The sequence below is a fragment of the Streptomyces sp. AK02-01A genome (assembly GCF_033795305.1).
In the GTDB taxonomy this organism is placed as follows: Bacteria; Actinomycetota; Actinomycetes; order Streptomycetales; family Streptomycetaceae; genus Streptomyces.
The window spans coordinates 56,506-113,683 of the sequence record NZ_JARBAE010000023.1 but is presented as its reverse complement, the minus strand read 5'-3'; the positions used below and the strand labels follow the sequence as shown (position 1 = coordinate 113,683).

The following is a 57,178-nucleotide window of genomic DNA, read 5'->3' as shown; positions in this document are numbered from 1 at the left end:
TGCCACCAACTGTTGATCGGCGCACCGTCACCGATACACGCGAACCAGCCCTGATAACCCACGGTGATTTTACCGACCACATCACCCGGAGGAGACGCGGCCGGGGCGGCCGGCGCGGCTGTCGCCGTCGTGACACCCGGCAGACCGCCGCCGACGGTGGCGGCGCCGGCGAGTGCGGACACGATGACGGACCGTCTGGAGATGCTCACGGGATTCCTCGCTATCGGCTGATCGGCCGGCGGCTCACGGGCAGAGCCCGGCGGCGCGGGCACGAAGACATTGCGGACCGTTCGGAGCACAGGGAGTGACCCGCGTCCCGGCGGGCCACTCGTAGACAACCTATGGACAAGGCAATGCATGGACAAGATGACTGCATGCAATTTTTTGACGTGCGCACACAAACTCCCGGCTGTATGGCGGGAAAAATCTGTGCGTGCCTCACTATGCCTTTCGGTGACGCTCGTTGATGTTCGTCGGCGTTTCCTTCCGGACGGCGGAGCTGCCGGAGCCATGCGCGATGATCCGGGCGTGCCGGCTTCCAGAGGATGATCAAGTCCTTGGACGCGTTCACCGCGCGGCGCTAGGTTGCTCATCGTCTCTGCGCGTGATCAGCGCCGCAGTCCTTCTCTCCATGGGGTTATCGTGCAACCGGAAACAGTCGACGCCGTATCAGCGCCCACCGTGCCGACGGTGAGCGATCCGAGGCGGCTGGCGATCGCCGCCCAGGTCGTGATCTGTGTCGAGTTGCTGACGCAGTTCGCACTGGTGCTGCTCGGCGAGGGCGCGGCGGAGGACTTCCCGCAGGCCATGCAGGTCATGGCGCTGGTGACGGGCGTCTCGTTCGTTGTGCTGATCTGCTGGCTCCGCCGCTGTCGGCTCAACGCGGAAGCGTTCGCGCCCGGCACCCACCGCTACAGACCGGGCTTCGCGATCGGAGGCTGGTTCATCCCGGTGGCCATGTTCTGGATACCGCGCCGGGTCACTCTCGACACCCGCCGGGCGAGCGGCCTCTCCGGTAGAAGCCTGCTGGTCGAAGGGTGGTGGTGGACTCGGCTGGTCAAGGTGCCGGTGGCCTTGGCCGTCACGAGCTCCACAACGAATCCGATGTTCTCTCCTTACGTGGCACTGCTCAGCACCACCTCCGGAATCATGCTGCTCCTGGCGATCCGGGAGATCACGGCGGCCCAGGTCGCACGGACCGGGACGCGGCCGACCGACGCCGTGCCGGCCACGGCGGTCTGACCGGAGGCGACGCGGCTCGCTGCCCGCGCGTCCTGTCACGCCGGGCGGCGGCCGCTCGACCGACCACACGCGCCAGAAGGTCCCCGGTGAAAGCCGGGGACCTTCGTCGCTTTCCGGGAGAGGTCGCCGGCGGCCGGCGGGCGGTCAGGCCGCGGCCTTGAGTGACTCGACGGCCCGCACCAGAGGAGCGAGTTCCCGGTCCTCGGCGGCCTCGTCCAGTGCCTCGCGCAGGGCCGCGTCATTGGTGGGCCGCGCCCGGTCGAGCAGCTCCGTGCCGGCCTCGCTGACGTTGGTGTAGATACCGCGCCGGTCGGTCGGGCACAGATAGCGGGCGAGCAGTCCACGGTCCTCAAGGCGTGTGACCAGCCGGGTGGTCGCGCTCTGGCTCAGGACGACGGCGTTCGCGACCTGCTTCATCTGCAGATGGCCGCCGACTCCGTCGTGCTGGCGGCTGAGGACGTCGAGCAGCGAGTACTCGCGGACGCTGAGTCCGTGCTGTCTCTGCAGTTCCCGTTCGACACGGGACTCGATTTTCCCGTGGAGCAGGGAGAGCGCGCACCAGCCTTGGGCGAGGGCGGTCAGCGCGGGATCTGTGGCGGTCATGGGTGCCTCCTGGCGGCAGCGGGTCCCCGGCCGGGTGGTGGACCCGGAGCCTTGAGATAGGACGCGTCTACAATACTTCCGTTTGCAATTATCCGGCGCATGCAATTATTGTGGACGCTCGTAAGGCGCTACCGCATATCGATGGAAGGTTTCTCCCATGCCTCTCGCCCTCCTGGCCCTCGCCATCGGGGCCTTCGGGATCGGCACCACAGAGTTTGTGATCATGGGGCTGCTTCCCGAGGTCGCCTCCGATTTCGGCGTCTCGGTTCCCACCGCCGGTTACCTGGTCACCGGGTACGCACTCGGCGTCGTGGCCGGTGCCCCGCTCATGACGGTCCTCGGTACCAGGATCTCCCGTAAGAACATGCTGATGCTGCTGATGGGGCTGTTCGTCATCGGCAATGTCGTTTCCGCGCTGGCCCCCGTCTTCGGGGTCATGCTCGTCGGCCGGATCGTTGCCTCGCTCGCACACGGCGCGTTCTTCGGTATCGGCTCGGTCGTCGCGGCCGAGGTGGTCGCGCCCGAGAAGAAGGCCGGGGCCATCGCGATGATGTTCACGGGCCTGACCGTCGCCAATGTCGTCGGCGTGCCGCTGGGGACCTTCGTCGGCCAGAGTGCCGGCTGGCGGGTCACCTTCTTCATCGTCGCCGGGCTGGGTGTGCTCGGGCTGCTGGGCATCGCCAAGCTGGTGCCGGACATGCCCAGGCCCGAAGGCGTACATCTGCGCCACGAGCTCGGTGCGTTCCGCAATGTGCAGGTGCTGCTGGCGATGGCGATGACCGTGCTCGGCTTCGGCGGAGTCTTCGCCGCGATCACGTACATCGCGCCGATGATGACGGACGTGACAGGCTTCGCGGACTCCTCCGTGACCTGGCTGCTGGTCCTGTTCGGACTCGGCATGGTCGTGGGCAACCTGACCGGCGGCAAGTTCGCCGACCGGGCCCTGATGCCCATGCTGTACACCGCGCTGGGCTCGCTGGCCGTGGTCCTCGCCCTGTTCACACTGACGGCGCACAACAAGGCCCTGGCGGCCGTCACGATCTTCCTGATCGGAGCACTGGGCTTCGCGACGGTGCCACCGTTGCAGAAGCGCGTCCTCGACCAGGCGGCCGGCGCGCCGACACTGGCGTCGGCGGTCAACATCGGCGCCTTCAACCTGGGCAACGCGCTCTCCGCCTGGCTGGGCGGGATCGTCATCGCCAGGGGCCTCGGCTACACCGCGCCGAACTGGGTCGGTGCCGCGCTCGCCGCTGCCGCGCTGCTCCTCGCGGTTGTCTCCAGCGCTCTGGAACGCGGCGCCGGTCACCGTGCGCGCTCCGACACCGACACCGGTCCGGCGCCCGCCGAGGCGGAGCATGTCCCCGCCGTTCATCGCTGAGGCCCGCCGCACCGTACGGCCAACTGACCTCCGATCAGGTGCCGTCCCGTATCCCGGGCCGGCACCGGACCACCGCACAACCCGAAAGAGTCAAGGACATCATGAGTTCCGTACCGAAGCTCACCCTGAACAACGGTGTCACCGTCCCGCAGCTCGGCTTCGGTGTCTTCCAGGTTTCCGACCAGGAGACCACCGCCGCCGTCACCAGCGCACTGGAGGCCGGCTACCGCAGCATCGACACCGCGGCCGTCTACGGCAACGAGGCCGGCGTCGGACGAGCCCTCGCCTCCTCCGGGACGGCCCGCGACGAGCTGTTCGTCACCACCAAACTGTGGAACGACGACCAGGGCTACGACACCACCCTGACCGCCTTCGACACCGCACTGGAAAAGCTCGGTCTGGACTACGTCGACCTGTACCTCATCCACTGGCCCACTCCGGCGCGTGACACGTACCTCGACACCTGGCGCGCACTGGAGAAGCTCCTCGCCGACGGGCGCACCCGCGCCATCGGTGTGTCCAACTTCCAGCCCGCGCACCTGCGGCGACTGCTGGACCACTCCGGCATCGTCCCCGCGGTCAACCAGATCGAGCTCCACCCGGGCCTTCAGCAGAGCGAACTGCGCGCCTTCCACGCGAAGCACAACATCGCCACCGAGGCATGGAGCCCGTTGGCCCAGGGCGCGCTGCTCAAGGACGAGGCGATAACCGGGATCGCCGAGCGGCACGGCAAGTCCGCCGCGCAGGTGGTTCTGCGCTGGCACCTGCAGCTCGGTAACATCGTGATCCCCAAGTCCGTCACTCCCGCGCGTATCCGCGAGAACATCGACGTCTTCGACTTCGCCCTCACCCAGGACGACCTCGACGCGATCACCGCGCTGGACCGTGGCATGCGTACCGGCCCGGATCCCGACACCCTCAACTGAACCGTCGGCTCCCGGGCGCGCCGTCGGCGGGCGCGGCGCGACAGCCGCGCCCGCCGGGCCCCGGCCCGTCCGGATCCAGCACACCCTCACCTCCCGCTTTCAGGAAGTTCTCTCATGACCATCAGCTCCTTGCTGCCCGGCCGGCTCGGCTTCGGCACCGCACCGCTCGGCAACATGTTCCGCGCGATCCCCGAGGAAGAGGCGGCGGCCACCGTGCGCGCGGCCTGGGACTCGGGCATCCGCTACTTCGACACCGCTCCGTTCTACGGCGCCGGTCTGGCCGAGATCCGGCTCGGCGACGTGCTGGCGGAGCATCCGCGTGACGCTTACGTCCTGAGTACGAAGGTCGGCCGGGTGATCCTGGACGAGGTGGAGGACCCGGCGGTCCGCGACCTCGGCGAGAAGGGCGGACTGTTCGAGCACGGCCGTCCCAACAAGATGATCAACGACTACTCCGCCGACGCCACCCTGCGCTCCGTCGAGGACAGCCTCAAGCGGCTGAGGACCGACCGCCTCGACATCGTCTGGGTGCATGACGTGGCCCAGGACTTCTACGGCGACGAGTGGCTGTCCGTCTACGAGTCGGCGCGCACAGGGGCCTTCCGCGTTCTGACCCGGCTGCGCGAGGAAGGCGTCATCAAGGCGTGGGGCCTGGGTGTCAACCGCGTCGAGCCTCTTGAGCTCACTCTCGACCTGGACGAACCCAGCCCCGACGCCTTCCTGCTGGCCGGCCGCTACACACTGCTCGACCACGAGCGTGCCCTGCAGCGGCTGCTGCCCGCGGCCGAGCGCCAGGATGTCGACATCGTGGTCGGCGGTCCCTACAGCTCGGGCATTCTGGCCGGCGGCACACACTTCGAATACCAGGAGGCGTCGCCCGAGATCATCGCCAGGGTGGAGCGCGTCAAGGCCGTGGCCGAACGGTTCGGTGTCGGCATCAAGTCGGCCGCGCTGCAGTTCTCGACGGCCCACCCGGCCGTCGCGGCGGTCATTCCCGGCGCCACCCGGCCCAGCCGGATCGCGGAGGACGTGGCGGCGCTCGACGCTCCGGTCCCCGGCGAGTTCTGGGCGGCGCTGCGAGAGGAGCACCTGATCGCTCCCGGCGCTCCGACCCCCACCGTCTGAGACCGTGGCACAGCCCGCGCACGCCCACTCGGCCCTGCCACCCGCACCGCTTCCTTCGCACGGAACCACGGCTGGAGAAACACCATGACCACTACGCCCGCTTCCGCCGCCACCTCGGTCTCGCTGGAAATCCCCGCGACCGCCGACAAGGTCTGGCAGCTCATCGGCGGCTTCGGCGCACTGCCCGACTGGCTGCCCTTCATCACCAGCAGTGTCCTGAGCGAGGGCGGTCGGCTGCGCACCCTCGCCACCGCGGACGACGAGGTGGTGGTCGAACGACTCGAAGCCTTCGACAACGCCGGCCGCACCTACAGCTACTCGATCGAGCAGGCTCCTTTCCCGGTCACCGCCTATCTGTCGACGATCAAGGTGAGCGATGCGGCGGGTGAGGGCGCGGCAGTCGTGGAATGGTCCGGCACCTTCACTCCCGCCGGTGTGAGCGAGGACGAGGCGATCGCCTTGTTCCATGGCGTCTACAGCGACGGCCTGGCCGCCTTGAAGGAGGCGTTCGACGGCTGAACCCGGCCGGAGCGGGATGAGCGGCGCGTACGCCTCGCACCACCGCGGGCGCCGCGATGCCCGGGAGCCGCTGCCGCGACGACGTCACGGCAGAGGCAGCGGGTAGGCCGTCCCGGTGAGATCCTCGGACCGGTCCCAGAGCTCCCGGGCCAGAGCGTCGTCCTCGGCCGCCGAGCTGCGGCCGACAAGCGTGGGGTGGCCGCGCTGCTCTCCTCGTCCGTCGGGTCCGGCATAACTCGCGCCGGGGATGTCCTCGGTGGCCGCGAACAGCGTCGGGAGCGCTCCGGCCGGGCCGCTCTGCATGACGAGCCGTCCGACGGTGGCGGCGACCAGGGTCATGACGGGACCGAGATGGCGGTTGAGTCCGGTGGTGGCCGCACCGGGGTGTGCCGCGACGGCGCGCAGTGCGGAGCCGGACGCCGTCAGACGGCGCTGGAGCTCCCGCGTGAACAGCAGGTTGGCGAGCTTGGACTGACCGTACGCCGCGGCGGCGCGGTACGGCCGCCGCTCCCAGTTGAGGTCGTCGAGATCGAGGCTCGCGCGCCTGTGGGCGTTGGAGGCGACGGTCACCACGCGGCCGGTGATCCGGGGCAGCAGCAGATTCGTCAGTGCGAAGTGCCCCAAGTGGTTGGTGCCGAAGTGCGGTTCGAAGCCGTCCCTGGTCCGTAGCAACGGCACATTGGCCACGCCCGCGTTGTTGACCAGGATGTCGAGAGGCCGGTCCCACGCGGCCGCGAACCGCCGGACCGACGACAGATCGGCCAGGTCGAGACGCAGCACCTCGGTGCTGCCGCCGATCCGATCCGCCGCCTGCCGCGCGGTGTCGACATCCCGGACGGCCAGGACGACCCGGGCGCCGGCGGACGCCAGCGCCCGGGCGGTCTCCAGACCGATGCCGCCGCCGGCGCCGGTGACAAGCACCGTGCGGCCTCTCTGGGGCGGGAGGTCGGTGAGGGTCCAGGAGGTGGTGCGCGTGGAAGTGGTCATGACGTCAATGTAGGCGGTGGATACATTGTAGTCAATGACAACATCGAGGTAAGGTGACCCGGTGACCACACCTCGGCCCTACCACCATGGAGATCTGCGGACCGCTCTGCTCCGACAGGCGGAGCGGATGCTCGCCGCTGATGGCGTGGACGGGCTGTCCCTGCGGGAACTGGCCCGCGAGGTCGGAGTGAGCCATGGCGCCCCGCGGCGTCACTTTCCCGACAAGCGGGCCCTGCTCGACGCGCTGGCCGAGGAGGGCTACGAGCGGCTGGGCCGCAGACTCGACGCGGCCCTCGGCGGCGAAGGTGAATTCACCGAACGCCTGGTGACCTTCGCCCAGGTGTATGTCGCCTTCGCGGTCGAACACGGCGCCCTGCTCGGTCTGATGCACACCTCCAAGGACGGCACCGGTGGCGCACGACTGCGCCAGGCCAACGACCGGGCGTTCGCCGCTCCCGTCCGGCTGCTCGCGGACGCACGGGCCCGCGGTGACATCGACGCCGATACCACCGGCCGCGTCGACATGACCGTTCTCGCCGTCCTCCAGGGCCTCGCGGTCCTCGCCGCCACGGGCATGAACAGCGGCAGGCCCCTCGACACACTGGTGTCCGAGACCGTCGAAACACTGGTGGCCGGCCTGCGGCCCCGATGACACGGCACAGCTCCGCCGGCCCACGCCTGACGCGCCCGGGACGGTCATCGGCCGGCCGGTCACCGTGTCGGCCCTCGTCCGACGCGGGCCGCGAAGGACGGAGAGGCGAGGGCGCGGTCCTGGGCGAGTCACCGCACTGGCATGATCGAGGACATGGCTGAACGTGTTATCGCCGCGTGTGACGGGGCGTCGAAAGGAAATCCCGGGCCCGCGGGCTGGGCCTGGGTCATCGCCGACGGCGATGGGACCGTCGTCCGCTGGGAGGCCGGCCCGCTGGGCAGAGCGACCAACAATGTCGCGGAACTGACCGCGCTGGAGAGCCTGTTGACGGCTACCGCGCCGGATGTCCCGATGGAGATCCGGATGGACTCCCAGTACGCGATGAAGGCGGTCACCACCTGGCTGCCCGGTTGGAAACGCAAGGGCTGGAAGACATCCGCCGGCCAGCCGGTCGCCAACCAGGAGCTGGTCGTCAGCATTGACGCGCTGCTCGACGGCCGCTCCGTGGAGTTCCGTTACGTACCGGCGCACCAGGTCGACGGGGACCGGCTCAACGACTTCGCGGACCGGGCCGCGAGCCAGGCGGCGCTCGCCCAGCGGGCCGCCGGCAGCGAGCACGGCTCGCCGGAGCCGCCGCCCTCTCCGGACACGCCACGGTCCGGTGGCGCCCGTCGGGGCTCCTCCGGTGGTACGGCGAAGACGGCGGCCGCGTCACGGCCGCGTACCACGGGGGGCTCGAAGAGGACACTCAACGCCAAGTTTCCCGGCCGCTGCCGCTGCGGACGCTCGTACGCCGCCGGCGAGTCCATCGCCAAGAATCCGGAGGGCTGGGGACATCCGGCCTGTGCCACGGCCACGGGCGACGGAGCGTAGTCGCGGGCCCGGCCGATCGTGATGCTGTTTCCGTCGCCGAGGCCTCTTTCCGTCGCCGAGGCGGTCGTCTTCTGTCTCAAGAGCCTGCCGGCCGCACCGGGAACGCCGTGGTCTTCCAGCACCGAGTATCTGGCACATCGTCAGATCAGGCGTGGGAAGAAAACAACGACGAGGTGCGGCGAAGTATTCTTGGTAGTCGTTGAGGCGAGGAGGGTGTTATGACTGACACGGCAGTCACCCGCACCACTTGCGCGATCGTCGGTGGCGGCCCGGCGGGCATGATGCTCGCGCTGCTCCTGGCCCGAGGAGATGTCGACGTCACCGTGCTGGAGAAGCACGGTGACTTCTTGCGGGATTTCCGCGGAGACACCGTGCACGCGAGCACACTGACACTGCTGGACCAGCTCGGCCTCGGAGACGAGTTCGCACGGCTGCCGCACCGGCTGATCACCTCTCTGACCTTGCCCGTCGGCACGGACGACTCGGTGGCCATGGACTTTGGTCTGCTCCCCGGCGCCCACAAACACATCGCCATGGTTCCGCAGTGGGACTTCCTCGGAATGCTGCTGGAATCCGCCGAGCGTGAGCCGACCTTCCGGATCAGTATGAAGACCGCCGCCACCGTGCTGATCACCAACGGCGACAAGGTCGTTGGCGTGCGCCACCGCGACGAGCGGAACAACACGGGAGAGCTGTACGCGGACCTGGTTGTCTGCTGTGACGGACGGGATTCGGTGTTGCGCGCCGACAGCGGTCTCCCGATGAAATCCTGGCCCACTCCCATGGATATCGAGTGGTTCAGGCTGTCCCGTCGGCCCACCGACCGGAAAGGTCTGGGCATGGTGATCGGCGGTGGCGGAATGCTGGTCTACATCGACCGCGGTGACTACTTCCAACTGGCACTGCCGATCAGAAAGGGCACCGACGGACAGTGGCGCGCGGGAGGAATCGAAGCGATGAGACGGACCGTCGCGGAGATCGCACCCTGGCTCGCCGACCGGGTGGAGGAGCTCCGCTCCGTGGACGATGTGAAGGTGCTCGGCGTCCAGTTGAACCGTCTGCGTCGTTGGTACCGCGACGGCCTGCTGTGCATCGGTGACGCGGCCCACGCGATGTCGCCGGTCGGTGGCGTCGGTATCAATCTGGCGGTGCAGGACGCGGTGGCCGCGGCCCGCTTGCTGGCGGGACCACTGCGCACAGGAAGCGTACGGCCACGGACGCTGCGAAGAATTCAGCGGCGGCGGATTCCGTCGACTCTGGTCACACAGACCGTCCAGCGGCTGATGCACCGGTTCACCATCGCGCCGGCGCTGCGCGAGACAAACGCGGCGTCCGCACACACTGAGCCGAACAGGCTGCGAGTGCTGCTGAAACGCCATCCCCGACTGCTGATCCTGCCGGCCTGTCTGTTCGCGATCGGGTTCCGGCCGGAATCGGCTCCCGCCTTCGCTCGACGGCCGGCCGCCGGTCCCGCTCGCGCTGCCGATTCCGCTCGTGCCGGCGGGGCCGGTCCGTAACGGGTCAGGTCCTGTGCCGGACGGTGAGGAGTGCCCGGTACTACGGCCCGTCCGACCCGGCGGGGCGCCACTCCCGTGGAGGAGGCTCGCGCGCGACCCGTTTCAGTTCCATCCGCGCTTCCACGACAGCGCCGCGTTCGAGCGTTGACCAGTACGGATGCGTCGACACGGCCACCGACAGCTCCAGCAGCCGCCCGCGCAGCCGAGCCTCCTCGGCCTTCTGCTCCTCGCTGTAGCCGGGACTGTCCGGAAAATCCGGCCGGTACTCGCTGTACGGGGTCCTGTCGCCGCTCCAGCCCGGCGCCGGTTCCACGCTCCAGGGCAGCTCGCGGCAGAACGCCTCGTACGCCTCGCGCGTCCGGTGCAGCTCCCGCTGCGCGTCACGGAGGTCCTGAGGGAAATCGGCCGGCTCCACATCTGAAAGGTATGTCTGTTCGAATGGGATCGCGGTCACGGCGATGGGAGAGCGCTGTTCCCGGTCGGACGGCGGCTTCCTGAAGCCTCTCGCCTCTCGTGCGTTCCAGGTTAATTCGACTGTTCGCTCCGTCTATGATCAGGACGGAGGTGATCTCTGTGCCCCATGGCCAGGATGAGCTTTTCGCGTCGGTCGACGCGCTTCTGGAGGAGGTGGCCGCGCAGGAGGCGTTGCCGGATCCGGAGGAGCGCAAGCGACTGCGTGAGGCGAGCGGACTGAGCCAGGAGCAGGTCGCGAGGGCTCTGTCGGTGCGGCGGGAGACCATCACCGGCTGGGAGTCGGGACGGACGGATCCGCGGCCGCCGAAGCGCGCCGCGTACATCCGTCTTCTCGAAGGTCTCGCGGCCCGCCACCCGGCCCCGGCCGGCCCGGCGGTGCCCGAGGCGATCATGGAACCGGTGACCACGCCGGAGCCCGCCGTGCCCGCGTCCCCGCCCGTCCCGGTCCCGGCGCCCGCGAAGGCCCTGCCGGTGGCGGAGACGGACCGGCCGCCGGCGCGCCGTCCGGCCGCGAAGAGGGCCCCGAAGAGAGAGCCGGCCACCGTCCTCGCCGGAGCCGTGGACCCGCGTTTCGAGAACGGCCCTCTCGCCGTCCTGGACGGCGACGGGAACGCCTACACCGGCGGACTGGTGCTGGACTGCCCGGCCAGGACGGTCGCGTCACTGGTCGACTGGACGCTCGCGGACGCCGGGCTCGGCGCGCCGCGGCTGCACCGGTCGGGCAAGGACGCCGACCCGCTGATCGTGCTCACCGCGGCGGCCGTCGAACGGCTGGGCCTGCCCGGTCGGTTGGAGGACCGCAGGGGCCTGCGGCTGCCCGATGACCACAAGGTGCTCAAGCAACTGGCCAAGGCGAAGTGGCAGCTCACGCGGCGCGGCTTCGGCCCATGGGCGCGGGTCTACCGTCCGGCGCAGGGCGGCCGGCGCCAGTGTGTGCAGTTCGCGATCGTGCCCTGGGGCGCTCTCGACACCCGCGCCTGGGGCAGTGCGGATCAGTTGCCGCCGGCGGATCTGGCACATGTCCTGGGGACCTATGCCGCGCGCGTCATCACTCCGCGCGGTTCGACGGCGGTGTCGGGTCTGGAGCTGATGACCGCGCTGCGTCCGCCGACCCGGGCCGTAAAGGACGAGGCGACCGGCACATGGGTGTCCGGACCGATGCCCGGCTCGCTGACCGCGACGGCCGACCCGGCGCCGCCGGAGGCACCGGACGAGCATCCAACCGTCGCCGCGCTGTATCCGCGTGCCCATCGGCGCACGCCGGACCAGGTCCTCGACGAGGAGGCGTACGAGTGGATCCGCGATGTCGATCTGCTGACCGGTGAGGAGTGCGCGAAGGTGTACGCGGTCGGTATCGACGTCAACATGGCGTTCGCCGCCGCCGCCAACCGGCTGATCGTCGGCACCGGCCCCGCCGTCCATGTGAAGGCACCGGTGTTCGACAAGAAGCTGCCGGGCTCGTGGCTGGTCGACCTGTCCCATGTCGTCGTCGACCCGCGACTGCCGAACCCGTTCACCCCGCACGGCGCCCGGCCGTCCGGTCCGGCCTGGTACGCCACGCCGACCGTCGCGTACGCGCTGGAGCTCGGTGACGACGTCCGGCCGATCGAGGCGTACGTACGGACCGAGAACGGCGCCTACCTGGATCCCTGGTACACCCGGCTGCGTGACGCGTATCTGGCCACCATGGACGAGCTGGGCGTCCGAACCGGGATGAGCGAGCCGGACTTCCTGGCCGCGATGAAGACCCACAAGCAGACGGACCCCGGCCGGAGCCTGGTGCTCTCCGCGATCAAAGCCACCGTGAAAGGCGGTATCGGAAAGCTCCGCGAACGCCCGCAAGGCGTGTCGCACCGGTACGGCGAACGCTGGCCGGCCCTGGAACGTCCGACCTGGCGCCCCGACATCCGCGCGGCCGTCATCTCCAGCGCCCGGATCAATATGCACCGCAAGATGCTCAGACTCGCGGGCGCGGGTCTCTTCCCGCTCGCCGTGCTCTCCGACTGCGCCGTCTATCCGTCCGACGGACCGAGCCCGCTCGACTTCCTGCCGCGCACCGAGGACGGCAAGCCGCTGCCCGGCGGCTTCCGCCTCGGAGTATCGCCCGGCATGGTCAAGCACGAAGGCACCCAGGACCTGACGTGGGCCGTGCGGATGCTCGAAGAAGGCCACAACCCCGCCCGGCACATCAAGGGCACCGACGCGTCGGTCGACGGAGAGTAGGAACACACGATGGGCATCCTGGGCGACAGCCTCGACAAGGCCGAAGTGAATACGTTCACCCGCCCGATCCCCCAGTCCGCTCAGGCGCGGATGCGGTTCCTGGTCAAGCACGAGAGAGGCTCTACCAAGGCTGTCGCGCGGCGTCTCGGCGTCTCGCAGCGCACGGTGGAGCGCTACCTCAAGGGGCAACTCAAGCGCCCGCGCCGGGACCTCGCGGCCCGTATGGTCACGGAGGTGCGCCGGGACTGGCAGCCCCGGGTGCGTGAGCGGGCCAAGAAGAGGGCCGCGAGCGCCACCGGCATCGTCATCGAGACCCGCGCACGGTTCGGTTTCACCGCGGCGCCGGGCAGTACCGATGACGGCCGTATCCGGCTGATCACACAGTCGCTGCCGCCCGTGTACGCGGCCCGCCTCTTCGACGCGCGGACCGCCGGCGCCGCGGAGCGGGAACTCCAGCGCATCGCCGCCGAAGGTCTCCAGGAGCAGTACTTCAAGGACCGGGGCCGGCGCGCCCACGATCTGCTGGTGGAGTTCACGGACATCGACTACGTCGAGCTCGAATTCTAGGGCGTGTTCGGCGAGTCCCACCCGGTCGGTGGCGGGCCGTGAGCCAGATCCGCTCGAACGTAGCGTGCGTGATCTCGGCGACGCCTTCGGCGTCTTTCCGGCCGTCGAGACGGCCCGCTGCCTCGACGGACACCGGGACCAGCAGCCTGCTGCCTGTTCAACGGTGGCCGTTCGGCCAGGATTTCACTTGGCGAAGGCATGTCGGCTCTGCACCAGCAACGCACGCACTGCGGGGCTGTGTGTGTTGTTCCAGATCATGGCGAGCAAGGCCGGTGTTTCGAGGTCATCGATCGTGCGGGCGGTGAGCCGATCGCGGTACGGCACGGCCATCGATTCGCTGAGGACGGCGATGGCCAGCCCGCGGACCGCGAGGTCAGCGATGGCATCGGCGGCGCTGGCCTGCAGCGCGATCGCGGGTCGCAGGCCCTGTGCCGCGCACGCCTCGTCGAACACCGTGCGCAGGCCAGTACCGGACGGCATACACACGATCGGGTAGTCGACCACCTCCCGCAGAGTGACCCGCCGCGGCTCCGCCAGCGGATGCCCGGCCGGGACGGCGACAACGAGCCGGTCGCTGATGATCGTCCGCGCGCCCAGGCCCTCGGGCGCGGCAGTCGCGGTTCCGATGAGAGCCAGGTCGATGGTGCCGGCTCGCACTTCCTCGACAAGCCGGTCGGAGCGGTCCTCCAGCAGCGAGATCTCCACTCCGGGATGCGCGCTGTGGAACGCGGCGAGCGCGTCGAACAAGGGCGTGAGAGTGCAGCCGATGACCATCCCGACGGTCAGCCGACCTCGGATCAGGCCTGTCACCTCGCCCACCGCCTGGCCGACCGCCTGAGCGGCGGCGAGCGCGGCGCGGGCGTGTTCGAGGGCCGCCTTCCCGGCGACGGTGAGGGTGACAGCGCGCGCGGATCGGTCAAACAGCTCGGCTCCGACTTCCCGTTCCAGCTTGAGGATCTGGGCGCTGACGCCGGACTGGCTGATGCTCACCCGCTCCGCCGCGCGGGTGAAGTTCTCCTCTTCCGCGACCGCGACGAAGTACTCCAACTGTCTTAGATCCATGACTGTGGATTCTAGTTCGCAGAAGATGTATCTGTTGGACTTCTGGCTGACGGCTGTCGAAGACTGGAGACGTTGAAGGTCGGACACCAGGAGGAATCTGTGCCGGAGTACGAGAAGGCCATGCGCCCCGAAGACATCACCCGCTTGTTCGTCGAGCGATCCAACGCCGGCGACGCGGACGGAGTCGCCGCACTCTACGAAGAGAACGCGACGATGGCCTACCCGCCCGGCGAGCAGACAGTGGGCCGGGAGGCGATCCGCGCGCTGTGGGCAAGGGTGTTGGCCGGCGGACCGCGCTTTGAGCTGGAACAGCCCCTCCCGACTCTGATCAGCGGCGGCATCGCCCTTACCTCGACTCCGCCGGGGGACGGAGCCGGTGCTCGGGCCCAGGTGGTCCGGCGCCAGCCGGATGGAAGCTGGCTGCGCCTGCTGGACCAGCCCGAGTTCATCCCGCTGGCCCGCTGAACCAGCGAGCCCCCGCTCATAACGGACAAGCCTGGCCTTGCGGGTTCTGATGCGCCGCCGCGGCGAAGAGGGGCCGGCCGTCACGGTGAGCTTGCCCGGGAGCGTCCGCGCGGTCACGCCGAGCGCGAGGGATGTCGCCGGCTCCCGCCGGTGGCGCCTCACACCTGACACATTAGACAAATTACCGACGACTGTCTAATGTGTCAGGTGTGACCAGTACGGAGATGGAGTACGACGACCCCAAGCGCGATGCCGTCCTCGCGGCGGCTCTCGGTCTGTTCGGGCGCTACGGGTTCCAGAAGACATCGATGGAGGCGGTCGCCAAGGCGGCGGGCATCTCCCGGCCGGCTCTGTACCTGCGGTTCTCGAACAAGGAGCAGCTCTACCGCGCCACGATGCAGGGCGTCATGGAACGGGCCCAGCAGGCCATGGAGGCGAGCTTCGCCGACGGGACGCTGAGCTTCGAGGAGCGGATCGTCGCGGCGCTGGACGCGCTGATGGGCCAGTACGTCGAGACCCAGGTGGCCAGAGACCTCGGCGAACTGCTGGAGAACAGCGGGCCGCAGCTCGGTTCGATGTTCCACGACTACCAGGAAAGAGCCAGGACGACGATCGGCGCGCAGATCGACTCGCTCGCGCCGCCCGGCCTGCTCAGCGAGGAACTGGCCGCCGACGACGTCATGGACGTCCTCTTCTCGGCCGCCCTGACCTGGAAGCAGACAGCCGCCGATCGCGCGGAGTTCCGCGACCGGATCAGGCGCGCCGTGCGGCTGATCTGCCGCGCGGCGCACTGACCACGGCCGCCCGGGCCCGTTCCGCCTTTCCCCACCTTCCCCACCACACACCGATCCATGGAGAGTTCAGCGATGTCCCGTATCACGACTCCCTTTCACGCGCAGTCGACCGCCGCGGAGGTGATCGACGGCGTGGACCTCACCGGCAAGCGCGCCGTTGTCACGGGCGGCTCGTCCGGGATCGGCCTGGAGACCGCCCGCGCGCTGGCCTCGGCCGGCGCTCAGGTGACCCTGGCCGTCCGTAACACCGACGCCGGCGAGCGCGCCGCCGCCGAGATCCGCGCCACCACGGGACGCGACGACGTGCGCGTCGCCCTCCTCGATCTGGCGGACCGCTCCACCATCGACGCCTTCACCGCCGACTGGACGGGCCCGCTTCATATCCTCGTCAACAACGCCGGGGTCATGGCGCTGCCGGAGCTCACCGCGACCCCGGAGGGCTGGGAGACGCAGTTCGCCACCAACCACCTGGGCCACGCCGCCCTGACCCTGGGTCTGCGTGAGGCACTCACCGCCGCGGAAGGGGCCAGGGTCGTCGTTGTCAGCTCCGCCGCCCATCTCATTTCTCCGGTCGTCTTCGACGACATCCACTTCGCCTCACGGCCGTACGAAGCCTGGTCCGCGTACGGTCAGTCGAAGACGGCGGCGATCCTGTTCACCGTGGCCATGGCCAAGAAGTGGGCCGCCGACGGCATCACCGCCAACGCGCTCCACCCCGGCGGCATCATGACCAACCTCCAGCGCCACCTCGACGTGGCGCAACTGCGCTTCGTGGGCGCGATGGACGAGCAGGGCCGCCGCTTGGACGTTCCTCCGGGCTGGAAGACCCCGCAACAGGGCGCGGCCACTTCTGTCCTGCTGGCCGCCTCTCCGCATGTGCGAGGCGTGAGCGGACGCTACTTCGAGGACTCCGCCGAGGCCGTCGTCACCGAACCGGGCGCCGGAATGAGCGGCGTGGCCGCCTACGCCCTCGACGCGAACGACGCGGACCGTCTCTGGGACGAGACGGTCCGCCTGCTCGGGCGCTGAGCGCTCCGGCCCCGGTGCCGGCCGGGCCCCGAGCACGCCCTGCCCATGATCTCGCGCCTGGGCGCACCACGACGGCGGCCGCTTCATTCCCTGGGAAATCCCCGACCGCCGGGTCGCCGACCCGCGGCGCACCTTCCGCGGCCGGAGCTGATACGTCTCGTATGTCTCCTGTCCGGCGCGGCGAGGAGCAACGCGGCGCGGCTGTACGGAATTTGCTCATCCGGTGGGCGCGGACAATGCTGTAGCGCGACGCGGGCGAACGGGGTGCGCTCATGGAGCGGTGGAAGGCGTTGCTGGTGGGAGCGGGGCGTTTCGCGTCCCCGGTGTCCGCGGGCGAGGAGCCTCCGACGGGAGCGGCGCTCTGGCCGCCACTGGACTTCGTCTACGACGTCATGCCCGGCGTCGCCGGCGCTCTCGGCGACCTCGGGTACGAGGTGACGCGCGTGCTGGACCCCGACGCCGCGGCGCTGCGTGACGCCGTCGGACACGCCGTGGAGGAGGGCTGCCGGATCGTCCATGTCCTCTCCCACGGCGACGTCGACCCGCAGGGCGACCGGGACCGGCTGGACGTCGTACCCTCCTGCACCCGGGTGGGAAACGGCACCAACGTCAGCGAGTGGCTGTCGACGGTGGAGAAGCTCCGCAGACCCACGCTGTTTTTGCTGGACCTGTGTCACGCGGGCCGGGCCGCGCGCCTGCCCTTCCTCCAGGAGAAGGCCGGCCGGGACACCTCCGCCTGGGTGATCGCGGCGGCGGACCGGAACGAGTACGCCTATGACGGCCGGTTCAGCGAGGCCGTGGCCGAGGTACTGGCCGAAGTGGCCCGCACCGGACTGGACACCCACCCCTCCCAGCGCTATGTCGCCTTTTCCGTGGTGGCGCGTGCCATCGGACTGCGCGTCTCCGGACCGGACGCCGAGAGGGCCGGCCGGCTGTCGCAGACGGTCTGCTCCACACCGCTCGATCCCGCACTGCCGGAGCCGGAACTCCCTTTCTTCCCCAACCCCCGCTACACCGACGATCCGGCGCTGCGCGCCCGGCAGACCCTGGACCGTACGCTGCGCGGCTTCGTTGACGACCTGCCCGCACCGCTGCCACTGCCGCCCGCCGTCGAACAGCCCGCGCATGTCCGGCCGGCCGCGCATGTCCGGCCGCCGGACGGCGGACGCACGTCTCCTGACACACCGGGCCCGCGCGGCCCCGAGTCGCGGGACGTCGCACACTTCGCGGACCGGGCGGGCTCACACTTCACCGGGCGGCGCGGCCAACTGCGGCGCCTGGTCGGCTGGTTGGACGGCGGTGACAGCGCGCTCTGCGTGGTGACCGGCAGCCCCGGCGCGGGCAAGTCCGCACTGCTGGGCGCGCTGGTGTGCGCGGCCCACCCGCAGGCGGCGGCTGCCGCACCGCACGTGCGCGCCCGCCTGCAGGGACAGGATCCGGCCGGCTGTCCCTCGTACCGCCCCGGCCTGGTCGCCCTGCACGCGCGCCAGCGCGCCCTGCCCGAGATCGCCGCCTCCCTCGCACGGCAGTTGCGTCTCGTGCCGCCCGGATCCCCGGACGGCGCGCCGGGACCCGAGGACCTGGTCGCCGCCGTGACGGCGCTGGACGAGCCGCCGTCCGTCGTCGTGGACGCGGTCGACGAAGCCCTGGACCCGGCGGGCCTCACCACCCGGCTGCTGCTGCCCCTCGCCGACGCCCGCAGATCTGACGGACGGCCCGCGTGCCGGCTGCTGGTGGGGATGCGGCCCTGGCGGGACTTCGCGCGGCTACGGCAACGCGCCGCCGCCGAGGGCCATGTGATCGACCTGGACACCGTCAGCCGCGCCGAACTCCGCGCGGACCTGTCGGCCCATCTCACCGGTGTGCTCTCCGACCTGCCCGGTTACCGCTCCGCGCCACGCCGCGCCGTACGCGACCGGCTGGCCGAGGTCGTCGCCGGTCGGCTGACCAGGCCGATGGACGTGTCGCGGCCCTGGGGCGCGTTCCTGGTGGCCTCCCTGTTTGTCCGCTACCTCGCCGCGGTGGGCCCGGCGGCCACCGTGGCGGAGGCCGGCACACTGGGCAGCCGTGTCCCCGGCACCCTGCCCGAGGTACTGGAACTGGACCTGCGGGCCCGGCCGGACGGCGCGCTGCACCGCACACTGCTGACCGTGCTCGCGTACGCGAAGGGCCAGGGCATGCCGGCCGAACTGGTCGCCGCCGTGGCAGGTGCCGACCCCGGCACAGTGCGGAACCTGCTCCACGAGGACCTCCGCCCGTATCTGCGGACCGAGCCGGAGCGGGACGGCACCACGCTCCACCGGCTCTTCCATCAGGGACTGGCGGACCACCTGCGGCAGGCCGCGCCGCTGGACGAGGGCACCGTCCTCGACCGCCTCACCGCTCCGTACCGCGCACCGCGCGGAGCCGCGTACGCGGCCGGGACATGGCAGGCCGCGCCACCGTATCTGTACCGGCACGCCATCGAGCACGCCGCGGCCGCCGGGCGGGCCGACGAACTGCTCACGGATCCGGAACTGCTGGTGCGCGGCGACCCGGACGCCGTACTGGCGGCCTGCGCCCTCGCCGGCACTCCGCACGCCAGGGCCGCGGCCGACGTCTACCGCGCCTCGGTCGGCGGCCACCGGCACACCGACACCGAGGCCCGGCGCCAACTGCTCGCCGTGGACGCGGCACGCTTCCGCGTTCCCGCGCTGCTCGCCGCGCTCACCGAACCGCTGGAGCCCGCGCGTTGGCGTCCTCGCTGGGCCACGGGAACGCAGGTCAGCACCGCACTGCGCAACTCCTTCCGCGCCGGGCCCGTGGACGCGCTGGCCTGCACGCGGGACGAGGCGCGGCCGCTCGTGGTCACCGGCGGCGCGGACGGGACGGTGTCGGTGTGGGACCTGGCGACCGGTCGCCGGGCACACGGCCCGCTGCCGGGCCACACCGGCAGGGTCCTCGCGGTGGCGTGCACGCGGCTGCGCGACGGACGGCCCGTCGCGGTCAGCGCCGACAGCGACGCGCTGCTGGTGTGGGATCTGGCCTCGGGTCTGCCGCTGGGAAAGCCGCTGACCGGCAGCGCAGGCCGGATCCGGTCCCTGGCGTGCGCGCGGATCGCGGGGCGGAGTGTCGCCGTCACCGCGGGCAGGGACGCCGCGCGGGTCCGGGGTGTGGTGGAGGTCTGGGACCTGGACGCCGGACGGCGGTGCGCGATGGCGAGCGCCTCGGACGGCGACACGTTCCGGACGGTGGCCTGCGCCGAGGTCGCGGGCCGGCCCGTGGCCGTCGCCGGCGGCGACGGCGCGCTGTGGCTGTGGGAGCTGGAGGACACCGTGGCGGACAGCGGCGGCCTGCGCGGCAGCGCGCTGGCCGGAAGCGCCGGAGGTGTGAACGCGGTGGCCTGCACGGAGCGGGCCGGGCGTCCGGTGGCCGTCGCCAGCGGCGAAGGCGCGCTGCGGATCTGGGACTTGACGGACGGCGGCCCCGTGGGCTCCCCGCTGACCGGCCGGGCGGGCGGAGTGAACGCGGTGGCCTGCGCCCGGCTCGACGGCGGCACGCTCGCCGTCACCACCAGCTTCGACGGCTCCGTCGAGGCATGGGACCTGACGGCGGGCCGGCCGCTCGGAGCACCGATGACCGCCCACGTCGACGCGGTGACGTCCGTCGCCTGCACCCGGCTCGACGGGCGCGCGGTGGCGGTCCAGGCCGGCGGTGAGGGCACTGTGCGGGTGTGGGATCTGGAGCGGAGCCCGCTGGTGTCCGGAGCGGGGATCGGGCACGCGAGGGAAGTGACGTCCCTGGCCTCGGCCCGTACGGCCGGTCGTACGGTCGTTGTCTCGGCCGGGTACGACGGAGCGCGGATGTGGGACATGGCGGCGGACGGACCGGGCGGCGTACCGCTGTCGGAGCACATCAGCGCCAGCGCTGTGGTCTGTGCCGTGGTCGGCGGTGATCCTGTCGCGGTGACGGGAAGTCATGGAGGCAGGATCCAGATGTGGGACCTGACCACCGGCCTGCCGCTCGGCCGTCCGCTGCGCGGTGACGCCGACAGCATGATCTCGGCGGCGTGCACGATGGTCGGCGACCGGCCCGTCGCCGTGGTGGGGAGCGGCCGGGCCGTGCGGATATGGGATCTGACGGCCCAGGCTCCGAGCGGTGGGCCGATGCGTGGTCACACCAGAAGGATCACGGCTGTCGCCTGCACGGTGGTCGAGGACCGTCCGGCCGCGGTCAGTGTGGCGCGGGACGGTACGTTGCGGGTGTGGGACCTGGTGGCGCGGGGACAGTGGGGCGACCCTCTGCGGGTCGCGGCGGGGGAGGGTGACCGCGAGGTCACGGCGGTCGGCTGCGTGCGGTGTGACGGCGTGCCGGTCGCTGTCGTCGGGGACGGCGAGGGGACTGTCCGTGGCTGGGACCTGGTGACGCGTCGTCCGGTGGGTCCTCCGTTGAGCAGCCATGACGGGGCTGTGACCGCGGTCGCCTGTGGACTGCTGGACGGACGTCCGGTGGCGGTCTCCGGTGGTGTGGACAGGACCGTACGGATCTGGGATCTGCGGCGCGGGCACGGTGTCGTACACGCGATGCCGGAACCGGTCAGCGCGGTCGTGATCACTGGCGACGGTGCGCTGGTGGCGGGCACCGGCCAGGAACTGGTCGTGCTGGAGCGGGGAGTTGCGGCGCGGTGACACGGATACTGGGCGTGCACGGAGTGGGCAACTACCGGCCGGGCGAGACCGCGCGGCAGGCATCGGACAACCTCGCCGCCGTCTGGCGGGACGCTTTGGGAGACAGGCCGGATCCGGCGCGCGCGCATGGCGACCGGACGTGCGGCGGACGGCCGGACGACGGGCGCGGTCACGACCTCGCGGTGGCGTACTACGCGCATCTGCTGCGCCCGGCGGCCCGTCACCAGGGCGGGCCGACCGGCCTGGACGGGCTGGACGCCTTTGAACAGCACATGGTGCGTGACTGGCTCGCCGAGTTGCTGCCGCGGGGCGGTGTGCCGGCGGGGCCGGGCACCTGGCCGCTGCGGCAGGCCGTGTCGTGGCTCGCGCGCACGCGTTTTCCCGGCCGGGCCGGGGTCGAGTGGTTCGTGGCCACGTTCTTCCGGGAGGTGGCCACCTATCTGCGGGAGGAGAGCGGGTCGGTCCGGGGCGCGGTGCGGGACGAGGTGGCTGCGGCGATCGCGGCGCACCGGCCCGAAGTGGTGGTCGCTCACTCCCTGGGCTCCGTGGTCGCGTACGAGGCGTTGTGGGCGCATCCGGAGACGCCGGTGGAGCTGTTGGTGACACTGGGATCGCCATTGGCGCTGCCGCACGCGGTCTTCCCTCGGCTGGACCCGGCACCGCTCGGTCAGCGGGGAGGACGGCCGCCCGGTGTCCGGCGGTGGGTGAATCTCGCCGACCCGGGTGACATCGTCGCGGTCCCGCCGCGCGGAGTCGGGCTCCAATTCGACGGAGTGGCGGTGGACGAACACACCGTCATCCACGCGTTCGACTTCCACCGCGTACGTAACTATCTGCGGGCGCCTCGGGTGCGCGAGGCACTGCTCGGCCTTCCGCACGGCTGAGCGCCTCCGGACACCCGAACCGGGCCGATGCCGTCATGCTCTCGCCGCTCGCACCAGGCGTGTGCATGGCGGGATCCGGCGAACGGCCCCTCACCGGCGCGTGATCGGGGCAGGATGGCTCTGATGATCCAGATGTATCTCTCGTATCCGTGTGGAAGGGGATGTGGTGCGGCTTCCTACCCGTACATGGGGTGAGGGCGACCGGGTCGCCCTCCTGGTGCACGGCATCATGACGGACCACCGGACCTGGCGCCGGGTCGGACCCGCGCTCGCGGCGCGTGGACTGCGGGTGATCGCGGTGGACCTGCGCGGGCACGGTACGGCGGACCGCGGCCCGTACGGCGCGCGGCTCTTCGCCGACGACCTCGTGGAGACACTGCCCGCCGCCGCCGAGGTGGCGATCGGCCACTCGCTCGGGGCCCTGGCCCTCTCGCTCGCCGTGGAGCGGCTGGCCCCGCGCCGCGCGGTCTACTCCGACCCGGCGTGGCATCTGCCGGGTCCGGGAAGCGGTTTCGGACCGGAGGTCCTCGCCCGGGGCAAGTCGCTGTCCGAGGCGGAGATCGTCGCGTTGAACCCGCGCTGGACGAGCGAGGACGTCGCGAACGAGGTGGCGGCGCTCGCCGCCTGGGACGAGCAGACCGCGTACGGCATCGCCTCGGTGTACGGGGCGGATCTGCTGCCGGAGCGCCCGGTCGTTCCTTCGCTGGTGCAGCTCGCCGATCCCAGCGTGATGATCTCCGCGGCGGACGCGGCGGAACTGGACCGGCGCGGGTTCGAGATCCGTACGGTCAAGGGCGCGGGCCACACCATCCACCGGGACGACTTCGACGGCTTCATGGCCTCGCTCGACGGCTGGATATGACGGACATCTAGGAGCACGACGGACGCGACGGGGCAGGCGGACAGGAACCGCCCGGCGACATCGGCCGGCCTTCAAAGCCGCCGGGACGATCCGCCAGGCGGTACTCGGCGGGACCGCGCAAGCCCGATTGGAGTGCGGAAACGCTGGAAAGCCCCGGCGCACTCCCTTCCCGGGATCGCGGGCACGATCGAGGCCGCACGGCGCCGACGGCCTGATCAGCCGTCATGTCCTCCGGGGCGCGACCGGAAACCATCGCGCGCCCGTCGGGCTCGGATGCCACGACCGGCGGCGGTGACCGGGCTCCGGCCGGGCCACGGGGCTCTTGGCGCCGCGCGGAAGGGTCGGCACACTCCGAGCGGGGCCTGGGCCAAGGGCTCGCCGCTCGGCGTTGTGCGAGACGAAAGGTTCACCTCATGCCATCAGTACGCCTCTGTGCCACCGCACTGTCCGCAGGCGCCTTGTTTCTCACCGCGGCCACCGCCGTCGCGGGGCCCGTACACGCGGCGGACACGGCCGGTTCGGATCCCGTGGCCCTGTCCATGGCCGCCGGGGACCTGGCCGACGGCAGCTTCGAAACACCGGTGGTGCCGTATCCGGTCACCTTCACCGAGCCGGTCGCGGGAGAGACCATCGGCCCCTGGACGGTGGGCGGCGACAGTGTCAACCTCAATTCCGACCGCCAGTGGGACGCGGCCGACGGGTACCAGTCCCTCGACCTCAACGGCGTGGAGCCCGGCAGTGTGTCGCAGACCATCACCACCCTTCCGCTGACCTCGTACGTCGTGACCTATTGGCTGGCCGGAAACCCGGACTACGGCCCGGTCCTGAAGACCGGAGCGCTCCGGGTCAATGGCGCGACCGTGCAGAACTTCAGCTTCGACATCACGAACCGCTCCCGGCGCGACATGGGATACGTCCGGCGGACGGCGGTCTTCACCACTCTGCTCGGCACATCCGTCACACTGACCTTCGCCGGTACGAGTCCGGGCGCGGCCGGTCCCGTCATCGACGACGTGCGGGTCCGTAGCTGCCTGCTGGTGATCTGCCCGCACAAGGCGAAGCGTTGAGACCGGGACGCGGTTCCGCGGCCGGCCTGATACCGACTCCGGCTGCACGACGGACGCGTGGCGGTGCCGCCGTCCCTGCTCCCCGGGTGGGCCCGCCCGGGACGGCCGCGAACACACCGCGCCGCAGTGTGATGCCCGCACACCGGGCGGCCGCGTCCGCCGTAGTCGCTTGCGTCGTGGCGGTGCGCTGTACCGGGTGTGGCTCAACCGGATCGTGACGGCACCACCTTGTGCGATCCGGGCCTCCAGGGACAGAACGGCCAGAGCGCGGTTGATGTCGTCCTCGCAGCTCGTTATGCGCGCTCCAATAGCTGCTTGAGTGTGGTGAGGTCGGCGCATACGGCATCCGCGTCGCGTTGGAAGTCCTCGTCACTCATCCCAGGCCGTCGGCGAAGAGTGAACACCACCTCGCACCCGGTGCCGTCGACGATCACTCGCACCGGGTTGTGGACGATCTCGCCCGAGGGCAGTGTGACGTCGTGATCGAGTACACCGAACTCGTTCCGTTGCGCGAAGGCAACGACGACTCGTCCCATGGGCGACGACTCCGCGATCCACTGCCCATCGATCTTGGCGATGGAGTTCCCCAGTCCCTGGGCCCACTTGGGCAGGTTGGCGGGGTTCGACGCATAGTCGTAGACCTCGTGGGAGGGCCGATCGATATAGGTGCTGATGTGCCGCGAGGCTGAAGCGCTGGTGTCCATGGCCACGACGATACGAAGCCGCTGCCGAGTCCGTCTTGAACGAATCGGTCAGGCCCACACCGCGCGGACAAGACCTTTGTGCCGTATGGGTCTGACGGGCTCAGTAGTGCTGACCGTGGAGGTGTCGGGTCCGTTCGTCACGGTGATCAGTGAGCGGGAACCGCCGTATCGCCGTCGCTCTGTCCGGTCAGCCAGGTGCGGATGCCCGCGAGCGCGGTAGGGCCGTAGTCCTCGTCGACACTCCGGGCGAGGTCCGCGACGGATATCGCCTGCAAGGCCGCACGCCAGGCGGCGTCGGCCTCGGCCATCGCGCGGGAAATCGCGCACGGCCGGGTGCAGGCCTCCCGGGGTGTCGCCAACGGGCCGCGCCGGCGGATCTCGGTGCACACGAACGCGGGCCGGGAGCCGTCGACGGCCACGACGACATCGAGGACGCTGATCAGTTCAGGGGTCCTGGTCAGGACATATCCGCCCGCCTTGCCCTGGATCGGTGTCACGAGGCCCGCGCGGGAGAGCGCCTGCAACTGCTTGGCCAGATAGCTGCCGGAGACATCATGCAGTTCCGCCAGCCGGGCGGCGGGCACCGGGTCCGTCGCCGTGGTCAGCACCACGCAGCAGTGCAACGCCCACTCGACCCCTCCTGACAGCTTCATGCCCTCACCCTGGCCCTCCGGCTAACCCGGACAAAGACGACTATTATCACGGACAAGAAATATCCGAGTTGAGGTCGCCGTCCTCAGCGGACCCGGGGTGTCAGGTGGCATGCCCGTGAAAGGTGAGAACCATGAAACTCGTAGTCATCGGCGGTACCGGACTGATCGGCTCACAGGTGGTCGGGAAGCTGGCGGCGGCCGGACACGAGGCCGTCCCGGCGGCACTGTCCACCGGCGTCGACCTGATCACGGGCAAGGGCCTGGACCAGGTGCTGGAAGGCGCTGACGTCGTGATCAACCTGGCGAACTCGCCGACATTCGACGAGGCGTCCCTGGACTTCTTCCGTACGTCCATGAACAACCTGCTGGCCGCGGGAGAGCGTGCCGGGGTCCGGCACCAGGTGGTCCTCTCGATCGTCGGCGTGGACCAGGTGCCCCAGCTCGACTACTACCGGGCCAAGGCCCTGCAGGAGGAGCTGCTCCGGCAGGGTCCCACGCCGTACTCCATCGTGCGCGCCACTCAGTTCTTCGAGTTCATGGACGCGGTCCTGTCCTGGACCTCGGACGGTGACACCGTCCGCCTGCCCGCCACCCGCCTCCAGCCGATGGCCGCCGCGGACGTGGTGGACGCGGTCGTCGAGGTCTCCACGGGCGCGCCGCTGGGAGGCATCCGGAACACCGCGGGACCGGACGTCTTCCCGCTCGACGAGCTCGGCAGGCTCACTCTGGCGGCGCGGCACGACGGACGGACTGTCGTCACCGACGACCAGGCCGGCATGTTCGCCGCCGTCACCGGCGACGTGCTCATCGCGGGACCGGACGCACACCTGGCGCCCACGCACTACCAGGACTGGATGCGGAAGGCCCGGTAACCGGGTGGCCGGCCGCTCTCCGCTTCACCAGACCGGGCCGCGGCGCGCTCGGCCCTCCCAACGGTGCGTCGCGGCAGGCCGGTTGGACACCGGCGTGTCCGTGAGGCGCGTGGCGACAGGGCTTCAGCCGGCCGTCCGGCTCGGAGAAGCCGGGGAACTGGAAGGGCAGCGCCGGACCGCATAAGGTCCGGTGAAGGGCGTGGCCGCGCACGGCGGGCATACGCGGCCGTTGCTGGATCGAGGTCGGTGCCAAGTGGAGACAGCGGCGAAGTACCGTGACATGTCCCGTGGTACACGTCTCACCGGCCATGGTGCCGTCTCCACATTCCTGGCCCTGCGCAGCGATCACGCGCTGAGCGAGCTGGTGGACACGGCCGTGCCGATCGGTTCCGGCATCGGGGGGAAGTCGGCCCTGCTGGAGGTCGCCGGAACACCGGTCTTCGTCAAGCGGGTGCCCCTGACCGACCTGGAGAGGCAACCGGAGTACGTCCGCTCCACGGCGAACCTGTTCGAGCTTCCGGTCTTCTGCCAGTACGGCATCGGTGGACCGGGCTTCGGGGCCTGGAGAGAGCTCGCCGTGCACACCATGACGACGAACTGGGTGCTCGCGGGCGCATATGAGGGCTTTCCTCTGATGTATCACTGGCGGGTACTGCCGGACTCGACGCCGCTGCCCGAGGAACTCGCCGATGTCGAACGGGCCGTCGCCTACTGGGGAGGCGGATCGCAGGTGCGTCGCCGGATCGAGGCCCTCCAGCGGTCCTCGGCGAGCGTGGCGCTGTTCCTGGAGTACATCCCGCGGAACCTGCACCAGTGGCTGGGCACTCAGCTCTCCACGGGCGACGAGGCCGCAGACCGGGCCTGCGCCATGGTGGAGGAAGAGCTGGAGGCCGGAACCGCGTTCATGAACAGCCGCGGACTCCTCCACTTCGACGCCCACTTCGAGAACATCCTCACCGATGGCAGGCGCCTCTACTTCGCGGACTACGGCCTCGCCATCTCCTCCCGCTTCGAACTGTCGCGGGACCACGCCGACTTCTTCGACCGGCATCAGACCTACGACCGCTGCTACACCGTCACCTACCTGGTGAACTGGCTGGTCGCCGCTCTGTACGGGTACGGAAGAGACGAGCGCGAGGCGCAGGTGCGGGCGTATGCCCTGGGCGAGCGGCCCACGGGAGTCCCAGAGAAGGCCGCGGCGATCCTCTCCCGACACGCACCGCTCGCCGCGGTGATGCTGGACTTCATTCGCAAGCTTCAGTGCGAGAGCAGGCAGACGCCGTACCCGCTGGAGGAGATCCGCCGGATCGGCCGTACGTACAGCCCGTCTCTCGACTGACGGACGGGACTACTCGTCTGCGTATGGGCTCGCGCTGTTCTCGCCACTCCGTCCATTCGGATGACGTGGCGTCACAGTTGTTGCTGGCGCGCGTCGACTGGTTGACATAGTTGTCGAACATGCTCCGGCCGGTGCCGAAGCCGACGGCCGAGTACGTGACCCGGTCGCCGCTGTTGAAGTCGCCGAGGGCGGCGCCGGTCCCGGCCGCGTGGCGGGCGACGCCGTCTCATCGTTGATCTGATCCAATCGACTATCGATGATCGGGCATGCTAGCCAGCTCGTCGAGCGGTGTCCTGACTTCGTATGTTATCGATTAGATCTGTAGTTGCGGGACGGCTCACCACCGGACCGGCCGGTCCGGTATCCCGAGAGCGTGTGGGCCCGGACATGCCGCTGCCCCGCAGGCGGGACCTGCGGGGCAGCGGCACGGGGCTCCGGTCGGCTCAGTCGTCGGCGATGATGCCGTCGTCGCCGCGGGCGTGGGCGGCGAACTGTGCCGCGGCGGCGTCCGGGTCCGCGGACTCCAGGGCCGAAAGCAGCTCGGCGTGGTGGTCGGCCATCTTCGACCAGTCGCCGGTGAACAGCGGATCTGAGACCACGCGCAGGGCCCGCAGGCTGGGCTCCATCACGGCCCAGACCTTGGGCAGGAACGGATTGCCGCTGGCCTCGCAGACGAGGCGGTGAAAGCCGATGTCAGCGTCACGGAAGCGTCCCACGTCGCCCTCCGCCGCGGCCTCGCGCATCGCCTCCACCTGCGCACGCAGCGCGTCCATGGCGGCGTCGGGGCGTTGTTCGGCCACGGTGCGCGCCGCGAGCTCCTCGATGGCCACCCGTACGGCACGGGCGTAGTGCGCGTCGTCCTGCTCCACCGAGGCGACGAAGCTGCCCCGGCGCGGGATGTGTTGGGCGAGACCCTCGTGCACCAGGCGCTTGACCGCCTCGCGGACCGGCGCCTGGCTGACCGCGAGCTGACGTGCGATCTCCGATTCCACCAGCCGGTCACCGGGTTTGAGTTCACCGCTGATGATCAGGCCGCGGACCCTTGTGTACACCTGGTCGGACAGCAGGACCCGCGTCAGCGGCTGTCCGATGGCGCTTGCCATGGTGCCTCCTTGTTGACTAGACCGCTGGACATCCTATCGATGATCGCTTCGATTTTGTTACTGGCTCTTGACACCTGAGTTTCCGGCTACATCATATCGTCTATCGATAGAAGCGAATCTGCCGGAGGATGCGATGACACGGAGCAGAGCCATCGGTGTGGTGGGGGCGACAGTGCTTGCCCTGAGTGTGATCACGGGATGCGGGAGTGGCGGCTTCGAGTCCGCCGAGGGCAGCGATCCGACGTCGGGCGCCACGGGCACGGTGCGGATGCTGGTGAACATCACGCCCAACCTGACCCAGTCCTACTGGAGGGGGCTGGTCGCGCCCTTTGAGAAGGCGAATCCCGGGATCAAGGTCGCGATAGACACCCCCACGTCGTCGGACGGCGCCGTGGACACCACCCTCCCGCAACTGCTCGCGGCGGGAAATCCGCCCGATGTGGTGGAGGGCTCCCACAGTGCGAAGGTCATTCCCTACCTTCGGGACCTGTCCGAACTGCCGTGGGCGGCCGCGGCCCCGATGGCGGACGCGCAGCGGCTCGACGGCCACCTGTACGACGTGGCGATCGGGCAGCAGGCTCAGTCGTTGATCTTCTACAACAAGACCGCCTTCGCCAAGGCCGGCATCAGCACGCCGCCCAAGAGCATGCGGGAACTCACCGCCGACATGGCCAAGCTCAAGACAGCCGGCTATCTGCCGATGCAGACGGCAGGAGAGTGGGTTACCCAGGCGCAGGTGATGATGCTCTTCGACGCGACCCTGACCGCCGACGACCCCAACTGGTTCCTGCAGGCAGCCGACGGCAAGAGGAAGCTGAGCAAGGACCTGGGACCGTCGCTGGCCCTGTACAAGTCCTGGCTGGACAAGGGCTACCTGGACAAGAACGCGCTGGGCACCAAGTACCCGGAGGCGGAGTCCGACTTCCTGGCCGGCAAGTCCGCGATGTATCCGATGGGATGCTGGTTCGTCGCCGCCGAGCACCAGGCGAAGAAGAACTTCGACGTCGGCGTGTTCGCCGCACCCCAGCTCACCAGCCCGAGCACGCCTCGGCTCGCGGTCACTCCCGGAGCGAACTACCGGATCTTCAAGGCGGGCAAGCACCAGAGCGCCGCGGCCAAGCTGGTGCAGTTCCTGACCACCGACCACACAGCGGTGGAGAGCCAGTTGCGGCAGGACACCTCCTTCCGCACCGGCTACCCGTACCGTCTCTCCCCGCTGGCCGACCAGGTCCAGGGACTGCTCGACTCCTCCAAGGACAGCCAGGCCATCGTCGGCGGCGGCGAATACCAGATGCCCGCCGGATTCGAGGATGAGGAGAACAAGGAGATCCAGAGCCTGTACACCGGCGCGGACCCGGGCAGCGCGCTGAAGAACGTGGACAACTGGCTCAAGGCGCAGCCGAAGTGAGCATCCTTCCTTCACCGCGTCCGGTGACACGACGCCGGGCGTGGCCCGTCTCCTCCCGTACCAGGGACCGATTGGCCGGCGTGGTCATGACGGCCCCCGCGGTCGTGCTGTTCGCCGTCATGATGCTGGTGCCGCTGGTGTTGTCGGGCTATCTGAGCCTGACCGACTGGGACGGGTACACCGCACATCCGGCGATGGTCGGTCTGCACAACTACCGCGTGCTGCTGCACGATCCCGAGGTCCGTCACGCCGCGGGCATCACAGCGGTCGTCGCCGTGGCAGGCACGGTCGTGATCAACCTCGCCGGGCTCGGAGTGGCGCTGGCCATCGCGACGCCGGGGCGCCTGAACACACTGCTGCGGACGGTCTTCTTCTACCCGTACGTCATCAGTGCCCTGATCATCGGCTTTCTGTGGTCCGCGCTGCTGTCCACCAACGGCGCCGTCAACACCGTTCTCCGGGCTGCCGGGCACGCCGGGCTGCCCTTTCTGTCCAGGCCCGGCTGGGCACTGGCCAGTCTGATCGCCGTCATCGTCTGGTCCGGATTCGGCTTCACCATGGTGCTGTACATCGCCGGCCTGCAGACCGTGCCCGCTTCGCTGATCGAGGCGGCGCGCATCGACGGGGCCGGCCGCTGGCGGACACTCCGCAGTGTGACGCTGCCGATGGTCGCCCCGATCGTCACCGTCAACATCGTGCTCACCCTGGTGTCCCTGCTGCGTTCCTACGACCTGGTGCTGTCCCTGACCGGCGGCGGACCGGCGGGCAGCACGCAGACCGCCGCCTATCTGATCCTGTCCGAGTCCTTCCAGAACAACGTGCTGGGCTACGGCTCGGCCCAGTCGGTCGTCCTGACCGTGGTCACCGGCATCGCCGCCCTGGCCGTTACCTTGCTGCGACGCCGCGCTGACGCAGGAGCATCCGCATGATCCACCAGCCACCACCCACTCTGGCACGCTCCACCAGTACTCCCGCCAGTACTCCCGCGCCGACGGACCTCGCCGGGCAACCGCCCCGCACGGTCGCCGGCCCGCCGGTCCGCTCCCGCAGGACGGACTGGGGCGTGCGGGCAGTCGGGGCCGCGGCGCTGGCCGTCGGAGCACTCGTGATGCTGGTGCCGCTGTGGATGCTCGTGGTCAACGCGTTCAAGCCGGAACAGGACATCCGCACCTCGCCGTTCGGGCTCCCACTGTCACGGCTCGGCCTGTCCCACCTCCGGGACGCGCTGCACAACCCCGACTTCAACGTGGCGAAGGCGTACGGCATCACGGCGCTGTTCGTCGTCCTGGTCAATGTGCTGTCGCTCGTGATCGCGGCTCCCGTCTCGTACGTCATCGCGCGCGGCACCTCGCGCTGGCACACGGCACTGCTGCTCCTCTTCGTCGCCGGTACCTTCGTGCCCAGCCAGGTCCTGCTCATCCCCGTCGTCTACGTCCTGAAGTACCTCGGCCTGATGGGCACCATCCCCGGCTTCGTCCTGTTCGAGACAACGCTGACCCTCCCGGTCTCGGTGTTTCTGTACAGCGCGCACATCCGCACGGTGCCGCGCGAACTCGACCAGGCCGCCGCGGTCGACGGCGCCGGGCGGCTGCGCACCTTCTGGCTGATCGTGTTCCCACTGATGCGTCCGGTCGTCGCCACCGCGGTGATCCTGCACACTCTCGGTGTCTGGAACGACTTCGCCAACCCGCAGATCATCCTCGGCCCCGGAAGCGGCCTCTACACCGTCACCACCGGTGTGTACGCGGCCGTCGGCAAATACTCCACCCACTACGCCGTGGTCTTCCCCAACCTGCTGCTCGCCATCGCCCCTGCGCTCGCCTTCTTCGTGATCATGCAACGGCACATCATCAGCGGCCTGACCACCGGCGCGACGAAGGGCTGACATGACTCCCGACCCGAAGACCGACGCCACGGCGGGCGTGCCGGCCATCACCGCCACCACTCCCAGCGGACCTCCGCCGTCCTGGGCGGTCCTGCAGCGCCGGCTGTTCGACGACCTCGACACCGCCTGGCGTACCTTCCGCGACCGCTGCACCGAACCCGACGGCCGCCTGCGCCACCAAGGGACGATCGACGACCGCGACGGCGCCGACGACTTCTACGAGGCGTTCTTCAACTGGCCCGCGCTCTACCAGCTCGGCGGCGCCGACGACTTGCTGCCGGCGGTCAAACTGCACTGGGAGGGCGTCACCGTCCAACTGACCGAACTCGGCCTATCCACCGATGAGTTCGAGCGGGGATACGACTGGTTCCACCAGGGCGAGGCACTGCTGATGTTCTACGGCATCTGCGCCGCCGACCCCGCCGACGAGACATTCCGACGCCGCGCCGTCCGCTTCGCCGAGCAGTACCTGCCCGGCAGCCCAACCGGCAACTACGACGAGCACGCGCGCGTCGTCCGGGCGCCGCACAACGGCGCCGACGGTCCTCGCCCGGGCCTCGGCCCGCAGTGGGACGACGGCTTCGGATCCGACCAGCCGGGCATGCGCGTCTACGGCCTGCCACTTCAGGACGTCCCCGGCATCACGACCTGGAAGGACCTCGACGATCCCGCCCTCGCGACCCGGATGGGACACGCGATGCGCGACCGCCTCGGCCGCGGGGACACCGCCGTCAACCTCGCAGCGACCGCACTCGCGGTCAACGCCTGGCTGTACGACCACGACCCGCGCTTCTCCTCCTGGGTGACGGACTACGTGGACGCCTGGCGTTCACGTTCCTCCGCCGGCGGCGCGATGCCCGACAACGTCGGCCTCTCCGGGACCGTGGGGGAGTACCACGGCGGCCGCTGGTTCGGCGGCCACTACGGCTGGACCTGGCCGCACGGAGTGCACTCGGTGGGCGCCGCCGCACTGGTCGGCGCGATCAGCGCCTGCATGGTGGGCGGCGACCTCGCACCTCTGGACCTGGCCCGCCGTCCGCTGGACCAGGTCTGGGACCAACGCCGCACCGGCCTGGTCGGCGAGGAGGAGGCCAGCCAGGACCACACCTGGAAGCCACTCCTCCAGGAGGAGGCCGAGCATCCCGTCAGCCTGCTGCCCACCCGCATCGGACTCCAGGGATGGTTCGACTACCAGCCCGCCCAGGTGGCGTACTGGACCTGGCTGTGGTGGTACGGCATGCAGGACGAGGACCGGGCCCGCCTGGACGCGCTGCGTGACGTCGCCGGCTACGACTGGCGGGCGGTGCGCGCGTTCCGCGGCAAGGAGGAAGCGGGCCACGAACCGCCGTGGCTCGCCTACCTGGCGGGGGACAACCCCGACTACCCGGAACAGGCGCTGCGACTGGCACTGGCCCAGGTCGCCCGGCGTATGGCTCTGATCGCCGCCGACGACGCGGCGCCGGACGAGATCGACCTGCACTGGTGGCAGCGCCTCAACCCCGTCGTCACCGAGGTCCTCACCCAACTCACCACGGGCGCACCGCAAACCATCTACAACGGCGGACTGCCACTGGCCCGGCTGCGCTACACCGACCTCGACCGAAGCCGGCCCGGACTGCCGGCCGACGTGGCGGCACTCGTCGAATCCCTCGACCCGACCGGTACCACCGTGCGGCTGGTCAATCTCAGTGTCCTGGAGACACGCCGACTGCGCCTGCGCGCGGGGACGTTCGGCGAGCACCTCATCACCAGCGCGCGCTGGGCCGGAGCCGCGTCCCACGACGCGTACCCCGGAGACGCGCACGACTACCGCATTCCCGCACCAGAACACGCCGAGCGCTCTCTCGACGTCGGCGGCAACAGCGTGGACATCACTCTGCCGCCCGGACACGAGATCCGGCTCGTCCTCGACCTGCGCCTGAACACACTTCGTCCCTCCCATCACCTTCCCGCCCAGCCTTCCCGGAGCCACCTGTGACTGACCCGTCCACCACCGCACTCACCTCCGACGCCGCGCACACCGCGCCCGCGGCACCCGCCGGACAAGCGCCCGCGATCTGGCCGCTGCCGGTCCGCGGCGAACCCTGGGCGCGCCCCGACAGCGCCCTGGTCGAGGGCCTGAGCCGGGTGAGTTCCGCGACGGCGTGCGCCAAACTCCACGAACTGGGCATCCGGCGCAGCTTCGTTCAGGGGCCCACCGCGATGGAAGCCGGCCTGAAAATCACCGGCCCCGCCCTCACCCTGCAGTTCATGCCGCAGCGCGAGGACGTCGCCAGCGGACTGGGTCAGGAGTACGTCGAACGCAACACCGCTCTGTGGGCGGTACTTGAGGCCGTCCAGCCCGGCGACGTCCTCGTTGTCCAGGCCTACGGCAGCGCGTTCACCGGCTGCTTCGGCGACATGCTGGTGCGCTACTTCAAGAAAAAGGGCGGTGCCGGAATCGTCGTCGACGGACGCATCCGCGACGCCGAGCGGGTACGCCGCCTCGGCGTACCCATCTGGTGCACCGGGACGACACCGCACTACGCCTCCCAGTCCGAGCTCTTCCCCTGGGCGTACGACGTACCGGTCGCAGCCGGCGGAGTGCTCTGCCTGCCCGGCGACATGGTCGTGGCGGACGCTGACGGCGCCGTCGTCGTGCCCCGCGCCAAGTCCGAGCAGGTGGTGCGGAGCGCGTCCGACCACGAGGAGTGGGAGGAGTTCAGCCGACTGCGGATCGACGGCGGCGCGCGCCTGTCGGACTACTACCCTCTCAGCCCCGACAGCCGGGAGGAGTACGAGCAGTGGCGGGCGGGCCAGAGCGCATGACCGGCGCCGCGCAGGCACCGGGACCCGCCTCCTTCGGGCTGGGGTGCGCCCCGATCGGCGACCTGTACGGACCGGTCGACCCCGCGACGGCGGTGGCGACCGTGCGCGCCGGGATCGACTCGGGCGTCGCTCTCCTGGACACGGCGCCCAAGTACGGCGACGGGCTCTCCGAGCAGCGGGTCGGTGACGCGCTGGCCACCACCGGGCAGAGAACGTTCCTGCTGTCGACGAAAGTGGGGTGGTCGATCGGCGAGGGCGGACCACCACGGCCGGCGTTCGGCGGCGACGACGTCCTGCGGAGCCTGGAAGGCAGTCTGCGGCGGCTCGGAGTGGACAAGGTCGACATCGTCCACGTGCACGACCCGGACGACCATCTCGACGAGGCGGTCTCCCAGACCGTTCCGGCCCTCGTCCGGCTCCGGGAGGAGGGGGTCATCAAGGCCGTCGGTGCGGGGATGAACAGCAGCCGGCTCCTTGCCGAGCTGGTAGAACGCACGGACCTGGACTGTGTACTGATCGCCGGACGCTACACCCTGCTGGAGCAGCCGGCCCTCTCGGACCTGCTGCCGCTGTGCGTCCAGCGAGGAGTGGACGTCATCGCGGCCGGAGTGTACAACTCCGGACTGCTCGCCGATCCTCGTCCCGGCGCTCCGTACAACTACCGCCCGGTGCCCGACGACATCCTCCACCGGGCGCTGCGGATCAGGGATATCTGCGCCCGGCACTCCGTGCCGCTGCGGGCGGCTGCCATGCAGTTCCCACTCGGCCATCCCGCGGTGACGACCGTCCTGGTCGGCGCCGCGAGCCCCGAGGAGGTCGCGGACAATGTGAATCTGTCACGGCTGCCGCTCCCCGACCAGTTGTGGACAGACCTCCGTGCGGCAGGACTGCTCGATCCGCGGGTGCCGCTGCCGTGATCGTCGATGCCCACTGCCACCGGTGGAACCTCGAACTGGCCCGCCACTCATGGCCCGACGGCTCCGACACCGGTCGGCTCCGTCGGTGATGGCGCTGCTCGCCGAGCAATGCCTCAGCGTGGGCCTGCCGGCGACAGCACCACGGTTCCTGACCACGCGATGCCGGGCCAGGCCGACCTGGCAGGTCTGCCCGCCACGCTCCTGATGACGGCGGACTGTCAACGGTGCGGTGGATCCCCGGTTTCGCCAACCGGGGATCCACCGCCGTATTGCGCTCTTCCGACTCAAGCTGACGAACGCGACACGTAGGGTGCGAGCGGCGGGCCACCGGCGAAGCCGCGGTATCCGATCGAGGTGATGACGCCGACCCGGCCGGCGGCATGAGCGGGGTCGTCGGCACCGGCGCTCATGCTGACCGGAAGGCCGAGCGCCGCGCCCGTCCCCACCGTGGTGTTCCCGCGAACGCCAGGCCGGTGGAGGGTCCGAGTGCGAAAGGACAACGCCGGTAGCGGCGGCGACGGCGGCGGCTGTTCGCGGGACGATGACCTGCCCGAACCGATCGAGGACCGCCGGGCCGAGCCGGCGGCCGGCGGTGGGCGCGGTGAGGAACGACGCGTACATCAGCGTGCCGATGGTGGCGCACCGCACATCAACACGCGCTATCGCGATGTTCACGACAACGGACAGCACCCGGCCCGTCAGCACTCCACTCGGGCAGAGTGGCCTCGGTATCAGACGTTCAAGCCGCCACCCGAGCCCGTTTCTGTGGGCCGTCGGTGGCGAAGTCGCCCGCGCCCGCTTGTGCCTGCGGCGAAGTCACGCACACCACGATGAACAATTCCCCTGGTCAAGATGCATGGACGCGTCTGAGCGGCATCGAAGGGAATGACCGATGGACAGAGCAGAACGTCCGGATCGCAGAGCTCTGCTCGCTGGTGGACTTGCGGCCGCCACGGTCGCGCTCGCGGGGTGTTCGACCAGCGCCGCCACGTCAGCGACCAGCGCCGCCACGTCTGCGACCAGCGCTTCGCCGGACACGCGTCCGACCACGTCCACCGCGGCGTTCGCGAGACTGATGGAAGGCAACAAGCGCTGGGTGAGCGGAGACCTTCACCACCCCGACCGGGATCCGACCCGGCGTCAGCTCGTGGCCCAGGCGCAGGAGCCTTTCGGAGCGATCCTCGCGTGCATCGACTCCCGAGTGCCGCCCGAACTCCTCTTCGACACAGGGCTGGGTGAGCTCTACGTGATGCGCACGGGCGGGGAAGCGATCGGCCCGGTGGTCACTGGGTCTGTCGAGTACGGGCCCATGACGAGCGGCACCCCGCTCATCGTGGTCCTCGGGCATCAGCGCTGCGGCGCCGTCGAGGCGGCCTACAAGTCCTTTCGTGACGGCAAACCGCTGCCCGGCAACCTGCAGGCGATCGTCAAGGCTCTGCGACCGGCGTATGAGCAGACAGTGCGGGAAGGCGGCGCCGACCCGGTCGAGACCATGGCCCGCGCCCAGGTCACATTGACCGCGACCGATCTGCGCTCCAACCAGGACCTTGCCCCACTTGTGGGAAAGGGCGACCTGGCTGTGGTCGGCGCCTACTACTCGCTCGACACCGGCAAGGTGGAGGTCCTGACCGGCGCGCCTTCCTGAACCGGTCGGACGAGACGGGCGACCGGACCGCCTCTCCGGGGGATGACCAAGGCCGTCCGTTCCTTCGCCCAGATCCTCACCGAGCGGCCGGAGAGGCCCGCCGCCTGGAGCTGGAGGAACCCGACTGCACCGGCGGGTACCGCGGCTTCCTGACCGTGGCCGTGCAGCGGTTCGGAGAGATCGTGCGGTGGTCGGACCGGGAGGTTCCGTGGGCGGCGCGCACCTCCGCGCGCTATCTCCCGCCGGAGCTCCACTTCGACGCGGGTCAGTACGACGCCGAGTTGGCTCGTGCTGAGGCGGACCGCTGGTGGCAGGTGCAACCGTCGGCCCAGCACGGCGCGCTCCTGCCCGGCTGCGGGCTCTTACCGGCCCCGCGTTCTCGTCAGCGGGAACGCCTTAGCAGGCCCAGGTATTGTCGAAACTCGTGAATATTCCGGCCAGGCTGCGACCGCCCACCGCCTCTCAAATCGACGTCGAACCGCGGCCCGTTCTCGGGTTCTGGCTCAGCTTCTGTGATCCGAGCACTGCGAGTGACAGCTGAACCCTCTGTGGTACCTGAGGCCCGCTCGGCTATCAGGGCAGCTACCAGCGCGTTCGCGCCTACCTCCGCCAGAAGCACACCTCGCCGCGGCCCGTGACAGCCCGTCCGCCCTCGCCCCGGGCCGTCGCCGGATGGATCCTCCGCTGCCCGGAAGCCCTCTCCGAGACCGAACACCTCCACCTGAAGAACGTGCGGGCCAACTGCCCCGAAATCGACGCCCTCACCAGCCACGTCCGGTCCTTCGCGACCATGCTCACCGAGCGCCAGGGCGAGCGACTGTCGGACTGGCTCGACGCCGTCACACAGGAACCTACCCAGCCTCCACACCCTCGCCGCGGGCATCGACCGCGACCGTGACGCGTTATCGCCGGCCTCACCCTCCCTTGGAGCTCGGGCGTCGTCGAAGGGCATGTCAACCGCATCAAGATGCTAAAGCGTCAGATGTTCGGTCGCGCGGGCTTCGCCCTCCTGCGGAAAAGGGTTCTCATGCCCTGATCACCGAACCAGGCAGAGGAACTCGATGGCAGCACCGTCTGCGAATGTGCGAGCCTCCTTCTCCCAGATGCCGATCGAGAAGACTGTGATGACCCGCGACGACGCCCTCAAACAGCTCAGCCACATCGCGCGCGAGAGGGCATTCGGTAGGCACGTCGGGTCTGACCAGCTCATCCAGGCAGGGCTGAACGCGCTGATTGCCGGGGTTGAGAGTCCCTCCCTCGCTATGCTGGCCGGTCTCCTCAGAAGCGAAGAGCCCGAGGCTTCGGCACTCTTCGACCAAGTGCTGGAGGAGTTGGGACTGCTCTTCCACCCGCCCGCTGACCCTCGGGCCGCGAAGTGGGCAATGGCCTACTGGGTCGCCGGGCAGATCGCCGACGGATCTCTGGATCCCGCCGCCGGCACCCACCTCATCTGGGCAGACATCGCCTACGACCTCGGCTACCCCGAAGAGCTGGAACCCCTTGTCCACTGCGCGCACAACCTGGACGGCTGGGAGGAGAGCTGGGGAGTCCCTTTCGAGGAACTCAACAGAGAAGCGGTTGAGGTAGCGAAGCAGTTCCTCAGCAAGCGGTCGGCAGCAGAGGTTGAAGACTGACCGCCGGTTCATTTTCGCCATCGGGATTGGTCCAGCCGTTCCTCGCCCCCTCACTCGCGTGGCCGCACCACAGAAGCTGAGCCAGAACCCGTTCTCGTGAACAGAGCTAGGATGATTGTCTATTGATCTCGTTCAGGAGTCGGTCGATCCTTCAACGCGGCCTGGCGTGGGCTGCGGCGGGGCACCGGATGTTCGGCGAGAAGCGGGAACAGTCGGGTGACCGCGGCTACGGCTACGGCATTCGGCGAGCGTGTGGCGGGGTGGTCCTCCCGGTTGCGGTAGCGGGCGAGCAGGCGGCGGATGGAGGTGGCGAGTTCCGCAGCCTCGGACGGGGTGAGGTGCAGCACGGTGCTGAAGGATTCGTCCTGTTGCCAATCCGCCGGCGCCTGGCTCCGGTGAGCCAGCCAGTGTTGGTAGCTCTCGTCCTCCAGCCCGCGGGCGAGGGCGGTGAATTCTTCCGGCTCTTCCTTGCCGGTGTGGTGGGGTGTGTCCCATCGCAGCCGCCACGGCCGGGCCCGGCCTCCTTGGTGAGGCGCTTCTTCGATGAGGCCGTACCGGGCGAGCTGGCGCAGGTGGAAAGAGCACAGGCCGGAGCTGTGTCCGAGGCGGACGGCGGCCTCGGTGGAGGTGAGGGTGCCGGCTTCAGCGAGCAGGTCGAGCAGGGCAATGCGCACGGGGTGGTCGGGCAGAAGTCGGCGGGCCCGGTCCTGCAGGGCCTCTGCGGCTTCGACTCGATGGTTTCCATCACTCATTTTGCAAAGTCTGCTACTTTGCAAAGCCATTGGCAAGCCGTCAGATCCCTCGGTAACTGGGGTCCGTGGCCAAGACACCGCGTGGATGGGGTTGATGGTTCGTGGCTGTTCGGTTCGGTGACACGGTGCGGGATCGCCGGGTGCGTGTGCAGGGCAAACCCGTCGAGTCCTATCCACGGCTCGCGCCGGAGGCGGAGCGTGGTGCGGTGCGCAGGATCACCGTGGTCGGGGAGGAGATCCTGCGCCGCCGGTGCCGGGAGGTGACTGAGTTCGGCACCGTGGAGCTGGCGAGGCTGATCGATGACATGTCCGCCACCAACCAGGTGGCGGAGGGAGCTGGACTCGCCGCCAACCAGGTGGATGTGGATCTGCAGTTGTTCGTGTGGGACATCACGGATGAGTGGGGTGTGCGCCACGTTGGGCACATCGCCAACCCGGTTCTTGAGGAGGTATCCGCTGACGCCCGTCGCCTGGTGGAGGAACCCGAAGGCTGTCTGTCAGTCCCCGGCCCTTACCGCGTGGTCCCCCGCCTCGATCGTGCTCTCGTCCGGGGCTGCGACAAGGACGGCAATCCCCTGGTGATCGAGGGCAGAGGATACTTCGCCCGGTGCCTGCAGCACGAAACCGATCACCTGCGCGGCCACCTTTATCTGGACCGGCTCGCACAGCGGGAACGGAAAGCTGCTCTCCGGGAGATGCGGGACTCCCAGGACAAGGTGTTCGCCCGGCGCGCCTCGGCGGCGAAGCGGCTCGGGAAGTGAGTGGCGTTCTTCCAGATGCGCCGACGGCTTCGCCGGCGAATACTTTCGGCTGTAGCCGTCGGCGCTCAGCAGCACGGCGCACAGGCTGGTGGTGAAGCCCTCCTCAAGGACATGGACGACCCAGGTCGAGGCCGTACAGCCACTTCGGCAACTGCTGCCGTGACCGTCAGGAGTTCTTCGGCCAGCCAGGACTCACTGAGCCGTACGGCTGCTCCGCGCGTCAAAGCGCCCTCGGGCCGCCTCGATTTCGCTCAGGTACCGGCGGGTCCACTCGCACATGCCGTTGACCGTGTCGCGCAGCGCCGCGCCCGCCTCGGTGAGGCGGTAGTCGACGCGTGGTGGCACCTCGGCGTACACCGTCCTGCGCACCAGCCCGTCCCGTTCGAGCCTGCGCAGGGTCTGGGTGAGCATCTTGTGGCTGATGCCTCCCACCTCGGTCAGCAGTTCGGTGAACCGGAGGGTCTCCTCTCCCAGCACGTTGATGATCAGTAGCGCCCACTTGTTGGCCACACCGGAGAAGATCTCGCGGGCCAGGGAGTCGGCGCGCGTCACGTCTCCGTCCTCGGGCGCGTGTCCGACCTGCTTGGTAACCACGAGGTTCCTCTCTCGCCGAAAAGTGCGTTCTTCCACGTCAGAGCATACTCACCTACGGTTTCTGAGTAACCAGAAGAGACCAATGGCCCGCCCGGTACGCCGGCTGTGGCCGACTCGGTATGGAGCCGCTCATGAGCATCCTGAAGACCTACGCCCGTCTGTGGACCGACAACCTCGACCGTGCTCTGCCGCTCCTAGCGGAGCTCACCGGCGCGCGGCCGGAGCTGCGGCTGGCGTTCCACTCCGTGGAACTGGCCGCCATCGGCGACTTCCTCGTCATCGCGGGCCCGGCCGAGGAGCGTGCGAAGTACGCGCATGCCTCCGCCACCGTGGTCGTCGAGGACCTCGACGACCTTGCCGCGACCCTGGAGGCCGCCGACGCCACCATCACCACTCCCACGACGAGCGGCCCGACGGGCCGGTTTCTCTACGCCCGCCACGCCGACGGTGCAGAGATCGAGTACGTCGAGTGGATCCCGGAGTTGGTCCGGCGGCTCATCCACCAGTGACCTCTCGCACGCACCACTCAGACACCGCGCGTCAGAACCGCCGTGGCGTGTCACACCACCCCGCACCACACGGTCTATCTGGTGTCGACCTGAAAACAGAGGGAATCATGCGTGAGATTGTGATTGTCGGTGGCGGCTACGCGGGCTTCTACACGGCGTGGGGCCTTGAGAAGACGCTGCGTACGGGCGAGGCACGGGTGACGGTTGTCGACCCGCGTCCTTACATGACCTACCAGCCCTTCCTCCCGGAGGTAACGGCTGGATCGGTCGAGGCACGTCATGCCGCGGTGTCGTTGCGGCGGCACCTGCGCCGCACCCGGCTGATCGCGGGCAGCGTGACCGAGATCCGCCATGCGGACCGGACGATCGCCGTCCGGCCTGCGAGCGGAGCCGATTACGAACTCCGTTACGACACGCTCGTGGTCACTGCCGGCGCCGTGACCCGCACCTTTCCGATACCGGGTCTCGCGCAGCAGGCGATCGGCCTGAAGCACGTGGAGGAGGCGGTGGCGATTCGTGACCGGCTGATGACCGCGTTCGACCAGGCGGCGTCACTGCCGCCGGGCGCTCAGCGGCGAAAGCTGCTGACCGTCACGTTTGTTGGCGGCGGGTTCTCCGGCGTCGAGGGCTTTGGTGAACTGCTGTCGCTGGCGACCGCGATGCTCAAGTCCTATCCGGAGCTGAGCTTTGACGAACTGTCCTTCCACCTGGTCGAGGCCCGGGGCCGTATCCTGCCCGAGGTGGGAGACAGGCCCGGTGCCTGGGTGGTGCGGTCTTTGGAACGCCGCGGCGCGCACGTCCATCTGAACACGCAGCTCGTCTCCACCGAAGACGGGCACGTCGTGCTCTCCAGCGGAGAGGAGTTTGATTCGGCGCTGATCGTCTGGACCGCAGGCAACGCCTCGAACCCGGTCGTGCACAACCACACGGATCTGCCGGTCGACGAACGGGGCCTGGTCGTGGTCCGACCAGACCTTCGTGTGGGAACCGACAGCGATCCCGTGCCGGATGTGTGGGCGGCCGGAGACGACGCGGCCGTTCCTGACCTGGCTTCAGCGGTACCGGGGGCGCACACGGTCCCGAACGCCCAGCACGCCGTGCGGCAGGGCAAGCGCCTCGCGAAGAACATCGCAGCCGGCCTGCACGGAGGGAGGATCCGGAACTACCGTCACAGCAGCCTGGGAGTGGTGGCGACGCTGGGCCTGGGGCGAGGCATCTTCCAGTACAAGAACATCGTCATCAAGGGACTTCCCGCCTGGCTGATGCACCGGGGCTATCACGTCCTGGCCGTACCCACCTGGGAGCGCAAGGTCCACGTTCTCACCGTCTGGCTCACCGCCGCACTGTTCGGCCGGGATCTCGTCTCTCTCGCCTCCGTTCAGCATCCACGGGACGCCTTTGTCACGAGCGGCAAGCCACAGCACCCCGGCGAGAGCCGGGCGAGTGACCACATGGCCGCATGAGCATGACGGAAGGGCTCAGCCGCGAAGTGGCCGCCCGGCGGCACCATCGGACCACTTCCGCCGCGCGGTGAAGGGCGTTGCCGGTGGCTGCTCCACGGCGTACGAACTTGTCGGCCGCCCGGCGCTCCCACCGCGCTCCCACCGCGCTCCCACCGGACCCCGTATCGCCGGGACTGGGTTTCTTGTTCCCCTTTGGAGTACACCGTGAACGCGAGCGAGGAGGCCGCACGCGGCCTGACCGACATTGAAGAATTCCTGTACTGGGAGGCTCATCTGGAAGCAGCGCATCGGCGCGTAGCGGATTTCACCGCACGAGCGCCGGGGCTGACCCAGGAGCAGAAAATTGATATCGAGCGGTGGTATCTCGAAGAGCAGAGATACGTTGCCCGCATGGTGACCGAGCACATCGCTGACACCATCAGTGTGGTGGAAGACGACCACCATATCCGCTTCGGGCGATGGCTCCGAGGAACGCTGACCGCGATGGTCCTGATCACCGCGGCGATGATCGGGCTGTGCGTCGCTGTGATCATGGGGACGTCGAGCTGAACCACCGGGGCTGCTCGGTTCCCGTCTGTTCCCGGACTCGCCGACGACGGAGCAGTCCCCGGAGGGACCGCACTGCCACGGTGACGGGCGCGGTCACTCTGGGCTCCTCGCCGAGCCGGTGCCTGATCCAGACCGTGGAGACGGTCTCAGACGCCGGTGGACACCCGGGGACGTCCTTCCGGGGCGTGGAGCGATGGCCCGGCCGTCGGCCCGGCCATCGCTCCGCTGCCGCGTCAGCTCACTCAGTGCTTCCGTTTACCGAGGCGAGGAACGTGGCCACTGCCGTGGCGAATCCTTCTGGATTCTCGACGTGCCCCAGGTGGCCGGTTTCGTCCAGGACCGCGAGCCGCGCTCCGGGTATTTCGTCGTGGATCATCCGTGCCCAGTGCGGCCCGCAGATGAAGTCCGCGTCTCCGACCAGGACCAGCGTGGGCGCGCTGACGCCGGCCAGCTCGCCCCGGACGTCGAACGGCGGTCCTTCGCCCGATGAGGGTTCGGCATACATACGCAGCATCTCGCGTGCAGGGCCGAACTCGTCCTCGCGTCCCCAGTAGTCGAAGAAGTACGCCGGAGAGATGGAGCGCAGCACCGCGGTCGCGCCGTCGTCGCCGAGCTGGTCGAGCCGTGCGGTGAGACCGGCGACGTAGGTGGCCACCTCGGGGTGTTCGGCGACATGGCGCCGCGCGAACCGTTCCATGTTGGCAACCGCGACAGACCAGAAGCCTTCACCTGTCACCGGCGAGGTGTCGTACAAGATCAAGGATGCGACATGCTCCGGATGGTCCAGCGCGTACCGCTGAGCGACAAACCCTCCGTGCGAATGGCCGAGCAGGGCGATCTCGGGCAGTGCGAGATGCTCGATCACCGCGTGCAGAAAGTGTGTGTAGGTGGCCAGGTTGTATTCGCGGGGGTCGGGCAGCCGGCCGGATGCGCCGGTGCCGACGGGCTCGATGTAGACCATGGTCAGGTCCTTCTCAAGCAGGGGCATACGCAGATAGTCCCAGCCAATGCCGGGCCCTCCGGAGTGGGCGACGCACACCGGGCCGGTACCGGCGACATGGTAGCGCTGCTCGACGAGAGACGATCCGTGCCGGACAGCAACCGTGTGAGTGCCGGGGGAGAGAGGTGACTCCCGGTCTTCGGCGGGGGATTGACGAGGCGTTGGTTCAGGGGAGGCGTTCACACTTCCAGATGCTGCGCCAACAACAGAGATCACTCAAGACATTGTGAAACTCGTCATAACACTGTTTGGGAATCGCGGGCGAGGTCGCCGCTCTTTCCGCTCCCATCCCGAAGTGATTGCCTCATTTAGAGCCAAAATGTCGAGGTGGTGGCCGCCTCTGTCACCGTTATCAACACTGTCTTCGTCGCAATGCCAACGTATGGTCGGTGGGACAGCAAAGCTTTGCTAGGCTGATCACAGTGTTCCGGACGCCGTACAACACTATCCGTGAAGGGGTGTCCGAAACGCGGCACACCTGCGACTAGAGCCCGCAGGTGCGGTTCCCGGGCGTCATGCGATCCCCCCGATGAGCGGCGCCCGGGAACCATTGCTCCGGCTGGCCGCTGACACTGGGCCACAGCGGGCCCGACGGATGCGTCGGCCGGTGCGCGCCGGATGCCAAGTAGGCGCGGATCAAGCCGCTTGCGGCCTGCACCGCATCTGACGCCGCGCGCTGATCCACTGGGACGTGTCTGACGCATAGCGCCGTCCGCCCGGGGGGCGGGGCCTGCGACGTCTGGTGCGTGCGGTCCCAAGGCGGAGGATCATCCGTGTACTGGACGTACTCGGATGACTCCGACAACGCGGTGAGCGTGCGTGCCAGGCGTCGCAGGCCAGGCGGGATGTGTCAGACAGGGCCCAGGGATGACGGGACAGCCCTCAGGATCGCTTGGCGCGGTAGATGCCTCGGCCGGTTCGCTGGACCCGGGACGTACCGACAAGACGGTCCAGTGTGCTGCGGACGCCGTTGATGCTTCCGCTGTCGGAGTCGCGACCGAGAGCCGCGGCAACATCACGGGCCCGCACGTTGGCGTCGCCGACTTCGGCGAAGTACTTCATGATCTGCTCGGTGAGCTTGCCGTACTTCTTCTGCCCGTCCGAGTCGGTGCCGACGGCGGGACGTTCGGTGTCCTCGCCGCTCTCCGACTTCTGAGCTCGCAGCGCGGACTTCGCAATGACGTCCACGGGCTCGGCGGGGGCGCTGTGTGTTCGCGGTTCGACGGGCGTCGCGGCCTGGCCCCGTTCCAGCGCCCCGGCACCGGCCATGCCTGTCGAAGCCGCATCGGCTGGGTTACGCATCAGGGTCTCAAGGGCGGTGAGGGCCCGCTGCACCGAGCCGAGATGTGCCACGACCGCGGCCAGTTCTCTTTCCAGCGCCTGCTTCTGGACCCGCAGGCGAGCGAGGTCCTCTCGAAGGCTCCCAACGGCGATTTCAATGTTATGCGCCGCGTGGGTTACAGAGACCATGTGTTCCTCTCATCCTCAGCCCTTCGCGCCGCGCCCGGCTCACCCACGGTGCCGCTCGGTCTGGACGAGGGAAGGCGCATCCCTCCAACCTCATATGCGGCGGTTCATCCGGAATCTGAGTGCACCAGAGCCGGCAGGAACGGCAGAGCCGCCGCGGAAGCCGAGGATGGCCGACACGCACCAAACACTATGGCATCAATTATTGCCACTGTTCGCGGCAAACGCAATGGATGGGAAACACTTGCTGTCCGCGATGTGACGGTGTTCTGTCGGCCGTCCCGGCGGCGAGGCCGCCGCTCTCGCGATCATCCGGCCGTGTGACGCTCTGCCGTTTCGGCAGGCTGGAGGTCATGGTCCGCTGCACCGTGTTACCGGAGCGTCCGTGAGCGTGACACGCATCGTCACGATGTGGCCGGTCTTGCGAGGATGACTCCGTGCCGGTGGCGCGAAAACGTTGCCGCGGGACTAATTCGCCCTTGTCGGACGTGGGACGACCACCCACTGATCAACAACGTGGCAATGCTTTAATGGCATCGCTGGGAAGCGTTCCACGATCTCGGCATGGGACTACGTGCGTTTACCAACTATATGAACCCTTTGCTCAGAGGTGCGATTTGATCTGATGATTGGGCCGCGAAGCCCGTGAAAACACTGTGTGTCTGTCTGATACCTACTGTCACGTGGCGGTCGGCAGTAATCCGCTGCCCCAGCCTTGTCACAGGAACGGGCCGGTCCCGGTCTATGGAGCAGAGGCGATTGGAGCAGCCGTGACTTTCAGTGACCACAGTTCCCGCACCACCCGAACACACCCTGTGGCGCGTGACACCCGGCAGCGGCACGGCTTCCGGGAGCGTGTCCTGGGACTGGTTGTCGGAGCCGTCCGGGGCCACGCGGTCGCCGCGTGGCCCCGCCCCTGACAGCCGCGACCGGAGGAACGGAGACCGCAGGACCATGCATCTTGAGCCGTCCCCCATGACAAGTAGTCTTGAAGAGGCTGTTGCCGTCTTTGTGCAGCACCGGGCACGTCTCTTCGGAATCGCCTACCGCGTGCTCGGCAGCGCGGTCGAGGCTGAAGACGTGGTCCAGGAAGTGTGGCTGCGCTGGCAGAAGACCGACCGTTCCGTGGTGGTCAGCCCGGTGGCCTTCCTTTCGAGCACGACGACTCGCATGGCCATCAATGTCGCGCAGTCGGCGCGGGTGCGTCGGGAGACCTACATCGGACCGTGGCTGCCCGAGCCCATTGACACGAGCGCGGACCCGGAGGTGGGCGCGCAGCGTGCGGAGGCTCTGGAGCTGGCTCTGCTGTTGGTGTTGGAGAAGTTGAGTCCCACCGAGCGTGCCGCATACGTACTGCGCGAGGCGTTCGACTACGCCTATCCCGAGATCGCTGAAATCCTCCAACTCAGCCTCGTCAACGTGCGGAAGATCGTCAGCCGTGCTCGCAAGCATCTGTCGGCCGAGCAGCGGGAGAGCGTCGACACGGCGGAGCACCGACGCCTTCTGAATGCCTTTGTCTCAGCAGCTCAAACTGGTGATGTGGCCTCATTGGAAGCCCTCCTCGCCCCCGATGTCGTCAGTCTGTCCGACGGCAACGGTATCCGGGGCGCCGCTCGTATACCCGTGCTGGGCCGTGCACGCGTGGCCAACCTGGCGACGGCCTATCCACGGTTCTGGCAGGGTGCGGACATCAGATCCGTCAACGCCAACGGCCGTACAGGCATGATGATTTATCGAGATGGCGAGCCCGCCACGTTTCTGACGATAGCCGCCTCGAAGGAAGGCATCCACAAGCTGATGTGGGTATGGAACCCGAGCAAGATCGCCGCGTTCCTGCATTCGCGCTTCCGCTTCGCGGCGGCTTGTGGCTCTCTGCCGGGAACGCTGTGACTCCGGCAGTGTGACCAGGATGCCTTGGGACGACAACGTGGAGCACCCGTGCGGCGGAGCGATCGCGTGCGGTGCTCCTGCGGGAGTACCGCCGTCGACCACCTACCGCCATGCCCAACGCCTCTGGAAACACCTCTCAGGACTGATCAGGACCGGCCGTCGTTCCGCTGTGACGGGCTCTGTTGTGCGCTCGGGTTGATCGGGGCGGGGGGATGGTTCCAGAACTGCAGTTTGTCGGGATTGAGCACGACCCAGACCTGTGCGACGTGGTAGTGGTCGGCGATGTCGAAACTGATGACGGCGGCGACCCGGTGGTCGTAGCGGGCGACGAGACCGGTGCGGCCGTTGACGGATTGGGTGGTGAGTGTGGTGCGCGGGCGGTGGCCCAGGAGTGTCAGCAGGCTGCGTGCGACCTGCTGGTTGCCGTGTACGGGCCTGACCAGTGCCCGGACCTTGCCGCCGCCGTCGAAGAACGCCGTGGCGTCCGGGCAGAGCAGCGACGCCAGCAGCCTGACGTCCTCCGTCGCGCAGGCCTGACCCACCGCACGGGCGACGGCCTCGTGCTGTTCCAGCGTCGTGAGACGTGAGCGCCGCGTCCGAAGGCAGCGGCGCGCCCGGTCGGCGAGGGCGACACACTCCGGCTCTGTGCGTCCCACGATGTCGGCGACCGTATCGGGAGTCATGCCGAAGACATCATTGAGCACGAACGCCGCCCGCTCGGCCGGGGACAGAGAGTCCAGGGCATTCAGCAGAACTCGACTGACCTCCTCCTTCTTCTCCAGCCTCGCCTGCGCTGCCGTGGCGTCTCCCGTCTCCGTGCGCGCACCGTTCCTCTGGTCGGCCGCGTCCCGGTCAGGCAGGGCGAGTCGGCCCAGACAGATGCCGCCCGCGGTCTTCGCAAGCCAGGACCGGGGCGCCGTGATCTGCTTGCGCGCCGCGTCGGACAGCTCGTACCACCGGCGGTAGGTCTCATCGACAACGCTCTCCGCCTCACCGGGGCTGCCCAGCATCCAGTAGGCGACGTCCAGCAGATACCGACGCTCGTCAAGCAACTCCGCGATCGGCACCGCGTCAGCGTGGTCCATACCGCATCCTCCCTCTCGCACGGCACCACACAACACGGCCGCGCGTATCAACCCTGTCGAAGTTCAGGAGGGCTTCAGCGATACCGGCGTCCCGAAGGAGGATGCCATCATGCACGCCCTCGTGCCCGGGTAGGGGGCCGCAGCGGCCGATGGCTGAGTCCTCGCGCAAGGTACACCTCTTCCATTTCCTGGCTTAACCCGTTAGACCGGGCACGCATGGATCCTGTGACATGAGCTTCCGCGCGTGATCATGAGGACTCGGCCGCCGCCTCCTGCCGCACGTTGCCGTGCCTCACACGGACCTTGCCAAGGAGGTCCGTGCCGGCGACGGACCCGACCGGTCCGGAGCAGCCGTCAAGTCGCGGCCCGCGGGGCGTCACCGCCGCGCCGTCGTACCAGCGTGACCAGCCGCGCGACCGCGTCCCGGCCACACGATCCACTGCGGATCGTCCCCTTCAACGCCACGCGGACCCCGCTACGTGTCACACCTACGCCGGTTATTCGGTCTCATGTGACGGCCCCCGACAACTCTTCGTACGGACGAGAAAGACCATGATCGGATTCCGGGGCCTCCTGCTGAATCACGAACCCTGGAGGTTTGCTTTCCCATGGATTCTGAACGAGGAGACCATGTCATCTATTGGAGCGAACGGGCAGCTTGCCTCCACGTAGACCCTGATCTGTTCTTCCCCATAGGAAACTACGGTCCGACGCTTGAACAGATTGACGAAGCGAAGGCCGTGTGTGGCCGTTGCCCTGTCGTGGAGCAGTGCCTCGACTGGGCCCTGCGTGTGGGACAGGTGGAAGGCATCTGGGGCGGCATGACGGAGAGCGAACGCCGTGCGACGAGGCGACGCGAGGACCGCCAGGCCAAGGACACGGTCACCACGTCGGCGTGACGGTTTCCAGCTTTCGCGGCTCGCCAACCACGGCCTCTCCGGGGCCCTTCCGGGGATGCTTCGCGCGCTTGCGCGTTCTTCGGCGGACACGCTGCCGAACAGCCTGGCTCGACCTGGCCCCTGTCCCGCCCAGCGGAGGTGCACGCGCGGGCGAGGCTCCTGGGAACGAATCGACCCGGACCGATGCGTGTCACGTCCACGCCTCATGCCCGGTCATATGGGTGGAAGCGGTCCTGGAGCCTGCTGACCCAAGGAGTGCAGCGATGAGGTAACCGTTCTTGAGCCTGCGGCTCAGGAGCTTGCGGTGACGGCAGCCGACTCGCTGTTCCCGCGCCGGCTCGCTTCGGAGGCGGATCACGAGGTCGGCATCCACTGTGATCCGAACCGGTTGAGCCGTCGTTCGGTGTTTCGCGCGCGGACATGGCGCACATCGTCCGAGCGCGCAGTGAACGGCGCCGGCCGAGCTGTCCGCGACGGGTTCCGTAACGGACTCGATGCCCCGCTGTCTCAATCCGCCACCGGCAGGACACCCACCCTGCCGCGCTGAATTCTCCGCCTGTCGCCGGAGGAGACCGTGGCGAGGCTGAGAGATGCGAAATCGGCAAGAGCAGACACAACCTTTTTGAGCGATTTATGAACGGTGGTAGGGGCATGGGTGACGGGAGTCAGGAAAACGAAGTGCGGCGAGGACACAAGGGGGAAAGGATTGCCGAATGGGCCGAGGGACGTCTGGGTCTGTACAGCCTGGTCAAGGCAAACGCACGAAGGGTTTTCCCGGATCACTGGTCCTTCATGCTGGGCGAAATCTGCCTCTACAGCTTCCTTGTCGTCATCGTTACGGGTGTGTATCTGACGCTGTATTTCCATCCGTCCATGAGGGAAGTGGAGTATCAGGGCAGTTACATACCGCTGCGGGGCCAGATGGTGTCGGAGGCATTCAATTCGACCATGCACATCTCCTTCGACGTGCGTGGTGGCCTACTGATCCGGCAGGCCCACCACTGGGCAGCGCTGGTCTTTGTCGCCGCCATGCTCGTCCACATGCTGCGCGTATTCTTTACAGGCGCGTTCCGCAAGCCCCGCGAACTCAACTGGCTGTTCGGATTCCTACTGCTGCTCCTGGGAATGTTCGGAGGCTTGACGGGATACGACCTTCCGGATGACCTTCTGTCCGGGACCGGACTCGCGGTCGTAAACGGAACGATCCTTTCCATCCCGATCGTCGGAACCTATCTCTCGATGTTCCTTTTTGGAGGCGAGTTTCCAGGCGATGATCTGGTGGCGCGCTTCAACACGATCCACGTTCTGCTCATCCCTGCCCTCATGGTAGGGCTGCTTGCCGTCCATCTGTTCCTGGTCCTCCATCACAAGCACACGCAGTATCCAGGTCCGGGCCGTAATAACAAGAACGTTGTAGGCCTGCCGCTTCAGGTACGCGCGGTAAAGTCCACAGGATTTTTCTTCCTGGTGGTCGGCGGCATCTTCATCATCGCTTCGGTAGCCCAGATCAACCCCATCTGGCTGTACGGCCCCTATCGTGCCGACCAGGTTTCGGCAGGGTCGCAGCCCGACTGGTACATGGGCGTGGCAGACGGGCTGCTACGCGTCATGCCCGGCTGGGAAATCGACTTCTGGGGCCACACCCTGGCTCTCGACAACCTGATTCCGCTGTTGGCGGGCGTTGGTCTCTTCCTCGCCATGGGCGCGTACCCGTTCATCGAGTCCTGGGTGACCGGCGACGATCGTGAGCAGCATCTCCTCGACAGACCACGCAACCGCCCGGTGCGAACGGGACTTGGTGTCGCATGGATCAGTTTCTATCTGGTGGCTCTGATCGGTGCCGCGAACGACATTATCGCCATTCGCCTTCACGTTTCGTTTGAATCAGTGACCTGGGCGGTTCGTGTCGGTCTCTTCATCGTGCCTCTCATGGCTTACGTCATAGCGAATCGGTTCGCACTCGGCCTCCAGCGCCGAGACCGCGACAAAGTACTGCACGGCCGCGAGACGGGCATCATCAAGCGCTTGCCGAACGGCGAGTTCATCGAGGTGCACGAGCCACTCAGTCAAGAACAATTGCACGTCCTTACGCAGCATGACCAATACAAGCCGATCGGTCCCGGCTCCACGGGAAACGCGGGGGGCCCGGATGTCAGATCCAGCCTCACTCAGCGCCTGCGTGCCCGACTCAGCCGGAGTCTCTACGGTGAAGGCACGCAGATCGCCAAGCCGACCGCGCAGGAATACCTGGAGTCTTCAGCAAGCAGCGACGCTGATCCACCGGGGATTACGGGGCAGCCCTGAGGACGACCTCGTACCCAGTAAAGGACATCGCCGCCGAGCGACCCACCGGCCACGCTCCAGCCTTCAGGACGAGGGCTCTTCCCGCGCGGACGGATTCAGCGCGAAGCGCGTTTCTCGCCCGGCCGGTACCGGAGCTGTTTCCCGCGTGCCGAATACCGCCTGCCTCTCCATGACGTGCCACAGCGTCCTGCCGCCGTCACGGGGCCAGGGCGGGGCGGTGAAGACGCCGGCCCGCCCGTCCGTCCTGAGCGGCTGCCGGCCTCGGGTGAGCGTGCGCGGGCCGGTCCGGGCCGTCGCTGCGACCGGAATGGTCGCCTGCGCAGATCAGAGAGAACGGCGCAGACTGAAACGGCTCGTCCCGGCAAGGAGAGCCAACGCGGTGTCTGTGCGTGCGGTGGAGTGAACCCGCGGCCGGAGTACGGGTGTGGCCCCTGCCGGCAGGCAGGGGCCACACCCGTAGGAGAGGACTTACTGCTGCTTCGCGAGCCAGTCGACGAACCGGGTCTCGGCGATGTGCGCGTCCGGACCAGGCAGGAGCGTGGTCTCCTTCAGCTCGGCACCGAAGTACGGGGCGTGCACATCCGAGACCACCGTGCGGGGGTCGTTCTTGGCGGCGAGTCCGTTACGGATGAGCTGGTCGAGCTGGAACTCATCGGGGCCCGCGACCTCCACCACACCGTTGACCGGCGTACCGACCGCCGCGCGGCCGACAGCCGCGGCCACGTCGTCGGAGCCGACAGGCTGGATCTTGACGGGAGCGAGACGCACGGTGTCGCCCTCGGTGGCAGCGCCGGCGATCGCCTTCATGAACTCGAAGAACTGGGTGGCGTGGACAATGGAGTAGGGGATGCCGGACTCCTTGATCAGCTCTTCCTGAGCCTGCTTGGCGCGGAAGTATCCGCTCTCCTGGAGGTGTTCGGTGCCGACCACGGACAGCGCCACGTGATGCGTCACGCCGGCCTCGGCCTCCGCCTTGAGGAGGTTGGTCGTCGAGGTGCGGAAGAAGTCCATGACGGCTTCGTCCTCGAACGAGGGAGAGTTGGACACGTCGACCACGACCGACGCGCCCTCCAGGACCTCGGCCAGACCCTGGCCCGTCAGAGTGTTGACGCCGGTACTGGGCGCGGCCGCGACCGCCTCGTGCCCGTGCTCGTTGAGCCTGCCGACCAGCTTCGAACCGATGAGCCCGGTTCCACCGATCACTACGACCTTCATTACGGATTCCTCTCGGAGGTTTTCATGGTGCGGCGCGCATCCTGCGATGAGCTCTCACTGGTACCGAATAAACTCTGAGCCGCACTACAAGTGACAGGACAGCGGCGCTACTTGTGACAGGCGTTCGCAGGAATCGAGAAGGCTCTTTCCTGATGCGGACCGCACGGGCATGCCGCCATTGGGCGCCTCAGGGCTGTCCCGTCGCGGATGTGTACGAGGTCATTCCGCGAGCTTTCCATCGGTCGACACCTCCTCCATCAGAGAGGAAATCTCGTCCGGAATGGCCGGAATGCTCTCGCGGGTGATACCAGTCGCCGGGGACCACACGAGATTGACCCGCAGAGCGGGATCCTGGTCGGGGTAGTCGCTGCGGTTGTGACAGCCACGAGTCTCGCGACGCTCCAGAGCCGCTTCGAGGGTGGCCCGGGCCGCCAGAGCGGCGGACTTGAGATCAAAGGCGTGCGCGAGATCCTGGTAGCCGGCGATGTCCGGGTGTACGCCGACGTCCTCCATTCCCTTCTCGATCGCCGCGAGCTCCGCCAGCCCGGCACGCAGGCCCTCTTCGTCGCGTACGACTCCCGCGTGCTCGGTCATGGTGTTGCGGATGGCGCGCTGCAGAGCGCGTACGTTGCCCGGTCCGTCGGCTGCGAGAAGATCGTCGATCTCCGCGCGAGCGTGCGCTATGGCCGGCGTCGACCGCGGATGCGCGGTCAGTGACTGCGAGTAGGCGGCGGCCGCCTGGCCGGTGATGCGGCCGAAGACCAGCAGCTCTATGAGGCTGTTCCCACCGAGGCGGTTGGCGCCGTGCAGCCCGCTCGACGCCTCACCGATCGCGTACAGGCCACGCACATCAGTGCTGTGGTCCTCGGGACGCACCCACACTCCGCCCATCGAGTAGTGCGCGGTGGGCGCGATCTCGATCGGTTCGCGGGTGATGTCCAGCATTTGGAGGTCCAGAAGCGTCTGGTAGACGCGGGGGAGCCGCGTCATGATCGTCCGCCGTGGCAGGTGGGAGACGTCCAGCCACACAGCGCCCTTGGGAGTTCCCCGACCTTCCTTGATCTCCGTGTAGGAGGCCAGCGCCACGCGGTCGCGGGTGGACAGCTCCATACGCTCAGGGTCGTAGCGGGTCATGAAGCGCTCCCCGAGCGCGTTGCGCAGGATCCCGCCCTCACCGCGAGCGGCCTCGCTGACCAGGGTGCCGGCCGCGTTTTCCGGCTCGATGATCCCGGAAGGGTGGAACTGCACCAGCTCAGGGTCGCGCAGGCGGGCTCCGGCCTCCACGGCCAGGCGGAAGGAGTCGCCCGTGTTCTCGTCGCGCCGTGAGGACGTGCGCCGCCAGATACGGGTGTGGCCACCCGCGGCGAGAATGACGGCGTCTGCGTGGATCAGGTAGCGCGTTCCGTCTGTGAGGTCGAAGCCGTAGGCACCGAAGACGGTGCCGTCATGCACGAGAAGCCGGGTGATGTAGACGCCGTCGAGTACGGGGATATTGAGCTGGTCCGCGCGCCTGATGAGGGTGCGCTGGATCTCCAGACCGGTGTAGTCGCCGGCGAAGGCGGTCCGCCGGAACTTGTGCGCGCCGAAGAAGCGCTGGGAGATCCGGCCATCCTCTTCCCTGGCGAAGGCCATGCCGTATCGCTCCAGGTCGTCGATGCCTCGGGCGGCGCCCTGAGTGACGATCTGGGCGGTGCGAGGGTCGGCGAGCAGATAGCTCTCCTTGAGAGTGTCGGCCGCGTGCTGCTGCCAGCTGTCCTCGGGATCCATGGTGGCCAGGGCCGCGTTGATTCCTCCGGCAGCAAGCGCCGTATGGGCGTCTTCCTTGGGGCGCTTGCCGACCGCGAGGACGTCGACACCGGCCTCAGCCAGTTCGATTGCCGCTCGCAGCCCAGCACCTCCGGTGCCGATCACCAGCACCATGGTGGAAAGACGTTGTTCGGTGATAGCCACGGTCTGCTCCGATCGCCTGGGTTGTCACTCACTACGACCAGGCCGTCCCGGGATCTGTGACACTGTTCCGTTGTATGTGCGGCCGTGAATCCGTGGCGGTCTCCCGCCCACTGACACCAGAAAAGGCGGGAGACGGTGGGCGATCCGGCGCACTCTCGCCTGCGCCGGGGCGTCACGGCAGGAGGTGCTCCACAGGCACGTCCGGGCCGGAGAGAAGACCGTCGTCGATGTCCGACCCGGAGGTGATCAGGGAACGGATCGGGTCCATGACGTCCCACACGTTGACACTCATGCCTACCTCACGCCCGTCGTCCAGTTCCACCTTCCGTGCCCGCCGATCGACCGCGCGCGCACGCGTGTTGAGCAGCAGGTCGACATCGTGCTCCCGGTACCACTCGTCAGGATGCACGAAGATCGCATCGCGCTCCTCCTTACCCAGTAGGTACCCCTTGGAAAGCGGCGGCCGCACGTACGGCTTCTCGGGCTCGTCGCCGATGATGACGAGCGGGCCGCTGTGACCGTGCTCCCGTAGTGCCTCGGCCGCCTTGCCCGCGGCCAGACCGCCACCGACGATCACGAAAGTATTCACAGGGTTCCTCATCTCAGATGTCGCATTCCGCGAGTCATGTCGGAAGGTCACCCATCAGACCGCGCGGTCCTTCATCCTGTGACAACTCCGGCGACGGCCCGGTTGGGATACGCGCGGGCTGTCACAACTTCGTCAGCTTCACGGTCATACCTCCAGCCGCAAGACCACCTGCCGCAAGCCGGCTGATCGCTGACCGTCTCCGCCGGAGGAAAGAGGAGAAGATGACGTACGTCATTGCACTGCCTTGCGTCGACGTCAAGGACAGAGCCTGCCTCACCGAGTGCCCCGTGGACTGCATTTATGAGGGCAACCGGACGCTCTACATCAACCCATCCGAGTGCGTGGACTGCCATGCGTGTGAGCCGGTCTGCCCGGTCGAGGCCATCTTCTACGAGGAGGATGTCCCACAGCACTGGGCGCGGTACACAACGATCAACGCCGAGTACTTCGAGACGTCCTCGGGACAGCGGGGCGAGCCGTTCGTCCATGACGGCGATCACCAACTGATCGCTCAGTTGCCACCGCAGAGTTCGCACAAGAAGGACATCGCTCTCTTCAGCGTTCGCAAGGAAGAGGCCGCCGACGCCGACCTGTGGTTCCCCTCCTGACAAGGCAGAGCGCGGGCGGCCGAGGTCTCGCTGCCTCATCAGCGAACGAGCCGCCGTTCACGGTGCCGGTCGGCGACTGGGCGGTCCTCGGGAAGAGCCGTCGTGTGCTGCCACGCGGCACACGACGGCTACGGAAACAATGTGAAACGGCATACAGCCCCGCAGGCAGCCGATGTCCTTGGCCGGACGGGGTCGCGTGTTCGTCAGCATCGGACGATCGCTGACGTGCCCGGACAGCCCTTAGGAAGCCAGCGTGATGGTGGCCGGAGTTCCCTGCCGGACCATCTTCGCGTAGGGGCACAGTGAATCGGCCTTCGCCAGGAGCGGAGCGGCGATCTCAGGATCGATGCCCGGCCACTTGACCACCAGGTCGACGCGCAGCACATAGCCACCGTCTGCCGGATCCCGCCCAAACGCCACGGTCGCCTCGACGGAGAGCGCGGCGGGATCGAGCGCGGCCTGTCGTGCCACCAGGCTCAGTGCTCCGTGGAAGCAGGCGGCGAAGCCGGCGGCGAACAACTGCTCGGGATTCGTTCCCGGGCCGTCTCCTCCCAGTTCGGCAGGCATGCGCAGGTTGAGATCCAAGGCTCCGTCGGCCGAGCGTGCTCTCCCCGAGGCCCGTCCGTGACTCGCTGTCCCACCGCTCACAGTCACCGTCG

General features: G+C 68.5%; 52 protein-coding genes and 1 pseudogene (1 of these 53 cut by a window edge). 36 read left to right on the top strand and 17 right to left on the bottom strand.

The window, feature by feature from the left end; translation table 11 throughout:
* Positions 1–209: pseudogene (locus tag PV679_RS21675) on the bottom strand (xylosidase); the annotation flags it as partial.
* Between the two features lie 481 nt (positions 210–690).
* Between PV679_RS21675 and PV679_RS21670 the strand changes: the two are divergent.
* A complete protein-coding gene (locus PV679_RS21670) occupies positions 691–1,242 on the top strand; it encodes a DUF4328 domain-containing protein (RefSeq protein WP_319681993.1) in 552 nt (183 codons plus the stop codon).
* Between the two features lie 144 nt (positions 1,243–1,386).
* On the opposite strand, the gene PV679_RS21665 is transcribed toward PV679_RS21670, so the two are convergent.
* Entirely contained in the window at positions 1,387–1,845 is a 459-nt protein-coding gene (locus PV679_RS21665; protein WP_319681992.1) for a MarR family winged helix-turn-helix transcriptional regulator, read from the bottom strand.
* Between the two features lie 157 nt (positions 1,846–2,002).
* Between PV679_RS21665 and PV679_RS21660 the strand changes: the two genes are divergently transcribed.
* From PV679_RS21660 to PV679_RS21645, 4 genes are all read left to right on the top strand, one after another.
* Positions 2,003–3,223: an MFS transporter gene (locus PV679_RS21660; RefSeq protein WP_319681991.1), complete on the top strand. Its 1,221-nt coding sequence runs from the start codon at positions 2,003–2,005 to the stop codon at positions 3,221–3,223.
* 101 nt (positions 3,224–3,324) lie between these two features.
* Positions 3,325–4,149, top strand: coding sequence for an aldo/keto reductase (locus PV679_RS21655; protein ID WP_319681990.1), 825 nt, complete (start codon positions 3,325–3,327; stop codon positions 4,147–4,149).
* A gap of 114 nt (positions 4,150–4,263) precedes the next feature.
* Positions 4,264–5,274, top strand: a complete 1,011-nt coding sequence (locus PV679_RS21650; RefSeq protein ID WP_319681989.1) for an aldo/keto reductase — start codon at positions 4,264–4,266, stop codon at positions 5,272–5,274.
* Positions 5,275–5,358: 84 nt separating this feature from the next.
* Complete coding sequence (locus PV679_RS21645; protein ID WP_319681988.1) at positions 5,359–5,793, top strand: SRPBCC family protein; 435 nt, start codon at positions 5,359–5,361, stop codon at positions 5,791–5,793.
* A gap of 84 nt (positions 5,794–5,877) precedes the next feature.
* Here the strand turns inward: PV679_RS21645 and PV679_RS21640 are convergent, their stop codons facing one another.
* Positions 5,878–6,780 (bottom strand): oxidoreductase, encoded by a 903-nt coding sequence (locus PV679_RS21640; protein WP_319681987.1) that lies wholly within the window; start codon positions 6,778–6,780, stop codon positions 5,878–5,880.
* 61 nt (positions 6,781–6,841) lie between these two features.
* Here PV679_RS21640 and PV679_RS21635 point away from each other — a divergent pair, with 61 nt between their 5' ends.
* From PV679_RS21635 to PV679_RS21625, 3 genes are all read left to right on the top strand, one after another.
* Positions 6,842–7,432, top strand: coding sequence for a TetR/AcrR family transcriptional regulator (locus PV679_RS21635; protein WP_319681986.1), 591 nt, complete (start codon positions 6,842–6,844; stop codon positions 7,430–7,432).
* A 141-nt stretch (positions 7,433–7,573) separates the two neighbouring features.
* Positions 7,574–8,305 (top strand): ribonuclease H, encoded by a 732-nt coding sequence (locus PV679_RS21630; protein ID WP_319681985.1) that lies wholly within the window; start codon positions 7,574–7,576, stop codon positions 8,303–8,305.
* Between the two features lie 218 nt (positions 8,306–8,523).
* Complete coding sequence (locus PV679_RS21625; protein WP_319681984.1) at positions 8,524–9,822, top strand: FAD-dependent oxidoreductase; 1,299 nt, start codon at positions 8,524–8,526, stop codon at positions 9,820–9,822.
* Between the two features lie 40 nt (positions 9,823–9,862).
* Here the strand turns inward: PV679_RS21625 and PV679_RS21620 are convergent, their stop codons facing one another.
* Entirely contained in the window at positions 9,863–10,237 is a 375-nt protein-coding gene (locus PV679_RS21620) for a hypothetical protein (protein WP_319681983.1), read from the bottom strand.
* Between the two features lie 134 nt (positions 10,238–10,371).
* Between PV679_RS21620 and tap the strand changes: the two genes are divergently transcribed.
* Together tap and tpg are read left to right on the top strand one after the other, a co-directional pair.
* Positions 10,372–12,519: a telomere-associated protein Tap gene (tap, locus tag PV679_RS21615; protein ID WP_416069772.1), complete on the top strand. Its 2,148-nt coding sequence runs from the start codon at positions 10,372–10,374 to the stop codon at positions 12,517–12,519.
* Positions 12,520–12,528: 9 nt separating this feature from the next.
* Complete coding sequence (gene tpg / locus PV679_RS21610) at positions 12,529–13,086, top strand: telomere-protecting terminal protein Tpg (protein WP_319681981.1); 558 nt, start codon at positions 12,529–12,531, stop codon at positions 13,084–13,086.
* A gap of 183 nt (positions 13,087–13,269) precedes the next feature.
* Here tpg and PV679_RS21605 read toward each other — a convergent pair whose 3' ends face one another.
* Complete coding sequence (locus PV679_RS21605; RefSeq protein WP_319682003.1) at positions 13,270–14,148, bottom strand: LysR family transcriptional regulator; 879 nt, start codon at positions 14,146–14,148, stop codon at positions 13,270–13,272.
* A 99-nt stretch (positions 14,149–14,247) separates the two neighbouring features.
* On the opposite strand from PV679_RS21605, the gene PV679_RS21600 reads away from it, so the two are divergent.
* The 7 genes from PV679_RS21600 to PV679_RS21570 all read left to right on the top strand — a co-directional run bounded on the left by PV679_RS21600 (position 14,248) and on the right by PV679_RS21570 (position 23,916).
* Positions 14,248–14,613: a YybH family protein gene (locus PV679_RS21600; protein WP_319681980.1), complete on the top strand. Its 366-nt coding sequence runs from the start codon at positions 14,248–14,250 to the stop codon at positions 14,611–14,613.
* 209 nt (positions 14,614–14,822) lie between these two features.
* Positions 14,823–15,407, top strand: a complete 585-nt coding sequence (locus PV679_RS21595) for a TetR/AcrR family transcriptional regulator (protein WP_319681979.1) — start codon at positions 14,823–14,825, stop codon at positions 15,405–15,407.
* 72 nt (positions 15,408–15,479) lie between these two features.
* Positions 15,480–16,436 carry an SDR family NAD(P)-dependent oxidoreductase gene (locus PV679_RS21590; protein WP_319681978.1) on the top strand — a complete coding sequence of 319 codons (957 nt, stop codon included), beginning with the start codon at positions 15,480–15,482 and terminating at the stop codon, positions 16,434–16,436.
* A gap of 272 nt (positions 16,437–16,708) precedes the next feature.
* A complete protein-coding gene (locus PV679_RS21585) occupies positions 16,709–21,103 on the top strand; it encodes a caspase family protein (protein WP_319681977.1) in 4,395 nt (1,464 codons plus the stop codon).
* Positions 21,100–21,987 (top strand): serine peptidase, encoded by an 888-nt coding sequence (locus tag PV679_RS21580; RefSeq protein ID WP_319681976.1) that lies wholly within the window; start codon positions 21,100–21,102, stop codon positions 21,985–21,987. Before PV679_RS21585 ends, PV679_RS21580 begins: the two co-directional genes overlap by 4 nt.
* Positions 21,988–22,153: 166 nt before the next feature.
* Entirely contained in the window at positions 22,154–22,849 is a 696-nt protein-coding gene (locus PV679_RS21575) for an alpha/beta hydrolase (RefSeq protein WP_319681975.1), read from the top strand.
* 413 nt (positions 22,850–23,262) lie between these two features.
* On the top strand, positions 23,263–23,916 hold the full coding sequence (locus tag PV679_RS21570; protein WP_319681974.1) for a DUF642 domain-containing protein: 654 nt from the start codon (positions 23,263–23,265) through the stop codon (positions 23,914–23,916).
* 293 nt (positions 23,917–24,209) lie between these two features.
* On the opposite strand, the gene PV679_RS21565 is transcribed toward PV679_RS21570, so the two are convergent.
* Positions 24,210–24,620 carry an SRPBCC family protein gene (locus tag PV679_RS21565; RefSeq protein ID WP_319681973.1) on the bottom strand — a complete coding sequence of 137 codons (411 nt, stop codon included), beginning with the start codon at positions 24,618–24,620 and terminating at the stop codon, positions 24,210–24,212.
* A 146-nt stretch (positions 24,621–24,766) separates the two neighbouring features.
* Complete coding sequence (locus PV679_RS21560) at positions 24,767–25,273, bottom strand: Rrf2 family transcriptional regulator (protein ID WP_319681972.1); 507 nt, start codon at positions 25,271–25,273, stop codon at positions 24,767–24,769.
* Positions 25,274–25,404: 131 nt separating this feature from the next.
* Here PV679_RS21560 and PV679_RS21555 point away from each other — a divergent pair, with 131 nt between their 5' ends.
* Both PV679_RS21555 and PV679_RS21550 read left to right on the top strand, forming a co-directional pair.
* Positions 25,405–26,145 (top strand): SDR family oxidoreductase, encoded by a 741-nt coding sequence (locus PV679_RS21555; RefSeq protein WP_319681971.1) that lies wholly within the window; start codon positions 25,405–25,407, stop codon positions 26,143–26,145.
* A 280-nt stretch (positions 26,146–26,425) separates the two neighbouring features.
* Complete coding sequence (locus PV679_RS21550; protein WP_319681970.1) at positions 26,426–27,484, top strand: protein kinase family protein; 1,059 nt, start codon at positions 26,426–26,428, stop codon at positions 27,482–27,484.
* A 443-nt stretch (positions 27,485–27,927) separates the two neighbouring features.
* On the opposite strand, the gene PV679_RS21545 is transcribed toward PV679_RS21550, so the two are convergent.
* Complete coding sequence (locus tag PV679_RS21545; protein WP_319681969.1) at positions 27,928–28,587, bottom strand: GntR family transcriptional regulator; 660 nt, start codon at positions 28,585–28,587, stop codon at positions 27,928–27,930.
* Positions 28,588–28,720: 133 nt separating this feature from the next.
* On the opposite strand from PV679_RS21545, the gene PV679_RS21540 reads away from it, so the two are divergent.
* The 8 genes from PV679_RS21540 to PV679_RS21505 all read left to right on the top strand — a co-directional run bounded on the left by PV679_RS21540 (position 28,721) and on the right by PV679_RS21505 (position 38,884).
* Entirely contained in the window at positions 28,721–29,995 is a 1,275-nt protein-coding gene (locus PV679_RS21540) for an ABC transporter substrate-binding protein (RefSeq protein WP_319681968.1), read from the top strand.
* 86 nt (positions 29,996–30,081) lie between these two features.
* The gene (locus PV679_RS21535; protein WP_319681967.1) at positions 30,082–30,924 is read left to right on the top strand and encodes a sugar ABC transporter permease; all 843 of its coding nucleotides are present in this window, start codon (positions 30,082–30,084) and stop codon (positions 30,922–30,924) included.
* Positions 30,921–31,880 (top strand): carbohydrate ABC transporter permease, encoded by a 960-nt coding sequence (locus PV679_RS21530; protein WP_319681966.1) that lies wholly within the window; start codon positions 30,921–30,923, stop codon positions 31,878–31,880. Before PV679_RS21535 ends, PV679_RS21530 begins: the two co-directional genes overlap by 4 nt.
* 1 nt (position 31,881) lies before the next feature.
* Positions 31,882–33,858: a hypothetical protein gene (locus tag PV679_RS21525; RefSeq protein ID WP_319681965.1), complete on the top strand. Its 1,977-nt coding sequence runs from the start codon at positions 31,882–31,884 to the stop codon at positions 33,856–33,858.
* Positions 33,855–34,688: a ribonuclease activity regulator RraA gene (locus PV679_RS21520; protein ID WP_416069771.1), complete on the top strand. Its 834-nt coding sequence runs from the start codon at positions 33,855–33,857 to the stop codon at positions 34,686–34,688. The genes PV679_RS21525 and PV679_RS21520 overlap by 4 nt, the downstream gene beginning before the upstream one ends.
* Positions 34,685–35,605 (top strand): aldo/keto reductase, encoded by a 921-nt coding sequence (locus PV679_RS21515; RefSeq protein ID WP_319682001.1) that lies wholly within the window; start codon positions 34,685–34,687, stop codon positions 35,603–35,605. Before PV679_RS21520 ends, PV679_RS21515 begins: the two co-directional genes overlap by 4 nt.
* 892 nt (positions 35,606–36,497) lie before the next feature.
* On the top strand, positions 36,498–37,250 hold the full coding sequence (locus PV679_RS21510) for a carbonic anhydrase (RefSeq protein ID WP_319681964.1): 753 nt from the start codon (positions 36,498–36,500) through the stop codon (positions 37,248–37,250).
* 1,103 nt (positions 37,251–38,353) lie between these two features.
* The gene (locus PV679_RS21505; RefSeq protein WP_319681963.1) at positions 38,354–38,884 is read left to right on the top strand and encodes a hypothetical protein; all 531 of its coding nucleotides are present in this window, start codon (positions 38,354–38,356) and stop codon (positions 38,882–38,884) included.
* 119 nt (positions 38,885–39,003) lie between these two features.
* On the opposite strand, the gene PV679_RS21500 is transcribed toward PV679_RS21505, so the two are convergent.
* Positions 39,004–39,636 carry a helix-turn-helix domain-containing protein gene (locus PV679_RS21500; protein ID WP_319681962.1) on the bottom strand — a complete coding sequence of 211 codons (633 nt, stop codon included), beginning with the start codon at positions 39,634–39,636 and terminating at the stop codon, positions 39,004–39,006.
* A gap of 146 nt (positions 39,637–39,782) precedes the next feature.
* Between PV679_RS21500 and def the strand changes: the two genes are divergently transcribed.
* Positions 39,783–40,397, top strand: a complete 615-nt coding sequence (gene def, locus PV679_RS21495) for a peptide deformylase (protein WP_319682000.1) — start codon at positions 39,783–39,785, stop codon at positions 40,395–40,397.
* A 192-nt stretch (positions 40,398–40,589) separates the two neighbouring features.
* Here def and PV679_RS21490 read toward each other — a convergent pair whose 3' ends face one another.
* A complete protein-coding gene (locus PV679_RS21490; protein ID WP_319681961.1) occupies positions 40,590–40,991 on the bottom strand; it encodes a helix-turn-helix domain-containing protein in 402 nt (133 codons plus the stop codon).
* A gap of 131 nt (positions 40,992–41,122) precedes the next feature.
* Here PV679_RS21490 and PV679_RS21485 point away from each other — a divergent pair, with 131 nt between their 5' ends.
* The 3 genes from PV679_RS21485 (at position 41,123) to PV679_RS21475 (ending at position 43,512) form a co-directional block, all read left to right on the top strand.
* Complete coding sequence (locus tag PV679_RS21485; RefSeq protein ID WP_319681960.1) at positions 41,123–41,500, top strand: VOC family protein; 378 nt, start codon at positions 41,123–41,125, stop codon at positions 41,498–41,500.
* Between the two features lie 107 nt (positions 41,501–41,607).
* On the top strand, positions 41,608–42,963 hold the full coding sequence (locus PV679_RS21480) for an NAD(P)/FAD-dependent oxidoreductase (protein WP_319681959.1): 1,356 nt from the start codon (positions 41,608–41,610) through the stop codon (positions 42,961–42,963).
* A gap of 204 nt (positions 42,964–43,167) precedes the next feature.
* Positions 43,168–43,512: a hypothetical protein gene (locus PV679_RS21475; protein WP_319681958.1), complete on the top strand. Its 345-nt coding sequence runs from the start codon at positions 43,168–43,170 to the stop codon at positions 43,510–43,512.
* Positions 43,513–43,750: 238 nt separating this feature from the next.
* On the opposite strand, the gene PV679_RS21470 is transcribed toward PV679_RS21475, so the two are convergent.
* Both PV679_RS21470 and PV679_RS21465 read right to left on the bottom strand, forming a co-directional pair.
* A complete protein-coding gene (locus PV679_RS21470) occupies positions 43,751–44,695 on the bottom strand; it encodes an alpha/beta hydrolase (RefSeq protein WP_319681957.1) in 945 nt (314 codons plus the stop codon).
* 699 nt (positions 44,696–45,394) lie between these two features.
* Positions 45,395–45,982: a hypothetical protein gene (locus PV679_RS21465; protein WP_319681956.1), complete on the bottom strand. Its 588-nt coding sequence runs from the start codon at positions 45,980–45,982 to the stop codon at positions 45,395–45,397.
* A 951-nt stretch (positions 45,983–46,933) separates the two neighbouring features.
* Here PV679_RS21465 and PV679_RS21460 point away from each other — a divergent pair.
* Entirely contained in the window at positions 46,934–47,869 is a 936-nt protein-coding gene (locus PV679_RS21460; protein WP_319681955.1) for an RNA polymerase sigma-70 factor, read from the top strand.
* Between the two features lie 146 nt (positions 47,870–48,015).
* Here the strand turns inward: PV679_RS21460 and PV679_RS21455 are convergent, their stop codons facing one another.
* Positions 48,016–48,954, bottom strand: a complete 939-nt coding sequence (locus PV679_RS21455; protein WP_319681954.1) for a sigma factor-like helix-turn-helix DNA-binding protein — start codon at positions 48,952–48,954, stop codon at positions 48,016–48,018.
* 608 nt (positions 48,955–49,562) lie between these two features.
* Between PV679_RS21455 and PV679_RS21450 the strand changes: the two genes are divergently transcribed.
* The 3 genes from PV679_RS21450 (at position 49,563) to PV679_RS21440 (ending at position 52,157) form a co-directional block, all read left to right on the top strand.
* Positions 49,563–49,853, top strand: a complete 291-nt coding sequence (locus PV679_RS21450) for a WhiB family transcriptional regulator (RefSeq protein ID WP_319681953.1) — start codon at positions 49,563–49,565, stop codon at positions 49,851–49,853.
* Between the two features lie 304 nt (positions 49,854–50,157).
* Positions 50,158–50,400 (top strand): hypothetical protein, encoded by a 243-nt coding sequence (locus PV679_RS21445; RefSeq protein WP_319681952.1) that lies wholly within the window; start codon positions 50,158–50,160, stop codon positions 50,398–50,400.
* A gap of 104 nt (positions 50,401–50,504) precedes the next feature.
* Positions 50,505–52,157 carry a cytochrome bc complex cytochrome b subunit gene (locus PV679_RS21440; RefSeq protein ID WP_319681951.1) on the top strand — a complete coding sequence of 551 codons (1,653 nt, stop codon included), beginning with the start codon at positions 50,505–50,507 and terminating at the stop codon, positions 52,155–52,157.
* Between the two features lie 468 nt (positions 52,158–52,625).
* Here PV679_RS21440 and PV679_RS21435 read toward each other — a convergent pair whose 3' ends face one another.
* The 3 genes from PV679_RS21435 to PV679_RS21425 all read right to left on the bottom strand — a co-directional run bounded on the left by PV679_RS21435 (position 52,626) and on the right by PV679_RS21425 (position 55,899).
* Positions 52,626–53,372, bottom strand: coding sequence for an SDR family oxidoreductase (locus PV679_RS21435; protein ID WP_319681950.1), 747 nt, complete (start codon positions 53,370–53,372; stop codon positions 52,626–52,628).
* A gap of 219 nt (positions 53,373–53,591) precedes the next feature.
* Complete coding sequence (locus PV679_RS21430; protein WP_319681999.1) at positions 53,592–55,292, bottom strand: L-aspartate oxidase; 1,701 nt, start codon at positions 55,290–55,292, stop codon at positions 53,592–53,594.
* A gap of 202 nt (positions 55,293–55,494) precedes the next feature.
* Entirely contained in the window at positions 55,495–55,899 is a 405-nt protein-coding gene (locus PV679_RS21425) for an FAD-dependent oxidoreductase (protein ID WP_416069770.1), read from the bottom strand.
* Positions 55,900–56,132: 233 nt separating this feature from the next.
* Between PV679_RS21425 and fdxA the strand changes: the two genes are divergently transcribed.
* A complete protein-coding gene (gene fdxA / locus PV679_RS21420) occupies positions 56,133–56,519 on the top strand; it encodes a ferredoxin (protein WP_319681949.1) in 387 nt (128 codons plus the stop codon).
* A gap of 240 nt (positions 56,520–56,759) precedes the next feature.
* Here fdxA and PV679_RS21415 read toward each other — a convergent pair whose 3' ends face one another.
* Positions 56,760–57,178 carry the 3' portion of an Ohr family peroxiredoxin gene (locus tag PV679_RS21415; RefSeq protein WP_319681948.1) on the bottom strand. The gene runs 79 nt beyond the window's last position, so only the last 419 of its 498 coding nucleotides appear in the window; its start codon lies beyond the right edge, outside the window — the gene reads right to left on this strand; its stop codon occupies positions 56,760–56,762.

Coding starts and splice junctions, on each gene's coding strand:
- PV679_RS21585 (WP_319681977.1), top strand. CDS start 16,709: ATGGAGCGGTGGAAGGCGTTGCTGGTGGGAGCGGGGCGTTTCGCGTCC.
- PV679_RS21565 (WP_319681973.1), bottom strand. CDS start 24,620: ATGGACACCAGCGCTTCAGCCTCGCGGCACATCAGCACCTATATCGAT.
- fdxA (WP_319681949.1), top strand. CDS start 56,133: ATGACGTACGTCATTGCACTGCCTTGCGTCGACGTCAAGGACAGAGCC.
- PV679_RS21570 (WP_319681974.1), top strand. CDS start 23,263: ATGCCATCAGTACGCCTCTGTGCCACCGCACTGTCCGCAGGCGCCTTG.
- PV679_RS21550 (WP_319681970.1), top strand. CDS start 26,426: ATGTCCCGTGGTACACGTCTCACCGGCCATGGTGCCGTCTCCACATTC.
- PV679_RS21465 (WP_319681956.1), bottom strand. CDS start 45,982: ATGGTCTCTGTAACCCACGCGGCGCATAACATTGAAATCGCCGTTGGG.
- PV679_RS21530 (WP_319681966.1), top strand. CDS start 30,921: ATGATCCACCAGCCACCACCCACTCTGGCACGCTCCACCAGTACTCCC.
- PV679_RS21605 (WP_319682003.1), bottom strand. CDS start 14,148: ATGGATCTAAGACAGTTGGAGTACTTCGTCGCGGTCGCGGAAGAGGAG.
- PV679_RS21460 (WP_319681955.1), top strand. CDS start 46,934: ATGCATCTTGAGCCGTCCCCCATGACAAGTAGTCTTGAAGAGGCTGTT.
- PV679_RS21645 (WP_319681988.1), top strand. CDS start 5,359: ATGACCACTACGCCCGCTTCCGCCGCCACCTCGGTCTCGCTGGAAATC.
- PV679_RS21515 (WP_319682001.1), top strand. CDS start 34,685: ATGACCGGCGCCGCGCAGGCACCGGGACCCGCCTCCTTCGGGCTGGGG.
- PV679_RS21555 (WP_319681971.1), top strand. CDS start 25,405: ATGAAACTCGTAGTCATCGGCGGTACCGGACTGATCGGCTCACAGGTG.
- PV679_RS21545 (WP_319681969.1), bottom strand. CDS start 28,587: ATGGCAAGCGCCATCGGACAGCCGCTGACGCGGGTCCTGCTGTCCGAC.
- PV679_RS21455 (WP_319681954.1), bottom strand. CDS start 48,954: ATGGACCACGCTGACGCGGTGCCGATCGCGGAGTTGCTTGACGAGCGT.
- tap (WP_416069772.1), top strand. CDS start 10,372: ATGATCAGGACGGAGGTGATCTCTGTGCCCCATGGCCAGGATGAGCTT.
- PV679_RS21640 (WP_319681987.1), bottom strand. CDS start 6,780: ATGACCACTTCCACGCGCACCACCTCCTGGACCCTCACCGACCTCCCG.
- tpg (WP_319681981.1), top strand. CDS start 12,529: ATGGGCATCCTGGGCGACAGCCTCGACAAGGCCGAAGTGAATACGTTC.
- PV679_RS21485 (WP_319681960.1), top strand. CDS start 41,123: ATGAGCATCCTGAAGACCTACGCCCGTCTGTGGACCGACAACCTCGAC.
- PV679_RS21650 (WP_319681989.1), top strand. CDS start 4,264: ATGACCATCAGCTCCTTGCTGCCCGGCCGGCTCGGCTTCGGCACCGCA.
- PV679_RS21655 (WP_319681990.1), top strand. CDS start 3,325: ATGAGTTCCGTACCGAAGCTCACCCTGAACAACGGTGTCACCGTCCCG.
- PV679_RS21660 (WP_319681991.1), top strand. CDS start 2,003: ATGCCTCTCGCCCTCCTGGCCCTCGCCATCGGGGCCTTCGGGATCGGC.
- PV679_RS21440 (WP_319681951.1), top strand. CDS start 50,505: ATGGGTGACGGGAGTCAGGAAAACGAAGTGCGGCGAGGACACAAGGGG.
- PV679_RS21505 (WP_319681963.1), top strand. CDS start 38,354: ATGCCGATCGAGAAGACTGTGATGACCCGCGACGACGCCCTCAAACAG.
- PV679_RS21510 (WP_319681964.1), top strand. CDS start 36,498: ATGGACAGAGCAGAACGTCCGGATCGCAGAGCTCTGCTCGCTGGTGGA.
- PV679_RS21500 (WP_319681962.1), bottom strand. CDS start 39,636: ATGAGTGATGGAAACCATCGAGTCGAAGCCGCAGAGGCCCTGCAGGAC.
- PV679_RS21525 (WP_319681965.1), top strand. CDS start 31,882: ATGACTCCCGACCCGAAGACCGACGCCACGGCGGGCGTGCCGGCCATC.
- PV679_RS21590 (WP_319681978.1), top strand. CDS start 15,480: ATGTCCCGTATCACGACTCCCTTTCACGCGCAGTCGACCGCCGCGGAG.
- PV679_RS21435 (WP_319681950.1), bottom strand. CDS start 53,372: ATGAAGGTCGTAGTGATCGGTGGAACCGGGCTCATCGGTTCGAAGCTG.
- PV679_RS21625 (WP_319681984.1), top strand. CDS start 8,524: ATGACTGACACGGCAGTCACCCGCACCACTTGCGCGATCGTCGGTGGC.
- PV679_RS21535 (WP_319681967.1), top strand. CDS start 30,082: ATGACGGCCCCCGCGGTCGTGCTGTTCGCCGTCATGATGCTGGTGCCG.
- PV679_RS21450 (WP_319681953.1), top strand. CDS start 49,563: ATGGATTCTGAACGAGGAGACCATGTCATCTATTGGAGCGAACGGGCA.
- PV679_RS21480 (WP_319681959.1), top strand. CDS start 41,608: ATGCGTGAGATTGTGATTGTCGGTGGCGGCTACGCGGGCTTCTACACG.
- PV679_RS21430 (WP_319681999.1), bottom strand. CDS start 55,292: ATGGTGCTGGTGATCGGCACCGGAGGTGCTGGGCTGCGAGCGGCAATC.
- PV679_RS21540 (WP_319681968.1), top strand. CDS start 28,721: ATGACACGGAGCAGAGCCATCGGTGTGGTGGGGGCGACAGTGCTTGCC.
- PV679_RS21560 (WP_319681972.1), bottom strand. CDS start 25,273: ATGAAGCTGTCAGGAGGGGTCGAGTGGGCGTTGCACTGCTGCGTGGTG.
- PV679_RS21630 (WP_319681985.1), top strand. CDS start 7,574: ATGATCGAGGACATGGCTGAACGTGTTATCGCCGCGTGTGACGGGGCG.
- PV679_RS21665 (WP_319681992.1), bottom strand. CDS start 1,845: ATGACCGCCACAGATCCCGCGCTGACCGCCCTCGCCCAAGGCTGGTGC.